This window comes from Methylobacterium sp. Gmos1 (assembly GCF_053764715.1).
In genome coordinates this window covers 498,592-554,586 of the sequence record NZ_JBSNCC010000003.1, presented here as the reverse complement: position 1 = coordinate 554,586, position 55,995 = coordinate 498,592, and the positions used below count along the sequence as shown (strand labels likewise).

At 70.1% G+C, this 55,995-nt stretch carries 53 protein-coding genes and 1 tRNA gene (2 of these 54 cut by a window edge); 8 read left to right on the top strand and 46 right to left on the bottom strand.

Translation table 11 applies throughout. The annotated features are described in order from the left end of the window. The 13 genes from ACS5PV_RS08770 to ACS5PV_RS08710 form a co-directional block, all read right to left on the bottom strand. Positions 1–544 carry the 5' portion of an alpha/beta fold hydrolase gene (locus ACS5PV_RS08770; protein WP_455394943.1) on the bottom strand. The gene continues 233 nt to the left of window position 1, outside the view, so 544 of the gene's 777 nt are visible here — the first part of the coding sequence; it begins with the start codon at positions 542–544; its stop codon lies beyond the left edge, outside the window. Between the two features lie 5 nt (positions 545–549). Next, a complete protein-coding gene (locus ACS5PV_RS08765; RefSeq protein ID WP_455394942.1) occupies positions 550–1,584 on the bottom strand; it encodes a 3-keto-5-aminohexanoate cleavage protein in 1,035 nt (344 codons plus the stop codon). 53 nt (positions 1,585–1,637) lie between these two features. Then, the gene (locus ACS5PV_RS08760) at positions 1,638–2,852 is read right to left on the bottom strand and encodes an ABC transporter substrate-binding protein (protein ID WP_455394941.1); all 1,215 of its coding nucleotides are present in this window, start codon (positions 2,850–2,852) and stop codon (positions 1,638–1,640) included. Between the two features lie 70 nt (positions 2,853–2,922). Next, positions 2,923–3,381 (bottom strand): tautomerase family protein, encoded by a 459-nt coding sequence (locus ACS5PV_RS08755; protein ID WP_455394940.1) that lies wholly within the window; start codon positions 3,379–3,381, stop codon positions 2,923–2,925. Between the two features lie 89 nt (positions 3,382–3,470). After that, positions 3,471–3,899 carry a nuclear transport factor 2 family protein gene (locus ACS5PV_RS08750; protein ID WP_455394939.1) on the bottom strand — a complete coding sequence of 143 codons (429 nt, stop codon included), beginning with the start codon at positions 3,897–3,899 and terminating at the stop codon, positions 3,471–3,473. A 143-nt stretch (positions 3,900–4,042) separates the two neighbouring features. Continuing rightward, positions 4,043–4,645, bottom strand: a complete 603-nt coding sequence (locus ACS5PV_RS08745; protein WP_455394938.1) for a TetR family transcriptional regulator C-terminal domain-containing protein — start codon at positions 4,643–4,645, stop codon at positions 4,043–4,045. Between the two features lie 400 nt (positions 4,646–5,045). Then, on the bottom strand, positions 5,046–5,612 hold the full coding sequence (locus tag ACS5PV_RS08740; RefSeq protein WP_455394937.1) for a cytochrome b: 567 nt from the start codon (positions 5,610–5,612) through the stop codon (positions 5,046–5,048). After that, positions 5,609–6,721 (bottom strand): catalase family peroxidase, encoded by a 1,113-nt coding sequence (locus ACS5PV_RS08735; protein ID WP_455394936.1) that lies wholly within the window; start codon positions 6,719–6,721, stop codon positions 5,609–5,611. The genes ACS5PV_RS08740 and ACS5PV_RS08735 overlap by 4 nt, the downstream gene beginning before the upstream one ends. 8 nt (positions 6,722–6,729) lie before the next feature. Next, entirely contained in the window at positions 6,730–7,497 is a 768-nt protein-coding gene (locus tag ACS5PV_RS08730; RefSeq protein WP_455395013.1) for an anti-sigma factor, read from the bottom strand. Between the two features lie 2 nt (positions 7,498–7,499). Then, positions 7,500–8,030 (bottom strand): RNA polymerase sigma factor, encoded by a 531-nt coding sequence (locus ACS5PV_RS08725; RefSeq protein ID WP_455394935.1) that lies wholly within the window; start codon positions 8,028–8,030, stop codon positions 7,500–7,502. A 222-nt stretch (positions 8,031–8,252) separates the two neighbouring features. Next, positions 8,253–8,783: a VOC family protein gene (locus ACS5PV_RS08720; RefSeq protein ID WP_455394934.1), complete on the bottom strand. Its 531-nt coding sequence runs from the start codon at positions 8,781–8,783 to the stop codon at positions 8,253–8,255. Positions 8,784–8,972: 189 nt separating this feature from the next. Next, complete coding sequence (locus tag ACS5PV_RS08715; RefSeq protein WP_455394933.1) at positions 8,973–9,821, bottom strand: alpha/beta fold hydrolase; 849 nt, start codon at positions 9,819–9,821, stop codon at positions 8,973–8,975. Beyond that, positions 9,818–10,786 (bottom strand): NAD(P)-dependent oxidoreductase, encoded by a 969-nt coding sequence (locus ACS5PV_RS08710; protein ID WP_455394932.1) that lies wholly within the window; start codon positions 10,784–10,786, stop codon positions 9,818–9,820. The genes ACS5PV_RS08715 and ACS5PV_RS08710 overlap by 4 nt, the downstream gene beginning before the upstream one ends. Positions 10,787–11,051: 265 nt before the next feature. Between ACS5PV_RS08710 and ACS5PV_RS08705 the strand changes: the two genes are divergently transcribed. Then, positions 11,052–11,912 carry a LysR family transcriptional regulator gene (locus tag ACS5PV_RS08705; RefSeq protein WP_455394931.1) on the top strand — a complete coding sequence of 287 codons (861 nt, stop codon included), beginning with the start codon at positions 11,052–11,054 and terminating at the stop codon, positions 11,910–11,912. A gap of 79 nt (positions 11,913–11,991) precedes the next feature. On the opposite strand, the gene ACS5PV_RS08700 is transcribed toward ACS5PV_RS08705, so the two are convergent. The 5 genes from ACS5PV_RS08700 to ACS5PV_RS08680 form a co-directional block, all read right to left on the bottom strand. Further along, entirely contained in the window at positions 11,992–12,951 is a 960-nt protein-coding gene (locus ACS5PV_RS08700) for a hypothetical protein (RefSeq protein ID WP_455394930.1), read from the bottom strand. Positions 12,952–13,570: 619 nt separating this feature from the next. Further along, the gene (gene cynS, locus ACS5PV_RS08695) at positions 13,571–14,059 is read right to left on the bottom strand and encodes a cyanase (protein WP_109971081.1); all 489 of its coding nucleotides are present in this window, start codon (positions 14,057–14,059) and stop codon (positions 13,571–13,573) included. Between the two features lie 168 nt (positions 14,060–14,227). Beyond that, the gene (locus ACS5PV_RS08690) at positions 14,228–15,205 is read right to left on the bottom strand and encodes an ABC transporter ATP-binding protein (RefSeq protein WP_455394929.1); all 978 of its coding nucleotides are present in this window, start codon (positions 15,203–15,205) and stop codon (positions 14,228–14,230) included. Positions 15,206–15,213: 8 nt separating this feature from the next. Then, positions 15,214–16,053: a nitrate ABC transporter permease gene (gene ntrB / locus ACS5PV_RS08685; protein ID WP_455394928.1), complete on the bottom strand. Its 840-nt coding sequence runs from the start codon at positions 16,051–16,053 to the stop codon at positions 15,214–15,216. A 4-nt stretch (positions 16,054–16,057) separates the two neighbouring features. Next, the gene (locus tag ACS5PV_RS08680) at positions 16,058–17,425 is read right to left on the bottom strand and encodes a CmpA/NrtA family ABC transporter substrate-binding protein (RefSeq protein ID WP_455394927.1); all 1,368 of its coding nucleotides are present in this window, start codon (positions 17,423–17,425) and stop codon (positions 16,058–16,060) included. Positions 17,426–17,669: 244 nt separating this feature from the next. Between ACS5PV_RS08680 and ACS5PV_RS08675 the strand changes: the two genes are divergently transcribed. Next, complete coding sequence (locus ACS5PV_RS08675) at positions 17,670–19,502, top strand: sigma 54-interacting transcriptional regulator (protein WP_455395012.1); 1,833 nt, start codon at positions 17,670–17,672, stop codon at positions 19,500–19,502. Between the two features lie 176 nt (positions 19,503–19,678). Here ACS5PV_RS08675 and ACS5PV_RS08670 read toward each other — a convergent pair whose 3' ends face one another. From ACS5PV_RS08670 to ACS5PV_RS08545, 26 genes are all read right to left on the bottom strand, one after another. Then, a complete protein-coding gene (locus tag ACS5PV_RS08670; protein WP_455394926.1) occupies positions 19,679–21,007 on the bottom strand; it encodes a PQQ-dependent sugar dehydrogenase in 1,329 nt (442 codons plus the stop codon). Then, entirely contained in the window at positions 21,004–21,396 is a 393-nt protein-coding gene (locus tag ACS5PV_RS08665) for a DUF2231 domain-containing protein (protein ID WP_455395011.1), read from the bottom strand. The genes ACS5PV_RS08670 and ACS5PV_RS08665 overlap by 4 nt, the downstream gene beginning before the upstream one ends. 457 nt (positions 21,397–21,853) lie before the next feature. Beyond that, complete coding sequence (locus ACS5PV_RS08660) at positions 21,854–22,726, bottom strand: ABC transporter permease (RefSeq protein ID WP_455394925.1); 873 nt, start codon at positions 22,724–22,726, stop codon at positions 21,854–21,856. Further along, on the bottom strand, positions 22,723–23,607 hold the full coding sequence (locus tag ACS5PV_RS08655; protein ID WP_455394924.1) for an ABC transporter ATP-binding protein: 885 nt from the start codon (positions 23,605–23,607) through the stop codon (positions 22,723–22,725). The genes ACS5PV_RS08660 and ACS5PV_RS08655 overlap by 4 nt, the downstream gene beginning before the upstream one ends. A gap of 11 nt (positions 23,608–23,618) precedes the next feature. Beyond that, positions 23,619–24,659, bottom strand: coding sequence for an ABC transporter substrate-binding protein (locus ACS5PV_RS08650; protein WP_455394923.1), 1,041 nt, complete (start codon positions 24,657–24,659; stop codon positions 23,619–23,621). 673 nt (positions 24,660–25,332) lie between these two features. Then, positions 25,333–25,995 carry an NUDIX domain-containing protein gene (locus tag ACS5PV_RS08645; protein WP_455394922.1) on the bottom strand — a complete coding sequence of 221 codons (663 nt, stop codon included), beginning with the start codon at positions 25,993–25,995 and terminating at the stop codon, positions 25,333–25,335. A 558-nt stretch (positions 25,996–26,553) separates the two neighbouring features. Then, a complete protein-coding gene (locus tag ACS5PV_RS08640) occupies positions 26,554–28,344 on the bottom strand; it encodes a thiamine pyrophosphate-requiring protein (RefSeq protein ID WP_455394921.1) in 1,791 nt (596 codons plus the stop codon). A 251-nt stretch (positions 28,345–28,595) separates the two neighbouring features. Then, positions 28,596–28,895 carry a cytochrome C oxidase subunit IV family protein gene (locus ACS5PV_RS08635; protein ID WP_455394920.1) on the bottom strand — a complete coding sequence of 100 codons (300 nt, stop codon included), beginning with the start codon at positions 28,893–28,895 and terminating at the stop codon, positions 28,596–28,598. Beyond that, on the bottom strand, positions 28,892–29,629 hold the full coding sequence (locus ACS5PV_RS08630; protein ID WP_455394919.1) for a cytochrome c oxidase subunit 3: 738 nt from the start codon (positions 29,627–29,629) through the stop codon (positions 28,892–28,894). The genes ACS5PV_RS08635 and ACS5PV_RS08630 overlap by 4 nt, the downstream gene beginning before the upstream one ends. Next, the gene (gene ctaD / locus ACS5PV_RS08625) at positions 29,626–31,317 is read right to left on the bottom strand and encodes a cytochrome c oxidase subunit I (protein WP_455394918.1); all 1,692 of its coding nucleotides are present in this window, start codon (positions 31,315–31,317) and stop codon (positions 29,626–29,628) included. Before ctaD ends, ACS5PV_RS08630 begins: the two co-directional genes overlap by 4 nt. Positions 31,318–31,666: 349 nt before the next feature. After that, on the bottom strand, positions 31,667–32,734 hold the full coding sequence (coxB, locus tag ACS5PV_RS08620; RefSeq protein WP_455394917.1) for a cytochrome c oxidase subunit II: 1,068 nt from the start codon (positions 32,732–32,734) through the stop codon (positions 31,667–31,669). Then, positions 32,734–33,213 (bottom strand): hypothetical protein, encoded by a 480-nt coding sequence (locus tag ACS5PV_RS08615; protein ID WP_455394916.1) that lies wholly within the window; start codon positions 33,211–33,213, stop codon positions 32,734–32,736. The genes coxB and ACS5PV_RS08615 overlap by 1 nt, the downstream gene beginning before the upstream one ends. Further along, the gene (locus tag ACS5PV_RS08610; protein ID WP_455394915.1) at positions 33,206–34,165 is read right to left on the bottom strand and encodes a hypothetical protein; all 960 of its coding nucleotides are present in this window, start codon (positions 34,163–34,165) and stop codon (positions 33,206–33,208) included. Before ACS5PV_RS08610 ends, ACS5PV_RS08615 begins: the two co-directional genes overlap by 8 nt. Further along, complete coding sequence (locus ACS5PV_RS08605; protein ID WP_455394914.1) at positions 34,162–34,707, bottom strand: c-type cytochrome; 546 nt, start codon at positions 34,705–34,707, stop codon at positions 34,162–34,164. Before ACS5PV_RS08605 ends, ACS5PV_RS08610 begins: the two co-directional genes overlap by 4 nt. Next, positions 34,704–35,219, bottom strand: coding sequence for a DUF3341 domain-containing protein (locus tag ACS5PV_RS08600; RefSeq protein ID WP_455394913.1), 516 nt, complete (start codon positions 35,217–35,219; stop codon positions 34,704–34,706). The genes ACS5PV_RS08605 and ACS5PV_RS08600 overlap by 4 nt, the downstream gene beginning before the upstream one ends. Before the next feature lie 28 nt (positions 35,220–35,247). Beyond that, positions 35,248–36,597: an NrfD/PsrC family molybdoenzyme membrane anchor subunit gene (gene nrfD, locus ACS5PV_RS08595; protein WP_455394912.1), complete on the bottom strand. Its 1,350-nt coding sequence runs from the start codon at positions 36,595–36,597 to the stop codon at positions 35,248–35,250. After that, the gene (locus tag ACS5PV_RS08590; RefSeq protein ID WP_455394911.1) at positions 36,594–39,416 is read right to left on the bottom strand and encodes a 4Fe-4S dicluster domain-containing protein; all 2,823 of its coding nucleotides are present in this window, start codon (positions 39,414–39,416) and stop codon (positions 36,594–36,596) included. The genes nrfD and ACS5PV_RS08590 overlap by 4 nt, the downstream gene beginning before the upstream one ends. After that, on the bottom strand, positions 39,404–40,063 hold the full coding sequence (locus tag ACS5PV_RS08585) for a cytochrome c3 family protein (RefSeq protein ID WP_455394910.1): 660 nt from the start codon (positions 40,061–40,063) through the stop codon (positions 39,404–39,406). Before ACS5PV_RS08585 ends, ACS5PV_RS08590 begins: the two co-directional genes overlap by 13 nt. Positions 40,064–40,574: 511 nt before the next feature. Then, positions 40,575–42,320, bottom strand: coding sequence for a complex I subunit 5 family protein (locus ACS5PV_RS08580; RefSeq protein ID WP_455394909.1), 1,746 nt, complete (start codon positions 42,318–42,320; stop codon positions 40,575–40,577). Next, positions 42,317–42,691, bottom strand: a complete 375-nt coding sequence (locus ACS5PV_RS08575) for a sodium:proton antiporter (RefSeq protein ID WP_455394908.1) — start codon at positions 42,689–42,691, stop codon at positions 42,317–42,319. The genes ACS5PV_RS08580 and ACS5PV_RS08575 overlap by 4 nt, the downstream gene beginning before the upstream one ends. Continuing rightward, positions 42,688–43,464 (bottom strand): MnhB domain-containing protein, encoded by a 777-nt coding sequence (locus ACS5PV_RS08570; protein WP_455394907.1) that lies wholly within the window; start codon positions 43,462–43,464, stop codon positions 42,688–42,690. Before ACS5PV_RS08570 ends, ACS5PV_RS08575 begins: the two co-directional genes overlap by 4 nt. Further along, a complete protein-coding gene (locus tag ACS5PV_RS08565; RefSeq protein WP_455394906.1) occupies positions 43,461–43,706 on the bottom strand; it encodes a hydrogenase subunit MbhD domain-containing protein in 246 nt (81 codons plus the stop codon). The genes ACS5PV_RS08570 and ACS5PV_RS08565 overlap by 4 nt, the downstream gene beginning before the upstream one ends. After that, positions 43,703–43,987, bottom strand: a complete 285-nt coding sequence (locus ACS5PV_RS08560) for a monovalent cation/H(+) antiporter subunit G (protein ID WP_455394905.1) — start codon at positions 43,985–43,987, stop codon at positions 43,703–43,705. Before ACS5PV_RS08560 ends, ACS5PV_RS08565 begins: the two co-directional genes overlap by 4 nt. Beyond that, a complete protein-coding gene (locus tag ACS5PV_RS08555) occupies positions 43,984–44,238 on the bottom strand; it encodes a monovalent cation/H+ antiporter complex subunit F (RefSeq protein ID WP_455394904.1) in 255 nt (84 codons plus the stop codon). The genes ACS5PV_RS08560 and ACS5PV_RS08555 overlap by 4 nt, the downstream gene beginning before the upstream one ends. Continuing rightward, entirely contained in the window at positions 44,235–44,702 is a 468-nt protein-coding gene (locus tag ACS5PV_RS08550; protein WP_455394903.1) for a hypothetical protein, read from the bottom strand. Before ACS5PV_RS08550 ends, ACS5PV_RS08555 begins: the two co-directional genes overlap by 4 nt. Before the next feature lie 327 nt (positions 44,703–45,029). Beyond that, positions 45,030–45,104 (bottom strand) — tRNA-Gln (locus ACS5PV_RS08545). A gap of 173 nt (positions 45,105–45,277) precedes the next feature. On the opposite strand from ACS5PV_RS08545, the gene ACS5PV_RS08540 reads away from it, so the two are divergent. Both ACS5PV_RS08540 and ACS5PV_RS08535 read left to right on the top strand, forming a co-directional pair. After that, complete coding sequence (locus tag ACS5PV_RS08540) at positions 45,278–46,033, top strand: SDR family oxidoreductase (protein WP_455394902.1); 756 nt, start codon at positions 45,278–45,280, stop codon at positions 46,031–46,033. A 163-nt stretch (positions 46,034–46,196) separates the two neighbouring features. Further along, positions 46,197–47,810 (top strand): peptide chain release factor 3, encoded by a 1,614-nt coding sequence (locus tag ACS5PV_RS08535; protein ID WP_455394901.1) that lies wholly within the window; start codon positions 46,197–46,199, stop codon positions 47,808–47,810. A gap of 43 nt (positions 47,811–47,853) precedes the next feature. Here ACS5PV_RS08535 and ACS5PV_RS08530 read toward each other — a convergent pair whose 3' ends face one another. Continuing rightward, on the bottom strand, positions 47,854–48,306 hold the full coding sequence (locus ACS5PV_RS08530) for a response regulator (protein ID WP_355283102.1): 453 nt from the start codon (positions 48,304–48,306) through the stop codon (positions 47,854–47,856). Between the two features lie 171 nt (positions 48,307–48,477). After that, the gene (locus ACS5PV_RS08525) at positions 48,478–48,948 is read right to left on the bottom strand and encodes a BLUF domain-containing protein (RefSeq protein WP_455394900.1); all 471 of its coding nucleotides are present in this window, start codon (positions 48,946–48,948) and stop codon (positions 48,478–48,480) included. Between the two features lie 235 nt (positions 48,949–49,183). On the opposite strand from ACS5PV_RS08525, the gene ACS5PV_RS08520 reads away from it, so the two are divergent. The 4 genes from ACS5PV_RS08520 to ACS5PV_RS08505 form a co-directional block, all read left to right on the top strand. Beyond that, positions 49,184–50,557 (top strand): flagellar hook protein FlgE, encoded by a 1,374-nt coding sequence (locus ACS5PV_RS08520; protein ID WP_455394899.1) that lies wholly within the window; start codon positions 49,184–49,186, stop codon positions 50,555–50,557. A gap of 454 nt (positions 50,558–51,011) precedes the next feature. Further along, positions 51,012–52,883 (top strand): flagellar hook-associated protein FlgK, encoded by a 1,872-nt coding sequence (gene flgK, locus ACS5PV_RS08515; RefSeq protein ID WP_455394898.1) that lies wholly within the window; start codon positions 51,012–51,014, stop codon positions 52,881–52,883. A 13-nt stretch (positions 52,884–52,896) separates the two neighbouring features. Continuing rightward, positions 52,897–54,711 carry a hypothetical protein gene (locus ACS5PV_RS08510; protein ID WP_455394897.1) on the top strand — a complete coding sequence of 605 codons (1,815 nt, stop codon included), beginning with the start codon at positions 52,897–52,899 and terminating at the stop codon, positions 54,709–54,711. 379 nt (positions 54,712–55,090) lie between these two features. Continuing rightward, on the top strand, positions 55,091–55,995 hold the 5' portion of the coding sequence (locus tag ACS5PV_RS08505) for a methyl-accepting chemotaxis protein (protein WP_455394896.1). Its footprint extends 784 nt past the window's final position; only the first 905 of its 1,689 coding nucleotides appear in the window; the start codon lies at positions 55,091–55,093; its stop codon lies off the right edge, out of view.

Genomic DNA, 55,995 nt, shown 5'->3' with positions numbered 1-55,995 from the left:
TCCAGGCGCGCAGGTAGCCGCGCAGGGCCTCCCGCGTGGCGGTCTCCTGCGAGAGGCGCGCCATGTGGGCCGCGAAGCCCGGCCCGAGGCGGCCGCCCGTCACGGCCGTGGCGCACTGCCCCCGCACCGCGACGTCGTCGACCGCCGAGGCGAAGAAGGATGTGGTTCCCGCATCGAGCGGGACGCCGCGCGCCGGCACCGCGCAGAGGAGGACGAGGCCGTCCACCCGGCCCGCGGCGCCGGACCAGCCCGCGAGCCACTGCGCGGCCTGGCCTCCCATCGAGTTGCCGACGAGGTGGAAGCGCTCCCAGCCGAGGGCGTCGGCGACGGCCAGGAGGTCGCGACCCATCTCGCGCACGGTGAAGTCGCCGTCGATCGCGCGCGACCCGCCGTAGCCGCGGAAGTCCGGGAAGACCCAGGTGAACCGCTCCCGGTCGAGGAACGGCAGCATCGGGGCGTAGGTCTGGTGGTCGGCGAGCCAGGTATGGGCCGCGATGACCTTGACCGGCCCTTCCCCGATCCGCGTGACGGCGAGGCGCGCCATGGCGGCTACTCCGCCGCCTGGAGGGCGCCAGGGCCCGCGCCGGCCAGGGCCCGGTACTCGTCGCCCGGCATGAGCTCGCGCCCGAGGCTCTCGGCGATCTGCCGGACCGTGCGGAACATCGCCGCGTTCGAGTCGATCAGGTCGTCGCGATGCGGCCACTTCCAGACCGTGTCCTCCATGCCCACCCGCACGTGCAGGCCGAGCAGCAGCGCCAGGGTCGTCAGGTGCAGGCTCGCCCGTCCGCCCGCGCACACCATGATCACCGCCTCCGGATCGACGTGGCGGATCAGGCGGACCTGCCGCATCAGGCCGTCGACCATCGACTCGGGCGAGTACATCGGCGTGCAGCCCGGGAGACCCGACAGCAGGAGCCAGGTGAGGGGCCCCTTGACGAGCCCGCTGTCGATCAGCAGGCGGCGGGCGTTGTCGACGTCGCCGTCGGTGTAGACCGCGAGCTGCGGCGTGAGCCCGGCCTCGACGATGAGCCGGGTCTTCTCGATGATGGCGTGCGGCGGCTTGACGAACAGGTTGTCGCCCAGGATCAGCGCGGTCGTGTTGACCGGCACGGCGTCGATCAGGCCGCTCCCGAGCATGCGCTCGAGCCCGTCGCACTCCTCGTCGTTGACCGCGACGAGGCAGGCGTCGAAGGCGACGTTCTGGTGCTGGGAGCGCAGGTGCCGCAGGACGTCGCCGAACAGCTTCGGCTCGAGCACGTTGTAGCCGCGCTCGTCGCGGGCGTGCACGTGCACCACCTGCGCGCCCTCCGCGATGCAGGCCTCGGCCGAGGCGATGATCTCCTCGGGCGTCGTCGGCTGGTGCGGGTTCTCCGCCTTGGTGAAGAAGGCGCCGTTGATCGCCGCCGAGACGATCGCCTTCGGCGGGGCGGCCCAGCGCGGCATCTGCGCGGCGCCCGAGATGCGGCTGCGCTCCGCATCCATGATGGCGGGCATGCCGTAGGGGCGCCAATAGGTGTTGATGCGCTCGCGCTCGACGTTCTTGCGCACCCGCGGCCAGTCGATCGTGTTCTCGGTTCCGGTCATGATGTCGGTCTCCTCAGCTGGTGGTGTTGCCGAAAGTCGTCGAACCGCCGCGGTCACCGGGTGGCGACCAGGGGGCAGCCGCCCCGGCTCAGCGGCCGGAAGGCATCCTCGCCCGGCACGATGCGGACGACGTCATAGAGGTCCCACGCGCTCCGGCTCGCGGCGGGCGTCTTCACCCGGGCAAAGACCATGTCGTGGACCATGCGGCCGTCGGGGCGCACGCGGCCGCCGCGGGCGAACATGTCCTCGACCGGCATCTCCCGCATCTTGTCGGCGACCGCGGCCGCGTCGTCGGTGCCGGCGGCGGCGACCGCGTGCAGGTAGTGGCGCACCGCCGAGTACGTGCCGGCCTGGAACGAGGTCGGCATGGTGCGGCGCCGGTCGAAGAAGCGGCGCGACCAGGCCCGGGTCGCCTCGTCGCGGTCCCAGTAGAAGCCCTCGGTCAAGTAGAGTCCCTGGGCCGCCTTGGGGCCGAGCGCCCGCGCCTCGCTCAGGGTGACCAGCAGGGCGGCTAGGCGCTGGCGCCCGCCGCTGCCGATCTCGAACTCGTTGGCCTGGGTCAGCGCGCTGCTGAAATCCTTGCCGGCATTGGCGAAGGCGATGACCTTGGCGCCCGAGGCCTGGGCCTGGATCAGGTAGCTCGAGAAGTCCTGCGTGCCGAGAGGATGGCGTACCGCCCCGACGACCCGCCCGCCGCCGGCTTCGATCAGCGCGGTCGCGTCGTCCTGGAGGGCGTGGCCGAAGGCGTAGTCGGCGGTGACGAAGAACCAGGTGTCGCCGCCATGGCCCAGCAGCTCGCGGGCCGTGGTGTTGGCCAGCGCGTAGGTGTCGTAGACCCAGTGCATGCCGAGCGGCGAGCAGGCCTTGCCCGTCAGGGCCGAGGTCGCCGCGCCGGTCGCCACCGAGATGCGGCCCTTGTCGCGCGCGATGTCCTGGACGGCGAGGGCCACCGCCGAGGACACCATCTCGAACACCGCGTCGACGCCCTCGACGTCGAACCAGCGCCGCGCGACGCTGGAGCCGACATCCGCCTTGTTCTGGTGGTCGGCCTGGAGCAGCTCGACCGGTCGGCCGAGCACCGAGCCCCCGGCTTCCTCGATCGCCATCCGGGCGGCCTCGACGGCGCCGAGGCCTGCCGGATCCGCGTAGTTGCCGGAGAGATCGGTGAGGACGCCGAGGCGGAGCGGGCGCATCGCCGCGCGGGCCGTGCCGGAGAGCGCCAGGAGCGCGGCGCCCCCGCGCAGGAATGCGGACCGTGTCAAGGACATGTGTGTTCCCTCCCAGGAATGGTGGGCCGGGCGCGCTCTCGAGGGCACGCTCCGGCCCGGCCTCGGCCGCTCAGTCGAGGGGTTCGTCCTCGCGGAAGCGGATCTCGTCGCGGCACGACAGGTAGCCGGACGGGGCGAAGGGCACCCCGGCGATGCCCCAGTTCCCCCGCGGGTATTCCCGCAGAAGGCACCAGATGCGGGCCTTGTTCTCGTCGTCCTGCGGCGCTCCCTCGATCTCGAGGGTGAGCCGCGTCAGGTCGCGCATCACGCCCTGCTTGGCGCGCTCGTCCATCAATCCCTCGATGGTGTGCACGCGGTAGCGGTAGCGCGGCTTGCGCGGCGGCTGGCCGCCGACGAACAGGCGGCCCTCCTCCAGCTCGGTGGCGAACGACCACGCGATCGCCCGCGCGGCCGGCGTGTCGGGGATCTTCTCCCACCACATCAGGGTCTTGGTGGCGCGATGCATCAGCTCGCGCAGCTGAGGCTCGGACAGGGCGCCCCTGCTCAGCGAGAGTTCGATCATCGGCATCGGCCGCTCTCCATGTCCATCATCCGCGTCTCAAAAAATAGACCGGTCGTCTTTTGACCAGGGCGTCGTTCGACCGATCGCCGGGTCCGTCAGCCGCTCGCGCGGGACGGGTGCTGCTCCATGCCCTCCATGACGTCCCGCCCCTTGGCGGTGTCGGCGTAGATCCGGCCGTAGACGATGCGGCCGTTCTCGACCTTGAACAGGAAGCAGTGCTCGTTCTCCATCGAGCGGCCGTTCTTCGCCCGCGCCCTGGCGACCACCGGGACGACGACGTGCGTTCCGGCATCCAGTACCGCATGGGCGTCGTAGTTGAAGCTGTCGTAGTAGTTCTCGTACAGGTCGGCCCAGAACGCCTTGAACTCGTCCGTTCCCCGATACGTGCCGCCGTAGGGCAGCGAGGTCGGAAACTCGAAGACGACCTCCGGATCAAGCAGCGTGAGAAGCTTCTCGCGCTTGTTGTTCTCGAAGCCGGTATAGGCGAGATGGCAGGCCTCGACGATCTCTCGATTTTGGCTCATCGCTGCTTCCTCCAGATTTTTGTTTTATGGTTTTTCCTAGAGCGCTTCACGATCGCGCTGCAATCGCGAAGCGCTCTAAGTCCTTGTTTTGCCGCATACCTTCGACGAACCGGTATCCACTTCGTCGGAAAATGCTCTAGCGTTCAGGTCAGGACGGACCCGAAGATGACGGCTTGCGCATCGTCGAGCGGCTTCGTGCTGCGCTCGGCCTTCATGCGCAGCAGGGCTCCTTCCCAGCTGTTGAGGATGAAGTCGGCCAGCCGGTCCGCATCGAAGTGGCTGCGCACGGCACCGGCCTCCTGCGCTTCCCTGATCGTGGCGGCAAACAGCGCGCTCCAGGTTCCGAAATGCTGTGCGAGGTGCTCGCGCAGGACCTCGCTGTGGTCGGCAGCCTCGAGGCTGAGGTTGCCCATCATGCATCCGCGCTTGCAGCCCAGACCGGCGAAGAAGCCGGTGCGCTCCTCGAAATAGGCGCGCAGCCGGTCGACCGGCGCGCGGTCGCGGTCGCCGAGAAACGAGTGCAGCTTGGCGAGGTGACGCTCGAAGTAGAGGTCGACGACCTCGGCACCGAAGGCCTGCTTGCTGCCGAAATGGTTGTAGAACGACCCCTTCGGGATCTGGGCGCTCTTCGAGATCTCGTCGACGCCGGTCGCCGTGTAGCCGGAGGCATGGAACGCCGCGAGACCGGCATCGAGAAGCTTGCGGCGGCTGTCCGCGCCGCGGCGGTTCGGAGCTCGGTTTGGCACGGCGACTTCCCCCTGTGACCAGTGGTAGCCGAGGCGCCCTGCGACGTCAATAAGACGACCGGTCTAATTTCATGGAGTGTCGAGCGAGGCGGCTCGGCAGCCTTTCCGATGGGGTCGGTCAGGTTGCCGCGATTGATCGGATTGCCATCCGTAACCCACCACCGCACGGCGGCCACCCGCTGGCCGCGACGTGAGAGACCCTGGCGCGTCCCTCTCGCGCGACACCTGCATCCCGGCATGCTCGGCGCCGTCTTGACGCCTCCGGCCCCGGCCCTTGAGATCGGGCCGACACCTGGCCGTCGAGCTCGTGGAGATCGCGACGGCGACGAGCCGGGCCGAGGAAATCGTGTCACACGTCCCGCCTGCGCCGCGGTGAGGGATCGTGATGGCCGCGCCCCTGTCATCCCTCCGGCCGGAGCGTCGGTGCCGGGCGGCGGCGACGCCAGGGTGCCATGCTGGAGAACACCCCATCCTGGCGGATCAGCGCGTGCAGCAGCGCTGCGCCGAGATGCGCGAGGATGAGGCCGAACAGCGCGTAGGCGAGCACGGTGTGGACCGAGCGCAGGCCCGCATAGAGCATCGGGCTCTGGGGCAGGATCGGCGGGAGCACGAGGGGGCCTGCGAGCGCGACGGGGTAGCGCGCCGCCGACAGCATCGCCCAGCCCACGAGCGGCATCGCGAGCATCAGCGCGTAGAGCGCGACGTGCGAGGCGTGGGCCGCCCGCCGCTGCCACGGGGGCAGGTCGGCCGGCAGCGGCGGGGGAGCATGGCGCCGCCGGTTGGCCAGCCGCAGTAGCGCCAACACCAGGATCAGGATCCCCAGCGGCCGGTGCAGGGAGACCAGGACGTGGTAGTCGGCGATGGATGTCACCATCGCCACGCCGATCATCAGCATGGCGAGGATCAGCGCGGCCATGCTCCAGTGGAGCAGGCGCGCGGGCAGGTTGAAGCGGGGCGATGGCGTCACAGGGCGGCTCCGTGGGGCGGCGTACCGGCGACGGCGCTTTGCGCCTTGCCCTCGCCGGCGCGGCGGGTGAAGGACTGCGAGTAGGCCGCCGAGCGGGCGCTCAAGAGCGGGTCGTCGGACGGCGCGATGCCGAGCGGCAGGACGAGGGGATCGAAGTTCACGTCCCGGCAGTTGCCCGCCGCCTCGGGCGCCGACCCGGTGAGCGCCAGGGTGCCGAGGTCGACGCTCTCGCGGTCGGCGGGCCAGGGCTGCGTGGCGTCCGCGGTGGGATCCCCCGGTCGTCCCAGGGTCGCGACGAGATGCCAGCGCAACGCTCCCTGCCGGAGCCCGGCCGCGAGGTCGTCGAAGAGGTAGTTCTTGTCCCGCCGCACGGCTTGGGCCGCGGGCTGCGGCGAGGGCGTGCGCTCCGGCACGAGGGCGAAGCGCACCGGCGTGTCCCGGCCGTCCGCCGCCACGAGGCGAAAGGCGTTGAGGCTCCAGTAGGTGCTGTCGGCAAAGCCCGCGGTGACCGTGCGGGCCCTGATCAGGGCGGCCGCCTTCGCGCTCTCCGGGTGGGCGGCGAAGAAGCCCGTCAGGCGTGCGGGATCGGGCTTGCCGGTGGCCGGATCGGGCTTTGCGGCGAGCAATTGCTCGTAGAACGCCTCGGGGGTGCGCACCGGGAAGACCGGGATGTTGTTCATGCCCGTGCGCCACTCCTCGCCGTCCGGCAGCGTGAAACGCAGGGCGAGGCTGCGCACGGTGGCCTCGGCATCCGCCGCGTAGGGCTGGCCGCCCGCCAGCGCCACCCGGCCCGCGACGGGCGTCACCCGCCCGGCGGTGAACAGTCCGGCCTTCGAGAGTGCCGTGCCCGCGCCGCTCGCGGTGAAGCGGCCCTCGACGCAGATCCCCTTGGCGTGGTTGCGGCGGAAGCCAGGATGCGGGCCGTTCACCTGCTCGAAGCGGTCGACCACCCGCGCCGGCGTCAGCGCCCGGGGTGAGAGCCAGCCGCCCGCATAGGCAAAGCCGCAGGTCGTCCCGGCGAGCACCGCCCCGATGGCCGCGAGGCGCAGGAGAAGGGCGTGCGGCGGCATTCCGGGAGGTGCCCCGGTCAGGTCGTTCAGCAGAGACATCGGATCCCTCAGGTGTTCGTCGCCGTGGTGCTGCGGATCGTGTTGGCGAGGGGATGCAGGACGGCCGCCCCGGCCGCCCCGACCAGGCTGTAGCCGAGCCCGTCCTGCGCCCAGGCGTACCCGATGGCCGATCCGAACCGGTGCTCGCGCATCGGCGCGTCACCCGGCTCGGCCATCGGTCGCATGAGGACGACGAACCGTGTCCCGCGATGGTCGTCGTACATCAGGAGGCCCGCGGGGCCGTGCGGCGTGGCGACCAGGCGCCCGCCCATCAGCCGGCAACCGGCGGAACTCAGGTCCGGCACGCCGACCTTGCGGTCGAGCCGGGCGGAGAACCAGCGGGCGAGCTCGGCGCTGTCGCTCGCGGCGAGTTCGACCGGCCGCGTGCGGTCGGGCGCGTAGACCGCGAAACTGGTGCTCGCCTCCTGCGCCAGGGCATCGATGCCGGCAGGCGCGACCGCGCCGCGGAGCCCCCAGCCGCCGAGACCGCCCACCGCGAGGAGCAAAGCGGCCGCCGCGGCGTGCCGGGCGGAGGCCTGCAGCCGCGGCCGCCGTCGCGCCTCGACGACGTGCGCGAGGTTGAGCCGGGCCGGGATCGGTTCGGCCGCGATGGGCGCGAGGGCGGTCCTCAGATCGCGGCCGAGGGTGCGCAGTCGGTCGACCCGGGCGCGGGCCTCGGGATTGGCGGCGAGGTAGGCCTCGACCTCGGACTGGCGGGCCGTGTCGAGCCGCCCGTCCACGAGCGCGTGGAGGTCGTCCTCACCGATCGGGCGCAGGCTCACTTCACCCTCCTGAGAAGCGGGCGCTTGGCGGGGGTGGAGCCGCTCTCGCCGTCCATGAGCTGGATCATCCGGTCACGCGCGCGGGAGAGGCGCGACATCACGGTTCCGACCGGGATGGCGAGCACCTGCGCGGTCTCGGCGTAGGAGAGCCCTTCCACGGTCACGAGCAGGAGCACGCCGCGCTGTTCCTCGGGCAGGGCGTCGAGGGCCGCCATCAGGTCGCGATGGCGCAGACCGTTGTCCTGGCTCGCCGCGATCGCGAGGCTCGCCTCGGGTGCATCCTCCACAGCCAGGTGCGGGCCGCGCCGGGTCCGCTGGCGCAGCTGGCTGATCGCGAGGTTGTGCAGGATCGCGTAGAGCCAGGTGCGGGCGTCGCCGTCGGGCCGGCGCTGATGCCAGCGGCTCACCGCCCGCTCCAGGCAATCCTGGACGAGATCGTCGGCATCGACAGGGTTGCGGAGGAGGGCCCTGGCGTAGCGGCGCAGTGCCGGGATCAGCGGCCCGACGAGGCGCATCATGTCGCTCATGGCCAGCGCTCCGACATGCGCGGATCTCCGTTTCGTTCGCGGACGCCCTGCGTAAGCGCGGGAAACACCCTCACGCGGAGAGGGACGCCGTTCGCGGCCGCATATTCCATCCCTCAATCGAAATTTTTCGCAGGGGCCCGTGCGGCGCGACGATCCCCAGACCGGATTTGCCCTTGAGCATCGCCGCGGTCGAACCGACGCGAATTCCGTCTCGCGCCCTGATCATCCCTCGTCCTGCCACCGCCGCAGGTCGGTCTGGTCGTGGTAGCCCATGCGGTCGGGGGTGGTGATGAACTCCATCGTCGTGCCCCAGGGCATTCGGCCGTAGCAGACCTTGTTTCCCGGACCCTTCTCGGTCGCGTAGGGAATGGCGCGCGGCGCGGTGAGCGGCGTGCCGCCGGCCTTCTCGAAGCGCGCGACCGACGCCTCGATGTCGTCGGTGTAGAGCGCGAAATGCGTGATGCCGAAGTCGCTGGCCCGGACCGGCTGGGCCTGTTCGGGGCCGTGCATCTCGAACAGCTCGATGTCGGCCCCGGTACCGATCCTGACCATTGCCTGGGCACGAACGACCGTTCCGGGGAAGGCGCCGACCGCCCGCTCGAATTCGGGTCCCTGGCGCGGCGGATCCGGCGGTCCGAAGGACTGGTAGATCACCTGCGCGCCGAAGGCCTCCGCCAGGAACGATTTCGCCGCTTCGATGTCGGGCACCGTGATGCCGATATGATTGACGCCGCGAATGACGGGTGAGGACATGACAATCTCCTTTTCTCGACCGGGTCGATCGTTCGCGACCCCCTGACCCGGATCTTCTCGCAGGGTCGCGAGCGGCTTGGCGCACCTCGCGGCACTCCCGCCGCGCTGGCGCCGTCACACCGGGCGACGTGGGTGACCGGGGTTTCGTGAGAGACGCTCAGGCCCGCACGATCTCGCGGGCGCCGGTCTTCAGCTGGGCTTGATGAACGCGATCAGAGCCGCCGCGACGTCGTGCGGCCGCTCGTCGGCGACATAGTGGCTGCATCGTGCGATCGCGCCGCCGGTCACGTTGCTGGCGAATTCTTGCAGCATCGGCACCATCCGTGCTCCGAACCGCTGGTCTCCGCCTAAGCCAAGCACCGGCATCTCGAGCTTTTGCTTCTTGTACTCGAGGGAAGCCGCATGATCGGCGGCGAGAGTGCGATACCATTCCATGCCGCCGCGCGTGCGGCCGGGAAGCGCCATCGCCTTCGCGTAGATCTCGACGTCCGCCGGATCGAATGTGCCGTGATCGTAGAACCGCTCGGCCATGAAGGTCGAGATATACTCGTATTCGCGGCCATGGATCAGGCGCTCGGGCAGATCCCGGTTCCCATGGAAGCCAAAGTGCCAGAGCCTCGCGACCGTCGCCTCCCATCCGGTCCAGCCGGGGAGCGGCACGTCGAGCACGGCCAGATGCGTGACCGCCCCCCGATGGAGCGCCGCCTGCGGCAGCGCCACCATTCCGCCGATGTCGTGCCCGCACACCGCGTAGCGCTCATGCCCGAGGGCGATCATGACCTCGTGCGCATCGCGCGCCATCGTGGCCTTGTCGTAGCCGTCGAGCGGACAGTCGGAGAAGCCCGCGCCGCGCAGGTCGATCGCCACCACGCTGAAATGCGCGGCCAGCAGCGGCATCACATGGTGCCATTCCCACCAGGTCTCGGGCCAGCCGTGAAGCAGGAGAAGCGCCGGGCCGGCGCCTCCGGTGACGGCGTTGAGCTTGATGCCGTTCGCCGGCACGAGTTGCTGGGTGAAGCCCTGCAAGGTTGCGATCATGATCGCGCTCCGGTCGGATGTTGAGGTCGCAACAGCGCCGGCAGCCGGCGCTCAGGGCCGGTCGACATCGCTGGTGATCTCCGAATCGTTGTCTCAGCCGCCGCGCTACTGCCGCCGCGAACCGTCATGTCGGCCATGATCGACCAGTCCTTCTCCCCGAGGCCCGCCGAAACGGCCTTGCCGAGCCCCTCGCGGACGGCCTCGAGCAGCGGGAGCGTGCGTCCGATGCCGTTGCTGGCCTCCGTCGCCAGGCGCATGTCCTTGAGGGCGAGCCTGGCTCTGAACCCGGGCTCGAAGGATCGTTCGGTGATCTGCGCGCTGTAGCTCTCATAGGCGCGGCCCGAGAACAGGGTGCCCAGGATGAGTGCGAAGAAGTCCGCCCGGTCGAGGCCGACGCTCTCGGTCAGCACGACACCCTCGGCCATCGCCTCAATCGCCATGGCGATCATCATGTTACAGGCGAGCTTTGCGGCGTTCGCCCGAGCGGGGTCCTCCCCCAGCTTCCAGACCTTCTTGCCGAGGGAGGCGAGCAGCGGCTCGATTTTCGCGACGGCATCGGTCTTCCCGGCTGCCAGGATGTTCAGCTGGCCGCTCGCCGCGACGTTCGGTCGACCGAGGACCGGTGCGGACACGTAGCCGAGGCCGGCCTCTTCGTGCCGCCGTTCCAGTTCCCGCGCGAACGCGACCGAGATCGTCGATGTGACGACATGGGTCAGCCTCGGTCGCGCGCTCGCCAGCAGGCCGGCATCGAGGATCACTTCCCGAATGGCCTGGTCGTCCGACAGCATCGTGAAGACGGCGTCGGCCGCGAAGGCATCCGCCGCACGTTCGACCAGCGCGACGCCGGGAACGCTTTTCTGGGCGATCCTGCTCCGGTTCCAGGCCCGCACGTCATGGCCGGCCTTCACCAGGTTGAGAGCCATGGCCGAGCCCATGCTGCCGAGACCGATAAATCCGATCTGCATGGTCCATCTCCTGTTGTTCGGATCGAGCCCTGAGCATTTTCCGACGAAGTGGGCACCGGTTCGTCGCGGAAAATGCGGCAAAATCAAAGATATAGAGAGCTTCGCGATTGCAGCGCGATCGTGAAGTGCTCTAGCGACCATCCTCATGGCCGGAGGCTCCACCGAAGGACGCGTCGTCCGGTGATGGCGGCAATCTAGGTGCTTAGATTTGTACTGAAACCGACATCATTGTAATCTCGACGTTCAATTTTGTGCGGGTGCGGCCATGGAATGGAGCGACGTCAGAATCTTCCTCGCCATCGCGCGATCCGGCACGCTCGGCGGCGCCGCGCGTGCTCTTCAGACGAGCCATCCGACCGTCGGCAGGCGCCTTCGCGCCCTCGAGCAGGCGATCGGCCACACGCTCTTCCAGCGCACGGCGGACGGTCTCGTTCTGACCGACGAGGGCCACGGGATCATCGCGCTGGCCGAGCAGATGGAAGAAGGCGCGCTGGCCATGCAGCGCCGGCTCGCCGGGCAGGAGCAGAATCTCAAAGGCAGCCTGCGCATCTCGTCGGCGGACTGGTTCGGGGCCTACGTCCTCCCGCCGGTCCTGGCGGATTTCTCGAAGGCCTATCCCAATGTCGACGTCGAGATCCTGACCGGCACGCGCCTGTTCAACCTTGCCCAGCGGGAGGCCGACGTCGCGTTCCGCATCGTTCCGTTCGACACGGCCGATGTCGTTCAGCGGCGGCTGTTTAGGCTCGAATACGGCGTCTACGTCGCCGAGGAGGCGGCCGATCCCACATACGGCGACGGGACCGGTTTCCGGCTGATCACGCACGACACGTCCACGGGCCATTTCCCCGACATCGCCTGGCTCATCGAGAGTTTCCCCAACGCGAGGCCGGTCCTGCGGTCGAACAACCGCAACGTCCAGGGGCGCATGTGCCGGCAAGGCGTCGGCATCGCTGTCCTGCCTCGCGTGGTCGGCAACCAGATCCCGGGCATCCGCAACCTGGACATGCCGACCGCGCCACCGGCGCGAGACATCTGGATGGGATATCACCGGGACCTGCGGCGTCTTCAGCGCCTGCGTGCGTTCATCTCGACGGTATCGGACCACCTCGTGAACGCGACCGCATGATGCCGACACGGGACGATGCGGGTTCGCGCGTTCCGCCGGCGCCGCGCAGGATGGCCCGTCCTGTCGTCTGGCCCATCGCTCAGCTGCCGCGCCCAGCTTCCGCACCGAGACCGCGCTGCGCCTTCGAGCGCAGACGCTTGTTCTGGAAGACGAGCGTGACGGTGCCGCTGCCGCGCTCCGACCAGAGATACGTCTCGAAGGTGCCGAGACCGGGGATTGTCGTGGTGGCATCGATGGTGCCGCGGCATCCGAGCAGGCCTTCGACCTCGGCGAGACGCATCTCCGCCTGGAGCAGCTCGAAGGCGACGAGGCTGACTGGGCAATGCGTCCGCTCAGTGGGTGGCCGGTGCGCGGCGACGGGCGCCAGCGTGGAGCGGGACGGCGCAGCCGGCGATGGATCCGCGGCTGGCGGCTGCGTGCGCCAAGTTCGGGCGGGCGGCGCGTCATCCCACGCATCGGGGGAGATTGCCACCACAGCGACCGCGTTCGGCGCTTCCGCGTGCGGGGCGGTGGCGGGTGCCGTGTCGGGTCGCGGTCCTTCCGGTGCGGCGCTGCCGCTGCGCAGGGCGGGGGTGAAGGCCGGCCCCTGCCGCAGACGGGTGGGCCCGGTCGGCGCGCCACTGCGGTTGGATCCGTGCGGAGCCCGCTCCTCACCCGCCTCGACGGGCGCGCGGGCGTGCCCGACGACGATGGCCCGGCGCAGGGCCGTGTTCAGGCCGCGCAGGTCGCGGGCGAGGCGTTCGTTCCACTCGGTCCCGGCCGGCCCGGAGCGGGTCTCGCAGGATGCGAAAGCCGCAAGGGCGTCGCGGATCTCATCCTCGGTCCACTGCCCGGCGGGCTTGCCGAACAGGTCGGCCTCCCCCGGCGGCACGGCTGACGCGGCGGGTGCGCTGAGGCGGCCGAGCCTCTCCTCAGCGAGGGCACGGTGGGCGCCGCAGCCGCCGGCCGCCGCAAGGGCTGCGCGGAACGGCGAGGGGACGGCGGCAAGGGCCGAGGAGCAGGCGGCAGCCACCAGAGCCGATGCGAGAAGATAGCGCATGAGGGTGGTCCCTCGGAGTTAGGTCTCACTGCCTAAGCGAGAGGTTCGCCGTAAACGGACACTTAACACTCGGGCGGGAGCAGCGGGGCTTCGGCCACCATGCCTTACCGCCTGTTGACCATCTCGCTCCAATCGATCGCACCCGGCTTTCCCTCGCAGCGGGCGGCCGCACGCTCCTCAAGGGCGCAAGCCTCGCCGTCCTTGGGATTGCCCCGGGTGCTTGGCGCAATCCCACGACGCGAGTGAATCACAGGTCGAGAGACAGGCCCGATACGGCCCCATCTGACGCCGGCTCCAGGATCCGGAGCAAAGCACGACCGGCACGAGGCGGCCGTCGCCGAACGCTTGTCCTGCAACAGCCGGCCCGGTCGTGGCGCCGTCGTGCCAGCGCAGGCGGGGCCCGTCGGGAAGCGCACCCGGTCGACGGGATTCGAGATGCGCTCGCCACGTTGCACGAGAAGGTTGAGCGAGTTATCGACGGTTAGTGCGGTCGTTCCAACAATATTTATATATCAATCTTTAGAATAATGAATATATATGTATATTTGATATTCATATTAATAAATCATGAGTCCAAATACGATCGGCTGGCCCTCATGGAGGGCCAGCCAGTCATCTCTCAGCCTTCCTTGAAGCCGTATTCGGGCACGCCCTCTTCGTTGCCGTAGTATTTATACGGCAAAAACTTGCCCGACAGGCTCATCTTGACCCGGTCGCCCTTGTTGTTGGGCTCGCGCTCCATCGTCATGTTGAAGTCGATGGCCGACATGATGCCGTCGCCGAAATCTTCCTGGATCAGCTCCTTCCAGGTCGTGCCGTAGACCATCACCAGCTCGTAGAAGCGGTAGATCAGCGGGTCGGTCGGCGGCATCTGCGGGATCGAGCCGCGATAGGGCGCCTCGTTCAGCATCCGCTCCTCGGCCTGCGTCAGCCCGAACAGGGCGGCGGCTTTCGCCGCTTGCGCCTTCGGCAGCTTCATCTGGCCCATGCAGGCGGCGGTGATCAGGATCGGCGAGATGCCGCCGATCTCCTCCTGGATGTACTTCCAGGTCCAGCCCTTCTCGCGCTTGATGTCGAGCAGCTTCTCGGTGAGGTCTTCGCGCTTCATGGGGTCTCTCCGTGAATGTCGTGCCGTCCGGGCGGGGCGGCGCGTGGCTTGAGGCTCGGGACGGGGCAGGGGATGGCGCTCCCCCGCCTCGTCCCGCTCGGCGCGGTCCCGGGCACCGGCCGAAGGCGGCGCGGCGTCGTGCCCGGGGACCGGAACGGGCGGCACGGGTCAGGCCCGGCGGGAGGGCGGCTCGGCGGTGATCGCGGCGGCATCGGCCTCGCTGAGCGACGGGCGGATCACCGGCGGGTGGCGCTGGTCATAAGCAGCCGGCATCGCGTCGCGCAGGGTCCTTGAGCGGGACACGAGGAAGTCGATCAGGTGGTTGCGTAAGCCGTAGTAGCCCGGCGCGTGGTGGAGCTGCGTGCGGTCGCGGTCCTTCGGCAGCGGGTTCTCGACGATCTCGGCGACCTTCGCCTCCGGCCCGTTGGTCATCAGGACGATCCGGTCGGCGAGGTAGATCGCCTCGTCGACGTCGTGGGTGATCATGAACACGGTCTGGCCGGTCTCGACGCAGATCCGCCGCACCTCGTCCTGCAGCGTGCCGCGGGTGAGCGCGTCGAGCGCCGAGAACGGCTCGTCCATCAGCAGGATCTTGGGCTCGATCGACAGCGCCCGGGCGATGCCGACGCGCTGCTTCATGCCGCCCGACAATTCGGACGGCTTCTTGTGCTCGGACCCGGCGAGCCCGACCGTCGCGATCGCCTTCTTCGCCCGCGCCTCGATCTCGGCCTTCGGCGCCCGGCGCCAGCGCGACGAGACCGCGTAGGCGACGTTGCCGAGCACGCTGCGCCAGGGCAGCAGGGCGTGGCCCTGGAAGATCACCGCCCGGTCGAGGCTGGTGCCCTGGAGCGCCTGCCCGTCGACGATCACCGCCCCCTCGGAGGGCGCCTCGAGGCCGGCCAGGATGTTGAGCACCGTGGTCTTGCCGCAGCCCGAATGCCCGATCATGCAGACGAACTCGCCGCGGCGCATCGGCAGCCACAAGTTCTCGAAGATCGTGGTGGTCTTGCCCCCCGGCGCCGGGTAGCGCCGGGCGATGCCCTCGATCGAGATGAATTTTTCGGAATTGGACATGCGGCCGGTCCCGGCACCTCGGTCGGCGGCGGCGGCCTGCATGCGCCGCCGGAAGGGAAGGAGCGTGCTCATCGGAGGCCTCACTCGGGGAAGGTGACGAGGCGTTGCGCGCGGGCGAGCAACTGGTCGAGGACCATGCCGACGAGGCCGATCAACAGGATCGAGGTGATCACGTTGGTGATCGAGAGGTTGTTCCACTCGTTCCAGACGAAGTAGCCGATGCCGGTACCGCCGACGAGCATCTCGGCCGCCACGATGACGAGCCAGGCGATGCCGATCGAGATCCGCATGCCGGTGAGGATGGTGGGTGCCGCCGCCGGCAGGATCACCGTGAAGGCGCGCCGGATCGGCCCGACCTCGAGGGTGCGGGCTACGTTGAGCCATTCCTTGCGGGTGCTCGACACGCCGAACACCGTGTTGATCAGCATCGGCCAGAGCGAGCAGATGAAGATCACGAAGATCGCCGACAGCCCCGAATCCTTGATCGTGTAGAGGGCGAGCGGCATCCAGGCGAGCGGCGAGACCGGTTTCAGGATCTGGATGTAGGGGTCGAGCGCCCGGCTCATCAGCGGCGACATGCCGATGAGGAAGCCGACGGGAATCGCCACCAGCACCGCGAGCCCGTAGCCGAGGAGCACGCGCCCGATCGAGTAGGCGAGCTGGATGCCCAGCCCCTTGTCGTTCGGGCCGCGGTCGTAGAACGGGTCCTTCAGGTGGGTCCAGATCGTCGCGCCGACGTCGAGGGGGCCCGGCATCGCCGACTTGCCGGTGGTGGCGGTGGCGCCCATCAGGGCGGCGTATTCGGGGTCCATCGCCTCGGTCTTGGCCGTCCCGCTCACCGCGACCTGCCAGACGAGCAGGATCGCGGCGAGCAGCGTCAGCGCGAGCACCGCGGCGCGAAAGTTGAGCGAGCGCGTCATGGTCCTAGCCCGCCCGCTTGATCGCGAAGGAATCGAGGTATTCCTTCGGCTTTCCCGGATCGAAGGTCTTGCCCATCACCGAGAAGCTCTTGGTGGTGGTCTCCGGCGGCGTGAAGCCGTCCTGCTTCATCAGACGGGCGGCATCGGTCGCGAGGTAGACCTGACGCGCCACCGCGGCGTAGTCGACGTCGCCCTTGAGCTGGCCCCAGCGCTTCATCTGGGTCAGGATCCACACCGCGAAGGACTGCCAGGGGAAGGCGTCGAAATCGACCCGGTCGGGCACCTTGCGCACCTGGCCCAACCCGTCCGCGAAGGTGCCGGTAAGCACCTGTTCCACCACGGTCAGCGGCTGGTTGAGGTAGTTCGCCGGGGCGATCGCGGCGGCGATCTCCTTGCGGTTGTCCTTGTTCGAGGCGTAGGCCGTCGCCTGGATGATCGCCCGCAGCAAAGCCGCGTAGGTGTTCGGCGTCTCCTTGATGAAGGCTTCTGATGCCGCGAAGGCGCAGCACGGGTGCCGGTCCCAGATCTCCTTCGACAGGATGTGGATGAAGCCGACGCCGTCATAGACCGCGCGCTGGTTCACCGGATCGGGGGCGAGGAAGCCGTCGATGTTGTCGGCGCGCAGGTTCGCCACCATGTCGGGCGGCGGCACGGCGCGGATCTGCACGTCGGTGTCGGGATCGATGCCCGCTTCCGCCAGGTAGTAGCGCAGCAGGTAGTTGTGCATCGAGTAGTCGAACGGGACGGCGAGCTTGAAGCCCTTCCAGTCCTTCGGGTTGCGCCGGTCCTTGTGCTTCATCGCCAGGGTGATCGCCTGGCCGTTGACGTTCTCCACCGCCGGCATCGTGTAGGCCTGCGGGGTGGAGCCGAGCCCGAGCGAGATCGCGATCGGCATCGGCGCCAGCATGTGGGCGGCGTCGTATTCCTTGTTCAGGGTCTTGTCGCGGATCACCGCCCAGCCGGCGGTCTTCACCACCTCGACGTTCAGGCCCTGCTTCTCGTAGAAGCCCAGGGGCTTCCCCATGATGATCGGCGTGGCGCAGGTGATCGGGATGAAGCCGACCTTCAGGTCGGTCTTCTCGGGCTTGGCCCCTTGCGCGAAAGCCTCGGTGACGAGCTTGGTGGGGAAGAACTGGCTCACCGCGGCGAGCGCCGTGGCCGCGCCGACGCTGCGCAGGAAGGCGCGGCGCTCGGCGTCGTGTGGAAACAGCGCGCGCATCACCGCGCCCTCCACCGCCCGCGCCATCGCCGCCTCGCCGGTCGGGGCATCCTCGGCGGCATCGTGGGCGGCCTGGCTCGCATGGGCGCCGCAGGAGCAGCCACCACGGGCAAGGCGGCGTTTGGCATCGAAGGGATTGTCGAACAGGGCCATCGGCGCCTCGCGCGGTTCGGGACGTCGAAGTCGTGGCAAAGGATGTGCCAAGCCGGGCACGCGGAGAAACACTCGCGGAATCAATGGTTTTCGCCGGCCGTGCAAAGCTACGAGATCTCGTGTAAAACGAGATTTCGTAGTATGATGACGAGATCTCGTGATGTTCGAGACCCATCCGCAGGCGGCCGCCGAGCAGGGCCCAGCACGACGCTTCGGACCCGTCTTCGAGGCCGGCGCCGAGGCGATGCTCGTCATCGACCCCGACGCCGATCGGATCGTCGACGCCAACGACGCCGCCGCGCGCCTCCTCGGCCACGCGCGCGACGCGCTCCGCGGCCTCCCGGCGAGCGCGCTGCATCCGGGCCAGCTCCCGGCCCTGATCGTGTTCACGCAGGGCGTCCAGGCCAAGGGCCGCTGGTGGACCCACACGCTCACGCCCCGGCACGGCGCGGGCCGGGCGCTATCCCTGGAGACCGTCGGCGCGGTCCTGCCGGACGGGCTCGTGCTCTTCACCCTGTTCGACCTCGACGAGCGCCGCCAGCGCCAGGTCGACCGCGAGGCCGACCGCCACATGCGCGCCGGCCTGTCGGAATGGCAGCGGATGGAGCGGATCTTTCGCGACATCGAGCGCGAGAACCAGCTGATCCTGCGCGCCGCGGGGGAGGGCATCTACGGCGTCAACGCCGAGGGGGTGACGACCTTCGTCAACCCGGCCGCCGAGCGCATGCTGGGCTGGTCCGCCGCCGACCTCGTCGGGCGGGACATGCACGCGGCCGTGCACCACACCCATCCGGACGGCTGCCACTACCCGCACCGGGACTGCCCGATCTACGCCGCCTTCCGGGACGGGGCGGTGCATCAGGTCGACGACGAGGTGTTCTGGCGCCGCGACGGCACCTCGTTCCCGGTCGAGTATACCTCGACCCCGATCCGCGACCGCGGCGCGCTCGTCGGCGCCGTCATCGTGTTTCGCGACGTCAGCCAGCGCCGCGAGGCCGACGAGCGCCTGCGCCACGCGCTGGCCGAGGTCGTGTCCTTGCGCGAGCGGCTGGAGCTCGAGAACGCCTACCTCAAGGAGGAGATCCGGGCCGGGAGCCATCATCAGGGCATCATCGGGCAGAGCCCGGCCATCGAGGCGATCCGGCGCCAGATCGATCTCGTCGCCGGCACCGACGCCACGGTGCTGGTCACCGGCGAATCCGGCACCGGCAAGGAGCTGATCGCCCGCGCGATCCACGAGGCGAGCCGCCGCCGCGGGCGCCCGCTCATCCGGGTGAACTGCGCCGCGGTGCCGCGCGAATTGTTCGAGAGCGAGTTCTTCGGCCATGCCAAGGGCGCTTTCACGGGGGCGTTGCGCGACCGCGTCGGGCGCTTCGAGCTGGCCGACGGCGGCACGCTGTTCCTCGACGAGGTCGGCGAGATCCCCCTCGACCTCCAGGGCAAGCTCCTGCGGGTGCTCCAGGAGCGCTCGTTCGAGCGCGTCGGCGAGGAACGCACCCGCGCGGTCGACGTGCGCCTCGTCGCGGCCACGAACCGCGACCTGAAGGAGGAGGTGCGCCAGGGCCGCTTCCGCGGCGACCTGTACTTCCGCCTCAACGTCTTCCCGATCGGCGCGACCCCCTTGCGCGAGCGGCCGGAGGACATCCCGCTCATCGCCCGGCACATGCTGACCGGGGCGGCGCACCGCCTCGGCGTGCCCGAGCCCCGCCTGACGGAAGGCGATGTCCGCCGCCTCACCCGCTACGGCTGGCCCGGCAACGTGCGCGAACTGGAGAACGCGATCGAGCGCGGCGTCATCCTGGCCCAGCGCGGGCGCCTCCGCCTCGACCTGTCCGAAGGGGAGGCGGAGGAGTCCGCCCCGAGCGGGGCCGTCCCGGCCGATCACGCCGTCGCCGCCTCCGGCCATCCTCCGCGCAGCGAGGCGGCGCGGCGCGCCCGCGACCGGGCCGAGATCGTCGAGGCGCTGGCCCTGTGCGACGGCAAGGTTTTCGGACCGGGCGGGGCCGCCGAACTGCTCGGCATTCGCCCGACGACGCTTGCATCCCGCATCAAATCCCACGGTATCAAGAAGTCATGATCGCCGGCCGGTCCGGGGCCGCCGGGTCATAGCACCAAGGCCGTGCCGGCATTCCGGATCGCGGCGCAGGCGCGTTCACGCGCGTCAACCTCGGGCGGATGTCCGGCGCCGGTCTCAGGGGAACTCGCGGAAGGGGGCGTGCCTCGCCCATCCATCTCTTCACGCTCCGACCGCGGTCACGGCCCGGCCGGCGTCACCCGCCAGACCGTGTTGCCGAGGTCGTCCGCCACGAGGAGCGCGCCGCGGGGATCGACCGCGACGCCGACCGGGCGGCCGCGGGCCCGGTTCTCGGGATCGAGGAAGCCCGTCACCACGTCCCGGGCCTTCCCGCTCGGCCGCCCGTCGGCGAACGGCATGTAGACGACCTTGTAGCCGTTGAGCTCCTGGCGGTCCCAGCTGCCGTGCTCGCCCACGAAGGCGCCGCCGCGGAAGTCCGGGCCGAGGCGGTCGGTGCGCGAGAAGGCGAGGCCGAGCGGCGCGACGTGGGAGCTCAGGCCGTAATCCGGCTTGACCGCGCTCGCCACCAGGTCCGGCCGCGGCGGCTGCACCCGCGGGTCGACGTGCTGGCCCCAGTAGCTGTAGGGCCAGCCGTAGAAGGCACCCTCGCGCACGGAAGTCAGGTAGTCGGGCACGAGGTTCGGCCCGATCTCGTCGCGCTCGTTGACGATCGCCCAGAGCCGGCCGGTCTGCGGCTCGACGTCGAGGCCGGTCGGGTTGCGCATCCCGCCGGCGAAGGTGCGGTGCGCGCCCGTGGCCCGGTCGATCTCCCAGACCTCGGCCCGGCCGCGTTCGGCCTCGAGCCCGTGCTCGGTTATGTTGCTGTTCGAGCCGACGCCGACATAGAGCTTCGTCCCGTCGGGGCTGGCCGTGAGCGCCTTCGTCCAGTGGTGGTCGATCGGCCCGCCCGGCAGGTCGGTGACCTTGGTGCCGGGCTCCGTGATCCGCGTGTCGCCCTCGCGGTAGGGAAAGCGCAGCAGCGCGTCGGTCGCCGCGACGTAGAGGTCCTGGCCGATCAGCGCCACGCCGAACGGCGAGTTGATGTGCTCCAGCAGCACGCTGCGCACCTCCGGGGTGCCGTCGCCGTCGGCGTCGCGCAAGAGCGTGATGCGGTTGCCGCCCTTGGCGCCGGCGCCGGCGAAGGCCTTGACCCAGCCCATGACCAGGTCCTTCGGCCGGCGCACCGGCTCGACGTTCGGGCTGTTGGCCTCCACCGCCAGCACGTCGCCGTTCGGCAGGACATACACTTGGCGCGGATGCGCAAGGTCGGTGGCGAAGGCCTTGACCCGGAAGCCCTCGGGCACGCTCGGCGTGGCGTCCGCGGACCAGCCGACGGCCCGCGCGATCCGCATCGGCGGCAGCAGGTATTGCTGCGGCTCGGGCAGGACCGGATCGGGGCCGACCTGGCTCTGCGCGTCGAAGGGCTCGTCTTGAGAGCCGATGAATTGGCAGCCGGCGAGCAGCAGCAGGGCGCCGCCGAGGAAGACGGTGGAAAGGCGCGGGCTCATGGGGCCACTCCGACGCGGTGGCGGTAGACCATCGCCCAGCCGAGCCAGCCGGTGACGCACAGGCTCAGCACCACGACGCCCGACAGGATCAGCCCGGTCGGCACCACCGAGGTCCAGGCGTCGCGGCTGTGCACGAAGGCGTTGACCAACGACAGGCCGAGCACCAGGACGTTGCCGAGCATGTGCGCCCAGGCCGGCTTCTGCGCCCGCACGCGGCGGTGGCCCAGGAAGTCGGTGAGGCCGGCCAGCGCCGCCAGCACCCCGAAGACCAGCCCGGCCGCGAGCAGCCAGGCGGAGAAGTTCGCCCATTGCATGTCGGCGGTTCGCCAGTAGGCGAGGTCGGTGGCGAAGGCCCCGACGAAGCAGACGATCGGGAACGGCACCAGCATCGGGTGCAGCGGGTGCCCGGCGATCCGCGCCGTCGAGGGCGGGTTGCCGGGCTCGGCGATCCGGCCGGAGGCGGCACGATGGGTCACGGCGTCGTCGGTCATGGATCCTCCGGTTGGATGGCCGGCTCGCGTGACAACGCCGGATCGGCTGGGCGTTCCGGCGCGACGGGGTTGCACGCCGGGACGTTTCGGTGTCGTCACCGTAACGGCGCTCAGCCGGCGGCGGGCGACGGGCCGCCCTCGGCGGGGATTGCGGCCGGGCGGGCCATCAGGGCCTCCCCGACGTCGCGGGTGACGAGCAGCGCGGTGAAGCCACCTGTCCTGCCACGGCCGCACCAACGCGGCCGCCATCGCCACGCGGGTCGGCGAGTCGAACGGCTCGTCGAGCGGCAGCGACGGCGCGTTTTGTGCTCATCGACCATCCTGTCCGGGGCGTCCCTCGCCAGCGGCGCCGGCCCTATCGAACCTGCCCCCAGCGCCGGACCGTCACCCGCTCCAGGCTCGCGAACACCACCGTCTCGACCACGAGGCCGATGGCGATCACGAGGAGCAGGCCGGCGAAGACCCGGTCGGTGTAGAGCTCGTTGCGGTTCTGGAAGATGTACCAGCCGAGGCCGCCCCGGCCCGACGAGGCGCCGAAGACCAGTTCCGCCGCGATGAGCGTGCGCCAGGCGAAGGCCCAGCCGATCTTGAGCCCCGACAGGATCGCCGGCAGCGCCGCCGGGACCAGGATCCGGCCGACATAGGCGAGGCCCTCGAGCCCGTAATTGCGCCCGGTCATGCGCAGCGAATCCGGTACCGCCTGGAAGCCCGCATAGGTGTTGAGCGCCAGAGGCCACAAGACCGCATGGACGAGCACGAAGATCAGGCTGCCCTGGCCGAGCCCGAACCACAGGAGTGCCAGCGGCAGGAGCGCGATCGCCGGCAGCGGGTTGAACATCGCGGTCAGCGTCGAGAGCAGGTCGCGGCCGAATTGGGTCGAGACCGCGAGCGAGGTCAGCCCGAAGGCGAGGACGACGCCGAGGATATAGCCCTGCGCCAGCACGCTGAGCGAGATCCGCGTCCGCTCCAGGATCTCGCCGGTGGCGAGCCCGTCGAACAGGGCCGACAGGGTGGCGCCGAAGCTCGGCAGAAGCAGGTCGTTGTCCTGCCAGCGCGCCAGCCCCTCCCAGAGCAGGGCGAGCGCCAGAAGGATCAGGCCGCGGCGCAGCCAGCCCTGCTGCCACAGGCGCGTCGGCAGCGGCAGGCGGCGCTCGACCGGGGCCTCGACGAAGGGCGGCAGGACCCGGTCGTATTCCGGGCGGATCGGCGGCGAGAGGGCGTGGGTCATCGCGCAGTCGCCTCGGGAACGGGCTCGAACAGCCGGTCGTGCAGGCGCTGCACCGCGGCCTGGAAACTCCGGCTGCCGAGGCTCGACAGGTCGAAGTCGTGGCAATTGTACTCGCCGCGCACCCGGCCGGGATGGGGCGAGAGCAGGGCGACCCGGTTGCCGATCACCAGGGCCTCCTCGATCGAGTGGGTGACGAAGAGGAGCGTCATCCGGGCCTCGTCCCACAGCGTCAGCAACTCCTCCTGCATCTTGCGCCGGGTGAGCGCGTCCAGCGCCGCGAAGGGCTCGTCCATCAGGAGCACCTTCGGCTGCATGGCGAGCGCCCGGGCGATGGCGACGCGCTGCTTCATGCCGCCGGAGAGCTGGTGCGGGTAGCTCGCGGCGAAGGCCGTGAGCCCGACCTTGTCGATCGTGGCGCGGGCCCGCTCCAGCGCCTCGGCGCGCCCGAGCCCGCGGGCGGTGCGCAGGGGAAAGGCGACGTTCTCGACCACGGTCTTCCAGGGCGGCAGCTGGTCGAATTCCTGGAAGACCACGATCCGGTCCGGGCCTGGCTTGCGCACCGGTACGCCACCGAGCGTGATCTCGCCCTCGACCGGGGCGATGAAGCCGGCCACGGCCTTGAGCAGGGTGGACTTGCCGCAGCCCGACGGCCCGAGGAGCACGAAACGGTCGGCCTCGTAGACGTCGAGGTCGATGCGGTGGGCCGCCCGCACCACGCGGCCAGGCGTGCGGTACTCGAGCGACACGCCGGCGATGCGCAGGAGCGGATCGGGCCAGGGGCGCGGCGTCTCGCCCGGTCTCTCGCGCAGGGCTACGGACGGTTGCGGTGCCGCCACGGGCGCGTCGCGCCCGATCACGGGCGGCTCCATCACCAGCGTCATGGGATCCCCCCTCAACTGCCCGCGGCGATGCGCGGATTGACGAAGAAGTAGTCGTTCAGGGCCTTCGGCTCGTTCTTGATCGCGCCGACCCGGTGCATGAACTGGCCCAGGCCCAGCGTGTTCTGCGGCTCGATCCTGAAGCTGACCTCGGGGCTCTTGATCACCTTGAGCAGCAGGGCGCGGTCGATGCGGCTGCCATTGGCCTTGAGGTAGATGTCGGCCGCCCGCTCCGGATCCGCGGTGATGAAGCGGGCCGCCTCGTCGAGGGCGTCGACGAAGGCCTGGTAGGTCTTCGGGCTATCCTTGTAGAACTTCTCCGTCGCGTAGAGCACGGTCGAGGAGGCTGGCCCGCCCTGGACGTCGTAGGAGCTCAGGATCACCCGGGCGTTCGGGTTCTCGGCCAGTTCCTGCTCCTGGAACGGCGGGTTGCCGAAATGCGCCGTGATCTCGGTGCCGCCCTTGATGATCGCGGCCGCCGCCTCGGGGTGGGGCACCGCCACGCTGTTGCGGTCGAGGCGGGCGAAGTCCTTGTCGCCCCACAGCTTGGCCGAGGCCATCTGCAGGATGCGGGCCTGGACCGAGACGCCGACCGCCGGCAGGGCGATGCGGTCCTTGTCGGTCAGGTCGGCGATCGTCCGCACCTCGGGGCGGTTGCTGACGAGGTAGTACGGGAAGTTGCCGAGCGAGGCGACGCCGCGGACGTTCTGGCGCCCGCGGGTGCGGTCCCAGAGCGTGAAGAGCGGGCCGACACCGGCGCTGCCGATGTCGACGCTGCCCGACAGGAGGGCGTCGTTCACCGCCGAGCCGCCGGAGAGCTGCAGGTACTCGACCTTGATGTCGAGGCCGGCCTCCTTGCCGTGCTTCTCGATCAGGCGCTGGTCCTCGGCGACGTTGAGGAGCAGGTAGACGACGCCGAACTGCTTGGCGATGCGCAGCTGGCCCTCGGCTGCCGCGGCCGGGAGCGCCGCCAGCAGGGTCGAGCCCCCGAGCAGCAAGCCGCCGAGCAGGGCAGCGGCCTGACGGCGCAGAAGCCGCGAGCGTTGCTTGATCATCGCCATAGTCTCGTGGTTGTCGATGCCTGGATGCGATCGATGAGGTCGCGGATATATTCCCTTCTCTGCCAACATCGTCAACCAGAACGTTGTTTTAATTAGATTGTTCGACGGAGATGCGATTGCCTTTTCAGGCTGTGTTCCAGGAATATTATTCTTATTCGCCGCGCCACGGGATGGTCGCTGGCAGGCGCTCGACCTCCCTGGCAACGAGGGCGGCGATCTCGGCAGCGGGCGGGCCTCGTCGATATGGGGACGCTCGGGATAGGCGCTCAGCCTGCTCGCGATCGGCAAATGCGGCCTTGCATGCGGGACGTGGGCGCCGTCCCCCGCCCGCCGGCATCAGCCAGCATCCCCTTCACACAGCAAACTTCGGCGTCCCAGAAAAAACTCCGCCACGTCTTCGGGGTGCGCCTCTAAAGGCCATGCATGTGATACTTTCCTGGGAATAATTATCTTAATATTGATTATTAATGCTTATATATTAAATAATATTAGCTAATCTTGCGATAAAACAGCCATGAAAAATGTGATGATCGGATTTATTCTTGCAATAAGATCCAGGATGGTTCGTGATCGAAACTCCATCGGTCGGATCCCATCTCCGATGGTGCACGAAGCCGGGCCGCTCGCACGGGCGGCCCGGCTTCGATATTCCGAGAACGACTTCGGCTTACCCCATTTCGTCCGAGGAACGGCTATCTCGGCCCGTCAAAGGCGAGTCGACAGCTCCCGCCGCAAATAAATCCGGCCGACGCAGCTGCAGGGCTTGGGCAAGAACCAAGGTCTTCATGTCCCGCAGCTTGCCTTGGCTCATGAGCCTGGCCAAGTCGCGAAAGCTCATCTCCTCGACCTCCATCCGCTCACCTTCATGCACGAGGCCTCCTCCGGCTCCCGTGCGCGCCGCCGACGTGTACGGCGCGAGATAGAGCCAGATCCGCTCGGACGACACGCTCGGCATCGCGTAGGCATGCACGACGGGTTCGAGCTCATGCAGCCGCACGCCCGCTTCCTCGAACGCCTCCTCGATCGCGGTCACGTCGGCCGCCTTGCCGTCGAGCCCGCCCGCGGGAACTTCTGCTAGCGAATCCTGGTCGCCCCAGTACAAAGGCCCGACGCGCTCCTGCCGGACGAGGAGCACACAGCGGCGCTCGGCATCGTACGGCAGCACTCCGGCGGCCTCGCCATGATGCTCGAGAGCGCGCTCGACGGTTCGACCATCCGGCAAGCGGATGGTGGCGATCCCGAAGGTGTTCCAGCCCTCATGGATCACGCGAAGCTGGAAGCCCATCGTCTCGGTCATGCCACGCCTGCCAGCAGGATCGCCGTCGGTCATGCGTCGTCCTTCACCTTTCGCGGGCGGCCCGTCTTCCGGGGCCGCCGGTGCGCCGAGAACAGCGCCGGGTCGCGCGTCGCGGCCCGGCACGCGATGCCGACGACCTTCGGGACCTCGGCTCAGGCCTTGTAGGCGTTCCAGGTGCTCAAGGCGACGCCCAGGAGATCGTGTCCCAGAGGCTCGGCGGCCTCCTGGTTCGAGATCCGGGCGGCAGATTGCCAGGTCCTGAAGATCAACGGCCGCGAAGGGCTGAACCGCCCCGGGTTTTCCGGAGGCTCCAACTTCTGAGAGGATGGAGACATGACCGAAGTGAACAGCCCTGTTTTCGCCTGAGATGCGCGAGCGTGCCGTGCGGATGGTGCGCGACCAAGAAAGTGAGCACGGCTCGCAATCGTCGGCGATCCGGTAGATTGCGGCCAAGATCGGCTGCTCGGGCGAGACGAAGACCTCGAACTGCTCGCGGAATTGCCGGTTGTCGTATGCGGTAGAGCCGCCGGAAGCGGTTGAGGCCCGCGCCCGCACCGCCCGGATCGTCCCGCATCGTCGTCGAGCCGGGTCTCAGCTCTTGCTGCCGGGCAGGACCGAGCTCAGCACCTGCCGGGCGGTGTCGACCAGGAGGTGACGCTCCTCCGGGTCGCCCTTGCCGAGCATCGACATGTAGTTCTTCACCTGCTCGAAGGTGAAGAACGGCGGCAGCGGCGGCACCTCCGGGTCGGTCTTCACCTCCAGCACAACCGGCATCGGGCTCGCCAGGGCCTCGTCCCAGGCCGTGCCCATCCTGGCGGGGTCGTCGACGTAGAGGCCGCGCAGGCCGATCAGCTCGGCAAACTTGTGGTAGGGCACGTTCGGGATCGTCTGGCTCGCCTCGAATTTCGGGTTGCCCTCCATCACCCGCTGCTCCCAGGTCACCTGGTTCAGGTCCTCGTTGTTGAAGACGCAGCAGATCCAGGTCTTGTTGGACCAGCGGTGCATGTACTTCGCCACCGTGATCAGCTCGGCCATGTTGTTCATCTGCATGGCGCCGTCCCCCACCAGCGCGATCACCGGCCGGTCCGGATGCGCCACCTTGGCGGCGATGGCGTAGGGCACCGCCGCGCCCATCGAGGCAAGCCCGCCCGAGAGCGAGCACATCTGGCCGCGGCGCATCTTCAGGTCGCGGGCGTACCAGTTGGCGCAGGACCCGGAATCCGAGGTGACGATCACCCGGTCTGGCATCCGCGGCGAGAGTTCCCAGGTCACCCGCTGCGGGTTGACCGGGTCGGCCTTGGCCATCGCGCGGTCCTCCGCCTCCTTCCACCACGAGGCGACGCTCTGCTCGATGTCTTTCTGCCAGGCGCCACCCTCCGGCTTCTGCTCCAGCAGCGGCAGCAGCGCCCGCAGGGTCTCGGCGGAGTCACCCTGGAGCGGCACCTCCATCGGATAGCGCAGGGACAGCATCGCAGGGGAGAGGTCGATCTGCACGCCGCGGGCCTGTCCCTCCTGCGGCAGGAACTCGGCCCAGGGGAAGCCGGAGCCGATCATCAGCAGCGTGTCGCACTCCGCCATCATGTCGGAGGAGGGCTTGGAGCCGAGAAGCCCGATCGTACCGGTGACGAAGGGGAGGTCGTCCGGCACGGCCGCCTTGCCGAGCAGCGCCTTGGCGACACCGGCCTGGAGGCGGTTTGCTACCGCGATCACCTCGTCGGTGGCGTGGAGCGCGCCGGCACCCACCAGGATCGCGACCTTCTTCCCGGCGTTTAGCACGTCGGCAGCGCGCTGCAGGTCGGCCTCGAAGGGTACGACCTTCGGGGCGGTCCAGCCGACGCCCGAGAAGGTGTTGCCGTGCTTGCGGACCGGGGCCTCGTAGGGGACGTCCTGGAGGTCGTTCGGCAGGATGATCGCCGCGACCTTGCGCTCGGCCTTGGCGATGCGCATCGCCCGGTCGACGATGTGGCGCACCGAGGCCGGGGAGGCGGCCTGCTGCACGTAGGCGGCGACGTCCTTGTAGACGCTCGCGAGGTCGAGCCCCTGCTGGTAGTGCGCGCCGTTGACGTTGCGCGCCTGCTGGCCGGCGATGGCGAGCAGCGGCACGTGGTCGGAATAGGCGTCGTACATGCCGGTGAGAAGGTGCGTCGCCCCGGGGCCGGAGGTGGCGAGGCAGACGCCGACCTCGCCGGTGAACTTGGCGTAGGCGGTCGCCATGAAGGCCGCCATCTCCTCGTGGCGGACCTGGATGAACTCGAACGGCAGGTCGCTGCGCTGGAGCGCGCCGAGCAGGCCGTTGATGCCGTCGCCCGGGTAGCCGAAGATCGTCTTCACCCCCCACTCGGCGAGACGCTTCCAGACGAAATCCGCGACGGCGTCGGCCATGGCTGCTCCTCGCAAGCCGTGCGGCATCGCGGTCCCGATCCGGGGGGCCTGCTCGAGGATGCGGCGACCGGCTCGTCCGCGTGCCCCTGGGGCACTGCCTCTGTCGCGGGGCTAACCGGTATACTCTGGGGATGTTCCTATCCGAGTTGTTTCCGGCGTATGTCGGGCGTTTCCGGCCGGCAAGGTCAATGGCGTAGAGAGTCGGTGCCCTTCCACCGAGTCGACCCGGCGACGTCGCAACCCCGTGTCGCTCACCGGTTCACCATCCGGCTCAGCACGTCGGCGAGCGTCAGGGTGAACAGGATCGCGGCCCAGAACAGGCCGCAGGCGGCGACGAGGCGGACGAGGCCGCTGGCGTGCTTCAACCGCATGAAGACCACGGCGACGAGCGCCGTCTTGACCCCGGCGATCCCGAACCCCACGGCGGTGTCGACGCGCCCGAACGGCCAGTAGGCGGCCCAGGCGCTGAGCGCCAGGAGCCCCATCAGGGCGGCCCAGACCCACAGGTTGCGGCGCCACAGGGCGCCGGGGGTTTCGTGATCAGCACTCATCCGGACCGTCCCGGCAGGTAGAGCATCGGGTAGAGGAAGACCCAGACCAGGTCGACGAGGTGCCAGTACAGCGCCGTGACCTCGACCTGCGGGTTCTCCTTCAGGAAATCCGGATCGCGCCGGCCCTTCGCGATCAGCCGCGTCACCAGCCCGATGCCGATGCTGAGATGGATCGCGTGCACCACCGTGACGAGCCAGTAGAAGCCGAAGAAGATCTGCGCCGGTGCTTGGGCGAGGGCGAATCGCGCGCCCGGCACCAGGTGCTTCTCGATGTCCTCGCGGTACTCGAAACCCTTCACCACCAGGAAGGCGAGGCCGAGGGCGGCGGTGGCGGCGAGGCACCGGAGCGTCAGGCGGCGAAACAATCCCTTCTCTGCGGCTTGCGAGGCCACCGCCATGGTGAGGCTGCTGGTGAGCAGGATCGCGGTGTTGAGCGTGCCGTAGACGATATTGGTTTCGCGGCCGGCGGCCGCGAAGGCCTCCTGGTTCGCGAGCCGGGCCGCCGTGTAGGTCAGGAACAGGGCGCCGAAGAACAGCACCTCGCTCGCCAGGAAGATCCAGATCCCGAAGGTGGCGCCGTCGCGCTGGCGCGCGAAGGCGGTCGCGTGATCGGTCTCGAGGTCGCTCCAAGGCTCGCGCAAGCGAGCCTCGATGTCGGGATGTCCCTCGCGCAAGCGAGCCTCGATGTCGGGGTGCCCTTCCCGGGGGCGGGCCTCGACGTCCGCGCCGCTCATGTCAGCGACCCTTGCGAGGGAAGCCGCGGCTGGTCGTGGATCGGGGCGACGCCTTCCGGATGGTAGTTGTAGGGGCCGCCCTGCACCCGCGGCGAGCCGAAGAAGTTCTGCCGCGGCGGCGGCGAGGAGGTGCGCCACTCGAGGCCGGTCGCGTCCCAGGGGTTGTTCGTCGCGCGCTTCCCGAACAGCAGCGACCAGGTCAGGTAGCCGAGCGGCATCAGGTAGGCCACCGCCAGCACCGCGGCGCCGGCCGAGGAGAGCACGTTCCAGATCTGGAATTCCGGCGGGTAGACGTGGTAGCGCCGCGGCATCCCGAGGTAGCCGGCGATGAATTGCGGGAAGAAGGTCAGGTTGAAGCCGAAGAACATCAGGATCGCGGCGAATCGCGCCCAGGTCTCGGGATAGGTTCGGCCGGTGATCTTCGGCCACCAGAAATGCAGGCCGCCGAAATAGGCCGAGACCGAGGCGCCGACCATGATGTAGTGGAAGTGGGCGACGACGAAGTAGGTGTCCTGGACGTGGACGTCGATCGGGATCGAGGCGAGGAACAGGCCGGTGAGGCCGCCGAGCGTGAACAGCCCGACGAAGCCGAGCGCGTAGAGCATCGGCGATTCGAACCCGACCTGGCCGCGATAGAGCGTGCCGGTCCAGTTGAACACCTTGATCGCCGAGGGCACCGCCACGACGAAGGACAGGAACGAGAACACCAGGGCGGCGTAGGGCGACATGCCCGAGGTGAACATGTGGTGGCCCCAGGTGAAGAAGCCGATCACCGCGATCGCCACCAGGGCGTAGACCATGAAGGTATAGCCGAAGACCTTGCGACGCGCAAAGCACGTGATCAGCTCCGAGACGACCCCCATCGCCGGCAGGACCATGATGTAGACCGCCGGGTGCGAGTAGAACCAGAACAGGTGCTGGAACAGCACCGGGTCGCCGCCGCGGGCCGGATCGAAGATCGGCAGGCCGAAGGTGCGCTCGGCGACGACGAGGAGCAGGGTCACGGCGAGCACGGGTGTCGCCAGCACGAACATCAGGCTCGTCGTGTACATCGCCCAGACGAAGAGCGGCAGGCGGAACCAGGTCATGCCCGGCGCCCGCAGGAGGTGGATGGTCGCGATGAAGTTCACACCCGTTGCGATCGACGAGAAGCCGGTGGTGAACACCCCGAGCACGGTGAGCGAGACCCAGGTGTTGGAGAAGACGGTGGAGTAGGGGACGTAGAAGGTCCAGCCGGTATCGACCCCGCCGAGCAGCAAAGCCGCGACGGCGAGCGTTCCCCCGCCGACGTTGAGGTACCAGCTGATCAGGTTCAGCTTCGGATAGGCGACGTCCCGGGCCCCGATCATCAGCGGCACCAGGAAGTTGCCGAGCGTGTTGGGGATGCTCGGGATCAGGAAGAACCACACCATCACCACGCCGTGCAGCGTGAACAGCTTGTTGTAGGTGTCGGCCCGCAGCACGTCGGCCTCGGGCGTCGCGAGTTCGAGCCGCACCAGCGTGGCCGCCGCGCCGCCGATGAAGAAGAACAGCGTGAGGGTGACCGCGTAGAGGATCGCGATCCGCTTGTGGTCGGTGGTGAGGAGCCAGGAGCGGACGCTGTGCCCGTCGGCGAGGTAGCTGACCGGCAGGCGCAGGTCGAGCTCGTCCGAGTCGGCGAGGCCGGTGGGGCTGACGGTGGTGCTCATGGGGAGCCTCCGAAGCTGTCTTCCTCCCCCGCAGAGGGCAGGGCTGTCCGGGGAAAGAAGTGGCGCAGGATTTCCCCTCTCCCCGCGGGCGGGGAGAGGCTTTCGCCCCCCTCGTCGGGGGCGAAAGAAGCGGAGGCGTAGCCGGAGCGAGGGTGAGGGGGTCTCGACGCGTGAGACTCCCCCGGAAACACCCCCTCACCCTCGCGGCGAACCTGCGGTTCGCTGCTCCCTGAGCCCCTTCGGAGCTCAGGCCTCTCCCCGCCCGCGGGGAGAGGGGAAGGTCCGCGCCTTTTCTTTTTCCCTGCCAGCCCTGCCGCAGAGGGGGGAGGGTTGGGGGCGCCGAGCCTCGTCACGGCCGCACCGCCGGTCCCGCCGGGGCGGGCTGATCGAGGACCGGCGCCCCCGGCACCATCGCGGGGCTGCGCTCGCGCACCCCGCCCGGCACGTTGGAGCGGACCTCCGGCGTGCCGAGCACCCGCACCACCGCCGGCTCGGAGCCGAGCGCGCGGATATAGGCGGTGATCGCCTGGATCTCGCCGTCGTCGAGGAGGCCGGCATAGCTCGGCATGACCGGGGCGTAGCCCGCCACCACGTCGCGCTTCGGCTGGAGGATCGAGTCGCGGATGTAAGCGGCGTCGGCGGTGGCGAAGCGGCCGCCTTCGAGCGGCACCGGGCGCTCCCAGATCCCGGCGAGGCTCGGCGCGTGCACGGCCGAGCCCGGGGCGTGGCAGCCGGCGCAGCCGCGCTCGGAAAACACCCGCTCGCCCTGGTGGGCGAGGTCGTCGCCCTCGGGCTGGGCCGACAGCCAGGCCGCGTAGGCCTCGGGCTCCATCACGATCACCCGGCCGAGCATCCGGGCGTGGTCGGTGCCGCAATACTCGGTGCAGAGCAGGTGGAAGGTGCCGGTCTTGGTGGCCTGGAACCAGGCCTCGGTCTGCTGGTCTGGCAGCACGTCGCGCTTCAACCGGAAGGCCGGGACGAAGAACGAGTGGATCACGTCCTGCGAGGTCATGATGAGCTTGACCGGTTTGTTCACCGGCACGTGCAGCTCGTTGATCTCGCGGGCGCCGTTCGAGGCCTGCGTCTTCCACATCCACTGCTTGGCGACGACGTGGATCTCGATGGCGTCCGGCGGCACCGAGTAGGCGCCGATCTCCGCCGAGGCGGCCCACCAGAAGACGAACACGAACAGGAAGATCGTCGCGGCGGTCCAGCCGATCTCGAACTCGCGCGAGACGATCTCGGGGAGAGGGTGGCGGTTCGCCTTGGAGCCGCGCCGGAAGCGGATCGAGAAGACCAGCAGCAGCCCGACCACCAGGCCGAGGATCAGGACCGAGGCGATGGTGAGCCCGATGAAGATCCGGTCGGTCAGCACGGCCTGGAGGGAGGCCGATTCGGGCATCAGGCGGCCGAACATCAGCGCGCCTCCCTGGGTAAAGCCGTCACGGTGTCGGGTGGCGGCAGCGGGCTCGCGGCGCCACCGCGGCTGCCGAGGGGCGGCACGCGTTCGGGCTGGAGCGGGGCGGCGTAGGCCTGCGCCCCGCGCTCCTCGAGAAGCCGCATCGCCTCCGCCACCGGCATGCGGGCGATGCCGTGGGCCCGGTCGACCCAGGCATACGTCTCGAGGCGCCGGCGCTGGTCGGCGAGGAGGCGGGCGAGGTCGCCTTCCGGATCGCGCTGCAAGGCGGGGCCGGCGAAGGTGCGGGCGGGCTCGGTATTCGGGCTGGTGATCGCCCGGTCGCGGTAGAACCGCATGCCCGCGAGCGTCACGGCGACGAAGACGACGATGAACAGTCCGGTGAGCAGCACCGGCTTCAGGCGGATGTCGGGCGCCTCCGGCGGTCCCTCGGCGTGACCGACCGCATCGTCACGCACCGGAGCAGCGGTGTCAGGCATGCCGCAGCCTCCGTCCGATCCGTCCGGCGAAGCGAAGGGCGAGGAGCGCAACGACGAGGAGGCCGGCGAACCACAGGCCGGCGGCGACGCAAGCCCCGCCGGCTGCCGGCCCCCAGGCCGGCAGGACCAGCCAGCAGGCGCGCAAGGCGAACCCGACGAGGACGAGGAGGCCGACGAGGCGCAACGCCCCCGGGCTGCGGCGCACCGCCCCGAGGAGCAGGAGGAGGAATGGGACGATGCCGCCGGCGGCGACCGCCGTCCCGATCAGTGCCGGGTAGGGCTCCCTTGCGCGCCGCAGGTAATAGGCGGCCTTCGGTGGCAGGTCGCCGTACCAGGCGACCACGTAAGACATCAGCCCGATGTAGAGGACGCCGAGCAGCGTCGCGAGGAGCAGGTTGGCGAGGTCGGACGCGGTCGTCTCGTCGAGACCCTTCGGGCTCACGACCGCCGCGAGCGCGAGCGCGGCGATGAGCTGGTGCAGGGCGAAGCCGGCGCCGAAGGCCGACGACGTGAAGCGCGGCTCCAGCGACAGGATCCAGTCCACCGGCACGAGGCTGATGGTCAGGCCGTAGAAGGCGAGGCCGAGGCCGGCGACGAGCCGGGAGCTGCGCCCTGTGAGCACCAGCCCGGCCAGCACCGACCAGCCCAGCAGCGCGACCGCGCCCCGCACCGTGAACAGGGCCGGGTTGAGGTAGAGGGACGCGACGTCGGCCTTCACCGCACCCGGATCGGCGGCCCAGGGGTAGAGCGCCGGCAGCCCCGCCACCACGCCGAGGAAGCCGAGGGCGACGAGCGGCAGGAGCGCGGCGACGGGGCGTAAGCATGGCCCCAGCGCCTCGCCCCAGCGCCCGCCGGTGATGCGGTGGACGAGCAGCAGCACCAGGCTGCCGGCGGGGGCGGTGCCGAAGGCGATCCAGGCGAGGAGCCAGCCGCGGGCGAGGGCCTCGGTCACGGGCGCGCCTCCGGAATCTTCTCCGCCAGCCCCGGCACCTCGGCGACGCGGGCGCCCTGGGAGAGCTGGAGCGCGCGGATATAGGCGGCGATCGCCCAGCGGTCCCGTGGCTCCACGCGGTTGGCGTAGCGATACATGACCCCGTAGCCGTTCGTGATGACGTCGACGAAGTAGCGGGCGGGCGCCGCCCGCAGGCGGTCGTCGTGGTAGGACGGGGGCCTGGGGAAGCCGCGGGCGACGATCATGCCGTCGCCATGGCCGGTGAGCCCGTGGCAGGGGGTGCAGATCGCCTCGTAGCGCTCGCGCCCGCGCCGGAGCAGGGCGGCGTCGACGGGGGGCGGATCGGCCAGAGCCGCCTCGTCGGCGAGCGCCCCCTGCTGCACGGTCCCGTCCGGGGGGACACGGGCCTCGGCCCCGTCGGCCCAGAGCTCGGCGCGGCGATAGACGTCGTAGCGCTTCTGCTGCGTCATCGAGAGGTCGTCGCAGGCGCCGAGCAGCAGCAGCGGCGGAAGCAGGAGGGGGAGCAGGCTCCGGCCGGTCACGGATGCGTCTCCGCCACCAGCCCGGCCCCGGCCTCCTCGAGGAGCCGGCGCAGGGATTCCGGGTCGCCCTTGGGTGCCACGAGGAGCAGGAAGCGATCCTGGCTCACCCGCTCGAATTGCGGCATCACGAACAGCGGATGATGCAGCCGCGGCAGCCCGCAGGTGACGAGAAGCGCCACGAAGCCCGCGATGGCCGCGGCCAGCACCCCGACCTCGAACGGCACCAGCACGAAGACCTGCCAGCTGTGCAGCGGCCGGCCGCCGGAATTCAGCGGATAGTCGTGGACGGCGCTCCACCATTGCAGGGCGTAGAGCGCGGCAGCGCCGCCGAAGCCGGCGAGCGCCATGGCGGGCCGGATGAAGCGCGGGGCGGGATCGAAGGCCTCCGCGAGCTCCTCGAGCGGGAACGGCGTGAAGGCGTCGATGGCGCGGTGGCCTTCCGTGCGGGCGCGGCGCCAGGCGGCGACGAGGGCGTCGGGGGTGTCGAACTCGGCGAGGAGGGGCGTGGTCACGGGCGCGCCTCCCGGTATCCGCCACCCATCACGCCGCCCCCTCGTCCCGCGCCAGCTGCCGGACCTCGTGCATCGAGACGATCGGCAGCAGGCGCGCCAGCACCAGGAACAGGAAGGCGAACAGCCCGAGCGGTCCGACGAGGATCGCGAGGTCGTAGAGGCTGGTGTGGTAGGTCCGCCAGAGGGTGATCGCGTGGCCGTGCGAGAGCGTGTTCCAGACGATCAGGATCCGCTCGAGCCACATGCCGACATTGATCAGCACCGAGATCCCGGCGAGCCACCACAGGTTCCGCCGCACCCGGCGCCACCACAGCGCCTGCGGCGCGAGGCAGTTGCAGAACAGCAGCCCGCCGTAGAGCGGCGCGTAGTCGCCGGTGAAGAAGTAGCCGATGACGGTGCGGTCGGCGTGCTCGCCGCCGTACCAGGCGGTGAACCACTCGGTGGCGTAGGAGAACGCCATGACGATCGAGGCGAACAGCATCACCTTCGCCATCGCGTCGAAATGCGCCGGCGTGATCATCGCCTGGAGGTTCAATCCCCAGCGGATCAGGATCGCCAGCACGACGACCATGGCGAAGCCGGAAAACATCGCGCCGACCACGAAGTAGGGCGGGAAGATGCTCTCCTGCCAGCCGGGCATCAGGCTCGCGGCGAAGTCGAGCCCGACGATCGAGTGGACCGAGCAGACCAGCGGCACGGCGAGCGCCGCCATGGCGAGGTGGTAGGTCTCGTAGGCGCGCCAGTGCCGGGCGGAGTTGCGCCAGCCGAGCGCCAGGGCCCCGTAGATCACCCGGCCGGCCCGCGTTTGCGCCCGGTCGCGCATGGTCGCGAGGTCCGGCAGCAGGCCGGTGAACCAGAACAGGGCGGAGAACAAGAGGTAGCTCAGGATCGCCCAGAAGTCCCAGACCAGGGCCGAGCGCCATTGCGGCCAGAGAGCCATGGTGTTCGGGTAGGGCGCGAGCCAGTAGGCGTAGAGCGGCCGGCCGAGATGGATGATCGGAAACAGCCCGGCGATGGCGGCGGCGAACAGGGTCATCGCCTCGGCGAAGCGGTTGATCGAGGCGCGCCAGCGCTGGCGCGTCAGCAGCAGCATCGAGGAGATCAGCGTGCCGGCGTTGCCGATGCCGATCCACCAGACGTAGTTGGCGATCGAGAAGCCCCAGACCACGGTGGTGTTCACGCCCGAGAGCCCGATCCCGACCGTCAGCACCGCCCCGATGGCGCCGAGCGTCAGCACGACGAAGGGCAGGGTGCACAGCAGCGCGATCGCCCAGGCGCGGCCAAAACCCTCGCGCTGGATCGGGTCGGCGACGGCGGCCGAGATCGTCCCGTAGCCGAGGCGCTCGGCGTCGATCAGCGGATGGGGCTGCCCGCTCACGTCCGGTCCTCCCGGACGGGGTTGCGCAGCTCGGCGAGGTAGGTGGTGCGCGGCCGGGTGTTCAGCTCCGCCATCAGGGCGTAGTGGCGCGGATCCGCGCGCTGCGCCGCCACGGGGCTGTTCGTCGCGTTCAGGTCGCCGAAGCGGATGGCGCGGGTCGGGCAGGCGGATTGGCAGGCGGTCGAGACCTCGCCCATCGGGCGCCCGTCGCGCTCGGCCGCCTGGCGCTCGTTGGCGATGCGCTGGACGCAGTAGGTGCACTTCTCCATCACGCCGCGGGTCCGGACCGTGACGTTGGGGTTGCGCTGCGCCCGCACCGGCTCGGCGCCGAGATTGGCGTATTCCTGCCCGTCGGCGTAGCCGAAGAAGTTGAAGCGGCGGACCTTGTAGGGGCAGTTCGCCTCGCAGAAGCGGGTGCCGACGCAGCGGTTGTAGACCTGGAGGTTCAGCCCCTCGCCGTCATGGACCGAGGCCGCCACCGGGCAGACCGGCTCGCAGGGCGCGTGCTCGCAATGCATGCACGGCACCGGCTGGAACCCGGCCTCGATCCGCTCCGGCTTCCCTGCGTCGTAGAGGTCGACGCGCAGCCAGTGCATCATCCGCCCGCGGGAGATCTCCTCGGGACCTACCACCGGCACGTTGTTCTCGGACTGGCAGGCGATCACGCAGGCGTTGCAGCCGATGCACGCCATGGTGTCGATCACCATGCCCCAGGCATGGCCGTCGGCATCCCCGGTCCAGGGGGCGAGCAGCGTGGGCTGCTCCGATCCGTTGCCCTTCGGCCCGGATGCGGCTAGCGCCGCGAGGTCGATGCGCGGGAAGAGCTTTTCGGTCTCGCCCTCGATCTGGGTATAATTCTGCGTGCGCAGGATCGCGTGGCGTTCGTCGAGGGCTGTGAGGCTCACCTCGCGGATGAGCCGCCCCGCGCCCTCCCGCATGAGCCGGTAGCCATCGACCCCGATTCCGGTGCCGATCGGCCCGGCCCGGGTCCGGCCATGGCCGAGGCTCAACCCCGCGACCCCGTCGGCAACCCCCGACACGACCGCCACCGGCGCGACCACCGACACGCCGCGGACGGTGACGCTCACGCCCTGCCCGTCCTCGACGCCGCGTCGTGCGGCCTCGCCGTGCGAGAGGAGGAGCGCGTTGCCCCAGACCTGCTTCGTCACCGGGTGCGGACATTCCTGCAGCCAGGCATTATTGGCGAAGCGCCCGTCCCACAGGGCCGGGTCGGGGGTGAGGAGAAGGGCGAGGTCGCACGGCGGGGGCGCCGGCGGCAGGACCGGCAGGGCAGGCTCGGGTGGCGCGACGGGCGCCGCGGCGCTGGCCGGGATCGTCCCGTCGTGCAGGCAGCGGCGCCACCACCCGTCGAAGTCCCGGTCGTCCGGGCGCCGGTGCGGCTCCCAGATGCCGTGCCAGGTCTCCCGTACGATGTCGTAGCCGCGTCGCGCCTCGGCGCCGGTGAGGAGGTTCAGGATCTCGTGCGCCGAGCGGCCGCCGTAGAGCGGGCGCAGCAGGGGCTGGACGAGGCTCGCGGTCCCGTCGGTCGCCCGCAGGTCGGACCAGGATTCGAGGTCGTGGGCGAGCGGCAGGTGCCAGTGCGTCGCGCCCGCTGTCTCGTCGGCATGCGTGCCGACCTGGACGCTGAACGGCAGCCGCCGCAGCAGCTCCGGGAAACCGAGAGCGGCCGGCGCGGTCTGGACCGGGTTCGTGCCGAGGACCGCCAAGCAGGAGACCTTGCCCGCCGCGATGTCCTCGCACAGCCCCGCGAGGTCGCCCGGCGGATGGTCCGGCAGCGCGTCCGGCGGCGCGATCCAGTCGATGGGTGCCGCCAGCCGGGCGTTGAGCCAGTGGGCGAGGGCGTGGAAGGCGGGGTCCAGCGCCTCGCCGACGAGCACCACGGCGCGGCCGGGATGCCTGCGCAGATCGGCCAGGATGTCTTCCGCGAAACGGCGCTCGTCATCCCCCAGGCCGGGTTCGGGCAGGCCGGCGCCGAACCCGTTGGAGACATGGGCGAGGAGGGCAGCGACCGCCGGCGGTGCCAGGGCGCGGCGCTCGTCGGCCTTGATGCCGGTGAGCGTCGGCAGGCCCTCCGCCACGTACAGGCGGCCGAACCGGGCCGGGTCGCGCCGGCGCTCGATCAGGGCGGAGGAGAGGCGGATCTGGTCCGGCCCCGGCCCGAGGGGATCGGCCTCCAGGCAGACCACGATCTCGGCCCGCTCAAACCGGGGCAGGGCCCGCAACGGCCGCCCGAAGGCGAGGGCGGCGCCGGACCGCGCATTCGTCTCGTCCAGCGGCTCATGGACGTGCCAGGCCGCCTCCGGCATCGCCTCCCGCAAGGCCGCGATCTGGCGCAGCAGCGTCGGCGAGGTGACCCGGCCGGTCAGCAGCCGGAAGCCCGCCCCGCCTCGCGCCCGCGCCTCGGAGAGCGGCCGGGCATAGGCCTTGCCGAACGCCTCCCACGAGGCGATGCCGGCGACGCGCTCGCTCGGCGCGCGGGAGCGGTCGGGGTCGTAGAGATCGAGGATTGCGGCTTCGAGGAAGACGTCGGTGGCGCCGAGGCTGCCGGGATGGAGCGGGTTGCCCTCGATCTTGATCGGCCGGCCGTCGACCGCGACGGCGTGGACGCCCCGGGCGAAGCCGGACAGGGGAAGCGCCGTGGCGTAGCGCGCCGGGACCCCGGGCAGGAGCTGCTCGGGCTGGCGCACGTAGGGCAGGATCTCCTCGTCCGGCCGGGAGCACCCCCCGGCCGCGAGCGCGATGCCGGCGCCCAGGAGCCGCAGGGCCTCGCGGCGGTGGAGGCCGGTCAGCGGTGGCATATCGAGCACTCGCTGAGCCGCGCCGGCGACTTGACGTGGTAGGCGGCGGCGAGGCGCGCGCCCTGCTCCGTCTGGTCGTCGGGCGGCGTCCAGGTCATGTCGAACACCGCTTCGCGCGGACGCAAGTTCGGCTCAGGGTTCCGGTGGCAATCGAGGCACCATCCCATGGTGAGGGGTGCCACCTGGCGGACCAGCTTCATGGTCTGGACCGCGCCGTGGCAGGTCGAGCAGCCGACGCCCTTGGCGACGTGGACCGAGTGATTGAAGTAGACGTAGTCCGGCAGGGCGTGGACCCGGCGCCAGGCCAGCGGCCGGCCCTCGGCGAGACTGGTGCGGACGGGAGCCAGCATCGGCGCGTTGGTCCAGATCTGCGAGTGGCAGCTCATGCAGGTCTCCGTCGGCGGGATGCCCGCGAAGGCGGCCTTCTCGACCGAGGTGTGGCAATAGCGGCAGTCGATCCCGAGCCCGCCGACATGGTGCTCGTGGCTGAACGGCACCGGCTGCTCGCGGGTCACATCCTGGGCGGTGGCGTAGGGCGAGCGCCACAGGGTGGTGGCCATCCCGACCGCGAGGACCGGAACGACGGCGATGCCTGCGAGGACCACCCGCGCCAGAGTGTCGGCGCCCGGACGAAAGATCTGCGCCATTCCGCTTGCAGTCTCGCTCCCCGATCCCCCGGGCGGTGTTCGCACCGCATCCGTAGCAGTATACTCAGTATGGGTATTTTGGTTCCGTTGCCCGGAGCGCGGGGCCGCCGCCGTGGCCGTCGAGCCACGTGCCTGTCGGAGGCGCGTGGTTGTCCGGGCGCACCGGCCGCCTGATAAGCGCAGCCGGAGATGCGCCTGCCGCCTTCGACGGTGTCCGGCCGCCGGAGCTCGCCAAGGAGAGCCTGTTTGACTTGCCTCGACGGAATTGACACCCGCTTTGTCATCCCGGGTTCTCGACTTCGTCGAGCCCCGGGATGACGTGGAGAGTTGTTAGTGCAGGTGCCGACCAAACAATGCAACCGTGCGGTCAGGCTCTAAGCCCGAGGATTTTGATCGCGATTGCGCGGCCCTATTGTAGAACGCAAGAGATATTTGCCGCCTGCGGCTCGACGGACAGGTTCGTCGCAATTCGAAGAGGCGGTGAAGGCACGAGGGGCGATTCGTGAGGTACTCAAGGCAGCGCGCAGGCCACCGCGAACAGCGCCAGCCCCACCGCCATCCAGGTCACGTAATCGCCCACCAGCCCGCTATGCAGGGCCTGCAGCCCGCGGAAGCCCGCCCGTTCCACCCCGGTGAGCCGCCGCATCGCGCGTGACACCGCGCGGCGACGCGTGAGGGCGAGAGCCAGGAAGCCGAGTGTCAGGTCGATCGGCGCAAGGTTGCCGAGTTCGGCCGGCGGCAGCACCAGGGGAGGCGCTGCCGGATCGGCGAGGCGTGCCGCCGCGACGCCGAGGAACGGCGCCACGGCGTCGTAGGGCATGAGCGCCAGGGCGACGAGGGCGAGCGCCGGCAGGGCCATCAGCCAGAGCGGGCGGTCGGGCTTTTCGCGCTCGCGCTCGGTCGGAGCGAGGAGCTCCGGCCCGGGCACGCCGCTGGCGCGCAGGAAGATCCGGGCGGCGGCGCGCAGCACCGCGCCGCCGGTGAGCGCGGTGGCGAGCGTCGTGCCGGCGGTGACGATCGGGCCGACCCCGTGCTCCATCAGCCCGGTCGCGCCGTGCATCAGCCCGAGCGGCAGCCCGCCGAGGAGGAGGCCGCCGAGCCCCATCGTCAGGGCCGGCGGCCACAGGCCCCGGCCCTGACCGTAGAGCACGATCTCGTCGGCCGATTGCCGCAGGGCCAGCAGCGTGCCCGCCACCATGAACAGCGCGCCCTTCACCAGCCCGTGCCCGACCATGTAGAGAAGCAGGCCCGCCCGCGCGGTGCCGGTATCGGCCGCGAGCGCCGTCAGCATGATGCCGAGATGCGCGATGGTCGAGAAGGCTAGCAGCCGCTTAAGGTGGCGCTGCGCGAAGGCCGTCAGGCCGGCGACGAGGGCTGTGGCCAAACCGAGCCACAGCATCAGCCCGTGCACCAGCCCCATGACGGTCGGATCGCCGGCAAAGACCTGCGCCACCAGCTTGGCAAGGCCGAACAGGCCGAGGCTCACCATCGCGCCGGAGAAGATCACCGAGACCGGGCTCGGCGCGACGGCGTGGGCGTCGGCGAGCCAGAGGTGGAACGGCAGGATCGCCGCCTTGGTGAGAAGGGCGCCGGCCACCAGGACGAACCCGCCGGTGACGACCGGATCGCCGCCGATCCCCGCGACGACCCGGCCCATGGCGGCGAAGTCGAGGGTGCCGGTGCGGGCGTAGAGCAGCCCGGTTCCCGCGAGCATCAGGAAGCTCGCGAGCGCATTGGTGACCGTGAAGTTGAAGGCGCCCTCGAGCGCGCTGCGGCCGAGCGGGTAGGCGGTGAGCGCGAAGGCCGCGACGCTCATCAGCTCGAACCAGACGAACAGGTTGAACAGGTCGCGCGTGAGGCAGAAGCCGACCATCGCGGCGAGGAAGAGCAGCATCAGCACCTGGAAATGCGCGTGCTCGTCGTCGAAGTAGCCCCAGGCGAAGACGAAGGTGGCGGCAAACAGCAGGCCGCAGAAGGCCGCGAGCGCCGCGCTCGCCGGATCGGCCTCAAAGCCGATGCCGAGCACCACGCCCGGGCGATGCGCGGCGTCGGGCGTCCAGCCGCCGAACCAGTGCTGCACCGGTCCATCGAGGCTGTGGCGCGCGAGCCAGGCGCAGAGAGCGGAGACGGCGAGCGCGGTCAGGATCGCCACGACCTTCGGCAGGCGCGGCGGCAGCCAGTGCGCGAGGCCGAGCATCAGTGTCGCGACGCCGAGAGGCAGCAGCACCGCGACGGGGAGGGCGGCGCCGGGGTTCACCGGGTGGACCGCTCGGGCGTGGATTCGGGCGGGCGCAGGGGGCGCAGGGCCTGCGGATCGAGGGTGTGGCGGCGCTTCTGCACCTGGACGGCGATGGCGAGCAGCAGGGCCGACACGGCGGCGCCGACCACGATGTCGGTGAGCACCAGCGCCTGCACGATCGGATCGACCGCCGACGTCCCGGGGGGATGATCGTAGAAGATCGGCGGCCCGGCGCCGTTCACGAAGCCGAGGCCGAGGAGCAGCACGTAGGTCGCCGACTGGCACACGGTGAGGCACCCAACGAGATGCACGGCGTGCCGCGAGGTGGCCAGCCCATAGAGCCCGATCCCGAACAGCCAGGCGGCGACGAACCAGGGCAGAACGCTCATCGGCCTTCCTCGTCGGGTACGGAATCGTGGTCGGGCGCGCGGGTCTCCTCCATGAATTCGAGGAGCAGGAGCCCGAAGCTGCCGGTCACCGACAGGGCGACCGCGGCGTTGACCACGATCATCAGCCCGCCGGAATAGAGGTCCTTGAGGGTGCCGAGGGGCAGGATGTTGTCGAGCGCCGGTCGGCCCATGACGAGCGGCACGGCCGCGGCCAGGACGTAGAGCAGCGCGCCGCCGCCCTCGAGCAGGGCGAGCACCGGCCCGCGCACCAACGCCCGCCACACCGCGTAGCCCTCGCCGAGATAGAGGAGCAGCAGGCTCGAGGCGATGATCACCCCGCCCTGGAAGCCGCCGCCCGGCGTCGTCATGCCGTGGAGGACGACGTAGAGGCCGAGCAGCAGGGTGAGCGTCGCGGTGATCCTGCAGGCGAGAACCGTCGCGTCGGCGCGCGGGATCACCGGGCGCCCGGGCACGTGGCCCGCCTTCTCGGTCCCGCTCTCGCCGCGGGCGCCGCGCAGGAGCACGGTCGCGCCGGTCACGGCACAGAGCAGCATGCATTCCTCGCCCAGCGTGTCGATGCCGCGCACGTCGAAATTGACCGCCGCCACCATGTTGGTGACGTGGCGCAGCTCCGGCAGCAGGGCGTTCACCGCCTGCCCGTAGGGCGAGGTGGGGGTGCCGAAACCCGGCAGGGCGAGGGCGACGTAGATCACGGCCGGGGCCAGCGCCAGGAGCGCGAGGGCAAGCACCACGAGGCGAAGCCGCACGCTCATCGCCCGGCCCGGTCCGTGGCGATGGCGGCGAGGGCGACCAGGAACAGGAACGGCGTCACCGCCGTGCCGACGGCAATCTCCGACAGGGCGACGTCGGGCGCTTCCAGGGCCAGGAACAGCAGCCCGAGGACGAGGCCGTTGCCGGCAAGCGCGTAGACCTGTCGTCTCGGGTCGCGGGTGATGACCACGAGCAGGCCTGAGACGGCGGCGAGGATCAGGAGGCCGGCGACGAGACCGCTCATCGCCGCTCCCCGTCGCGGATGTGCAGCGCGTGGCCGGTGACGTGCGAGAGGAGCGCGCCGACGAGCAGGGTCGCCAGCCAGATCGCGGTGCATTTCAGCGCCCGCGGCGAGAGCCCGTCGGTCAGCCAGGCGGCCAGCACCAGGGCCGCGCCCCCGGCGACGTTGACGAACGTCACGGCATGCAGGCGCTCCAGGGGGGTCGTGAGCCGCCAGAGCGCCAGGGCGGAGATCCAGGCGGCGAGCACCGCGAGGGCGAGGCAGAGCCCGACGAGGACGCTCACAGCCAGCGCTCCTGGAACATCGCGAAGAGCAGGGTGCCGGGCAGCGTCAGCACGGCGAGGACGAGCCCGAGGTCGATCGCTGCCGGCTGGTCGAGGGCGAAGCTCATCACGACGAGGAGCAGGACCGCGAGCGAGGTGGCGAGCTGCACCGCAACGAGGCGGAAGGCGAGGGCGCCGCGGGCCGCTGCCGCGACCGCGAGGGCGAGGGGCGGCAGCAGGGCGAGCGCGGCGGCGAGCCAGAGCCCCGTCATGCCAGCCACCGCGGATCGGCGGGCGGGGGCGCCTCGCCGAGTGCGTGGATCAGCGCCTCGTCGCGGCCGGGATCGGCCCGCAGCACGAAGCTGTCGGGCGCGAGCGAGGCCAGGAGCACGGCCCCGGCCCGCCGGGCCCGCTCGGCCGGCTCGTCCTCCGGCCCGCGCCGAAAAAGCCGGCGGTGGGCGTGGCCCGGATGGGTGCCGACGAGAATGGACCGCGCCAGCGCGGCGCCGGTGCGCAGGGTCGCAGGCCCCAGACCCGCGAGCGCCCGGCCCCAGGGGGCGAGGTGGGCGCGCGAGACGCGAAACTGCCGCTTCGCGTGGGTGCGGATCCGCCAGGCCCAGGCCGTCATCAGGCTCGCCACGACGATCCCGGTCGCGATTTCGTGGGTGCCGGCTTCGCCGGCGAGCAGGAGATAGAGGGCGAGCGTGCCGAGCCAGGCGAGGGTGCTGCGGAGCATCGTCGGACGAATCCGGTGTTGGTTGGGGGTCTAACGCCCTCGACGCTTTCGCGTTCGTTGGCTCGTGCCGAACGAAGGCCGGCTGTCGCGAGCGGTGTGAGCTGGTCGAGGGGCCGCACCTGCGAGGAGAGGAGGTTGCCCCACCCCACGGCGCGCCAAGCTCATGAAGGAGCAGCACCTGTCGAGCGTGGTCGCGGATGGTATGGGTGAGGAAGGCAGCGTCGGTCCGCGCGGCTTCCCGGTGAAGCAGCGGAATGGTGCAACCGGCTCACTCCGCAGCGCGTCTGCGCGAGATCGTGAGCGTTCTGAATGGGTTAGGTGAAAAGGTGGCTGGGGCGCCAGGATTCGAACCTGGGAATGGCGGTACCAAAAACCGCTGCCTTACCGCTTGGCGACGCCCCAACGCGCGGCTGGCGCTTCCATAGCCGGGTGGGGCGGTGCTGGCAACCGGTGCGTTGCGCCTTGGCGCGGCGCGTGTGTGCGGTTGGAGGGGCTTTCGGGCTCGTGTATGCCCTTGGCCTGTGACCGGCGCGACGCGCCGCGAACCATCAACGAAGAACGGGAGGAGAGGGCCGATGAGCACGCAGAAGGTCGCGCTGGTGACCGGGGCCGGTTCGGGGGTGGGTCGCGCGGTGGCGCTGGCGCTGGCGCAGGCCGGGTACGACGTGGTCCTGTCGGGGCGCCGGCCCGAGCCGCTGCAGGCGGTCGCCGCCGAGATCGAGGCCAGGGGCCGCCGCGCCCTGGCGCAGCCGACCGATATCGGCGACGAGGCTTCGGTGGCCGCGCTGTTCTCCCGCCTCGAGGAGACCTTCGGCCGCCTCGACGTCTTGTTCAACAATGCCGGCATCGGTGCGCCGCCGGTCGAACTCGACGAGCTGCCCGTCGCGACCTGGAAGGCGGTGGTCGACACCAACCTCACCGGCGCCTTCCTGTGCACCCAGGGCGCGTTCCGGCTGATGAAGAAGCAGCAGCCGCGCGGCGGGCGCATCATCAACAACGGCTCGATCTCGGCCCACGTGCCGCGGCCGTTCTCGGCGCCCTACACCGCCACCAAGCACGCGATCACCGGGCTGACCCGCTCGACCTCGCTCGACGGGCGCGCCCACGACATCGCCTGCGGCCAGGTCGATATCGGCAACGCCGCCACCGACATGACCGCGCGGATGCAGAAGGGCGTGCCCCAGCCCGACGGCTCGACGCGGCCCGAGCCGACCATGGACGCCAAGCACGTCGCCGATGCGGTGGTCTACATGGCGAGCCTGCCCCTCGACGCCAACGTGCAGTTCATGACCGTCATGGCGACCAAGATGCCGTTCATCGGCCGCGGCTGAGGACCCTCCCTCTGGCCCTCCGGCGCCGGCTTGGGGTAGAGAAGCGGCGCGGGCGCTGACGTGGTGCCCGCGCCTCCCCATATCGGGGATCATCCTCTCTCGCCGACGACCGGGCCCCAGACGGACCCGAGACAGAGGCCCGGGTCCGGGCTAGACACCTCCCATGCTGATGCAGACAGACGCCCCGCGCGCCCCCGCCGATCCGGTCGCCCGGCGCCGCACCTTCGCGATCATCTCGCACCCGGATGCCGGCAAGACCACGCTGACCGAGAAGCTGCTCTTGTTCGGCGGCGCGATCCAGCTCGCCGGCGAGGTCAAGGCCAAGCGCAACCGCGTCTCGACCCGCTCGGACTGGATGGGGATCGAGAAGGAGCGCGGCATCTCGGTCGTCACCTCGGTGATGACCTTCGAGTACGGCGACTGCGTCTTCAACCTGCTCGACACGCCGGGCCACGAGGACTTCTCGGAGGATACCTACCGGACGCTGACCGCGGTCGATTCCGCCGTGATGGTGATCGATGCGGCCAAGGGCATCGAGGCGCGCACCCGCAAGCTGTTCGAGGTCTGCCGCCTGCGCGACATCCCGATCGTCACCTTCGTCAACAAGCTCGACCGGGAATCCCGCGATCCTTTCGACCTCCTCGACGAGATCGAGAAGACGCTCGCCCTCGACGTCGCCCCCGTCACCTGGCCGATCGGGCGCGGGCGGAGCTTCGCCGGCACCTACGACCTCCTGCGCCGCCGGGTCCGCCGGCTGGATGCTGCCGACGATGCCGGCACGGTACCGGTGTCGGGCCTCGACGACCCGCTCTTCGACACGCTCCTGCCGGAGGTGGGCGACGCCGCGACCTGGCGCGAGGAGGCCGAGCTCGCCGAGGGCGGCTGCAAGCCGTTCGATCTCGAGGCCTTCCGCGAGGGCCACCTGACCCCGGTCTTCTTCGGCTCGGCGCTACGCAATTTCGGCGTGCGCGACCTGATCGACGGGCTCGCCGAGGTGGCGCCGCCGCCGCGCGGCCAGGACGCCGACATCCGCGCCGTCTCGCCGACCGAGCCGAAGATGACCGGCTTCGTGTTCAAGATCCAGGCGAACATGGACCCGAACCACCGGGACCGCATCGCCTTCATGCGGGTCTGCTCAGGGCGGCTCAGCCGCGGCATGAAGGCGCGGCTCGTTCGCACCGGCAAGCCGATCTCGCTCTCCTCGCCGCAATTCTTCTTCGCCCAGGACCGCGCCATTGCCGACGAGGCCTATGCGGGCGACGTCGTCGGCATCCCCAACCACGGCACGTTGCGCATCGGCGACACGCTGACCGAGGGCGAGGAACTGGTGTTCCGCGGCGTGCCGAGCTTCGCCCCCGAGATCCTGCGCCGGATCAAGCTCACCGACGCGATGAAGGCCAAGAAGCTGCGCGAGGCGCTCCAGCAGATGGCGGAGGAGGGGGTGGTGCAGCTGTTCCTGCCGCAGGACGGCTCGGGCGCCATCGTCGGCGTCGTCGGCGCCCTCCAGCTCGACGTGCTCAAGGAGCGGCTCCAGGCCGAGTACGGCCTGCCGATCGACTACGAGCCGACCCGCTTCACCATCTGCCGCTGGATCGAGGCGGAGGATCAGGCCGAGCTCGACAAGTTCATCGGCTCGCACGGCTCGTCGATGGCGAGCGACCTCGACGGGGCGCCGGTCTACATGGCGACCACCGGCTTCTCGCTGCGCTACGAGGAGGAGCGGGCGCCCGCGATCCGCTTCACCGACGTCAAGGACTACCAGAAGCGGCGGGCGTGAGCCCGCCCGGGCCCGCCCCGGTGACGGGGCGGCGCCAGGTTCTTCAGAGCTTGCCGAGCAGCGGGAAGTCGACGTTGAGGCTCGAGATCGGGCCCACCGGGGTCTCGCGCTTGCGCGGCCGGCCGTTGAGCACCTGCTTCAGCTTCGTCTTCAGCAGCGACAGGTCGAACGGCTTGAGGATGAAGGCGTCGGCCCCGGCGAGGTGGGCGACGTTGATGTCCTCGAAGCTGAACGAGGTCTCGGTCAGGATGAACGGCATGTTCATCAGCTGGTCGTCGGCCCGGATCTCGCGCAGGAGCTGGATCCCGTCCATCGGCTCCATCTCGAGGTCGGAGATCACCAGGCCGTAGCGCTTGACGCGCAGCTGCTCGAGGGCCTGCGTCCCGTCGACCACGCCGTCGACTTCCGGGAAGCCGAGGCGGCTCATCAGTTCGGTCACCAGGCGGACGAGTTTGACCTGGTCGTCGACGATCAGGATCGGAGGTGCTTCGCTCATCGGAACCAGCCAGCGGAGTGAGGTTTCATGACGGATCACCGGGGGCTCCCGGCGGCCCCTTGACAGGCGCTTCGCGAAGATCGGTGGCCGGCTTCGCGATACGGCCTGCGACGAAACAAGAACCTGAGCGGACGGCACGAGGGGCTGCCTTCAGGCCCGGTGCGGGGCCGCTCAGACGAACAGGTGGTCGATGCCCTGCTTGGCCATGGTGTCGGCCTGGAGGGCCTGGGCGAGGGCGTGGATCGTGCTCGCCTTCGGGGTGCCGCGCTGGAGCATCGGCGCCAGGTTGGCCTTCTGGAACAGGGCGTCGTTGGCCGGCGTGCGCAGCACGTAGGCGAACGAGGTCACGAACTCGCGCTTGGCGATCTCGCGCCACTCGACGATGTGCACGTCGCGGTGGCGGATGTCGCCGCCGATCCGCTGGAACGTCTCCTGCACCGACATCCGCTCCCCTTCGAGGATCTGGATGAAGTAGCCCTGATCGACGATCAGCAGGCTGGTGATGACCGAGAACTCGTTCTTCTTCTGCGCGTGCCGGGCGATGTCGGTGACCTGGCGCGCGCGCTCCCGCGGCTCGGCCGAGAGCTGGGCGCGCGAGAAGTAGATCAGGTGAATGAGGCTGCTTCGCTTGCTCGTGCGCATGTCCCTGGTCCCGCCGCGGTCCAGAAGGGCAGCTAAGGGCAAGAGCTTCAACAGCGCGTAAACACGACCCCTCGCATCCCGCGGCAGATTTTGCCGGAAGGCCCGGACGCACCCGGCGGGTTTTGCCGCGCGGGATCCATAGCAACCAGCAAAATCAAGGGCTTATGCCCTGGCACGGGGCTTGCGGACCTGTCCCCCGAGTGATCCCGGCAGGATTTTTGGAGACCTGGGGAAGATGGACGTTTTCAGCGCGCTGCAGACTTCGGTCTCGGGCCTCAAGGCCCAGGCCTTCAGCCTCGAGAACATCTCGGGCAACATCGCGAACTCGCAGACCGTCGGCTACAAGCGGATCGACACCGACTTCGTCGACATGCTGACCGAGCAGCCGGCCAAGCAGCAGGCCGCCGGCGGCGTCGCGGCCTTCTCGCAGCTGACCAACAGCCTGCAGGGCGGCGTGGCCGCCACCGGCGTCCCCACCAACATGGCGCTCAGCGGCGACGGCTTCTTCACGGTGCAGACCGCCGGGAGCAACGGCGGCGGCACGCCGACGTTCTCGGGTACCAACCTCTATACCCGCCGCGGCGACTTCTCGGTCGACCGGGACGGCTACCTCGTCAACGGCGCCGGCGCCTACCTCACCGGCCAGAGCCTCGACCCGGCGACCGGGCAGTCGACCGGCACCGGGCCGATCAAGGTCTCCGACGCGACCCTGGCGGCCAAGCCGACGACGAGCATCGCCTACGCGGCGAACCTGCCGAGCAATCCGACCACCAGTTCGGGCGCGTCCCTGCTCGCGACGCTGCCGGGCGGCGATCCCCGGGTGCTCTCGGGCACCTCCGCGACGCCCCCGACCGTCGCCGCCTCCGACTCGGCCGCCTTCGTCAATGGGAGCGTCGCGGGCGGCGAGCTCACGGCCTATTCCGGCACCGGCACCCCGGTGAGCGTGCAGATGCGCTGGGCCAAGGTCGCCAATGCCGATGCGGGGGCCGGCACCAGCGACACCTGGAACCTGTACTACGCCAACCAGACCGCCACGGGCACCACGCCCGGAACCTGGCAGAACGTCGGCACCGCCTTCACCTTCAACGGCAGCGGCCAGCTCACCGCGCCCACCGGCACCAGCCTCAGCATCCCCAACCTGACGGTGAACGGGGCCAGTCTCGGCGCGGTGGCGCTGGACTTCGGCACCGGCGGCCTGACCCAGTACGGCTCCTCGACCGGCCAGGTCACCACCAACACGCTCCAGCAGAACGGCTACGCCGCCGGCACCCTGAACTCGCTTGCGGTGACGAGCGACGGCAAGCTCACCGGCACCTATTCCAACGGCAACAGCGTGGCGCTGGCCCAGGTCGGCGTCGCGCGGTTCAACGCGCCCAACGCCCTCAAGGCGGTCTCGGGCGGCAACTACGCCCAGACGGCGGAATCCGGCGAGCCGCTGAGCGGGCTGTCGGGCACCACGATCGTCGGCGGCAACGTCGAGCAGTCGAACACCGACACGGCCGGCGAGTTCTCCAAGCTCATCGTCACCCAGCAGGCCTACTCGGCCAACACCCGGGTGATGTCGACCGCCCAGCAGATGATGTCCGATCTGATCAACGTCATCCGCTAGAGCATTTCCCGACGAAGTGGACGCCGGTTCGTCGCAGGAAATGCGGCAAGATCAATAATCTAGAGAAATTTGCGATTGCAACGCAATCGCGAAGTTCTCTAGAGCAGGGTTCGGTCGGGCGTTTCTTCCGTTTATCGGTCCGATTTATTTTTATGTAACGGATCGTTAGCCACTTTGGTGAATACTGCAAAAGGCAGGTTTCGCGAAGTGAGATCGTCGGGCTCGCGGCAAAAGGCTGCGGCGCGACAGCAATCCGGGCGGAGGCGCATCGGCGTGCCGATGCGGGTCCGCCCCGCGGCGGGCGTTCGTGCTCCGCCGCCCCGGACCCGTTCGGCCGCAAAAGGCGGCCCGGCCGGTTCCGGCCCGCCCGCGAGATGCCGGCCCGCGCGAGCCAGCCCCAAAAGGGGTGCGGCGGCGCGACCCGGCTCTCACCTTCCCACCCGGATGCCGACCGATGTCCCTCAGCGCCCTCAACACCTCGACCGCCGGACTGCAGGTGACGCAGGCGGCGATCGGCCTCGTGTCGCAGAACGTCGCCAATTCCGGCACCGCCGGCTACGTCAAGCGCGTCCTCACCCCGGTCTCGACGCTGGGCAATTCCGGCGTCGCGACGGGCACGATCAGCCGGACGCTCGACGCCGTCTCGCTCAAGCAGTTGCGGCTCGAGACCGCGGGCGCGTCCTATACCGGGCTGTCGGCCAAGGTGCAGGGCCAGCTCGACGCGCTCTACGGCACCCCGGGCAGCAGCTCCGCCCTCGACGGCGTGATGAACGGCTTCACCCAGTCGCTCCAGGCGCTGATCAGCGATCCCACCTCCGCCGCCTCGCGGGCGACCGCGGTGAGCGGCGCGCGGACGCTCGCCACCACGATCTCCGGCATCTCCCAGGGCGTGCAGGACCTGCGCACCGGCCTCGAATCGCAGCTCGGCGGCGACGTCGCCGCGGCGAGCGCGCTGCTGTCGCAGGTGGCGAGCCTCAACGGCAGGATCGCCGGCGCCTCGACGAGCGAGCCCGGCACCGCCGACCTCCTCGACCAGCGCGACCAGGCGATCAACTCGCTGTCGCAGTACCTCGACGTGCAGGTGAGCGACCAGCGCGACGGCTCGGTCACCCTGCTCACCGCCTCGGGCGCGACGCTCGTCGACCACACCGCCGCGGCGAGCCTCGCCTTCGACGGCCGCGGCACGTTGAGTGCCCAGGCGCAGTACTCCGACGATCCCGGCGCCCGCGGCGTCGGCACCGTCACGGCGACGACGCCGGCCGGCGCCAAGATCGACCTCGTCGCCACCGGGGCGATCCGCTCCGGCTCGATCGCCGCCGCGGTCTCGTTGCGCGACGATACCCTGGTCCAGGCCCAGCGCCAGCTCGACGACCTCGCCTCCGGCCTGTCGCGGGCGCTCAGCGACCGCCCGGCGACCGGGACCGCCGCGTCCGACAACGGGCTTACCGGCTTCGACATCGACCTCACCGGGCTCCAGGCCGGCAACGCGGTGACGCTCGGCGTGCGCAACGCCGCAGGTGTGGGCCGCAGCCTGATCCTGATGCCGACGAACGGCGCGGCGCCCGATCCGATCGACCCGGCGCTCACCGACGACCCGACCGCCCTCGTCGTGCCGGTCGACATCTCGGGCGGATCCTCGACCTTCGCGGACAAGATCGGCGCGGTGCTCGGCACCGGCTTCTCCGTCTCGGCGACCCCCGGGGGGGCGGCCGGCTCGGTGCGGTTCCTGTCCGATCCCGCGAGCCTCGCGCTCACCGGCGCCAGCGCTTCCGTCACCGTGCCGACGAGCGCGTCCGACACCAGAACCGGCAGCGCGCCATTCGCGCTGTTCGTCGACGCCGGGGCCGGCAACGGCGTGTTCACCGGCTCGTTCGAGGGCGGCTCGCACCTGACGGGCTTTGCCCAGCGCCTCGCCGTCAACCCGGCGGTCAGCGCGGATTCCTCCACCCTGGTCGATTACGCCGGCGTGACCTCCTCCGGCGACACCGCCCGGCCGCAGGCCCTCGTCGACGCGCTGACGAGCCGCACCCGGACCTTCTCGGCGGCGAGCGGCATCGGCGGCGTCAGCGCGCCGCGCGTCGCCACGGTGGTGGGCTTTGCCCAGTCGGTCATCGACGCCCGCGGCGCGGCGAGCGCCGAGGCGCAGCAGCTCGACGAGGGGCAGCAGATCGCCCTGTCCTCGGCCCAGAGCCGCTTCGGCAAGGAATCCGGCGTCAGCGTGGACGAGGAGATGTCCCGGTTGATCCAGCTCCAGACCGCCTACAGCGCCAATGCGCGGGTGCTGACCGCGGCCCGCGACATGCTCGACACCCTGCTCCGGATCTAGAGAGACGACCGCGATGACGATCGCCCCCTTCGCGGCCGGCACTGCCGCCGCAGACCTCAACACCCAGCGCCTCGTCGCCATGAAGACGACGCTCGGCACGCTCTCGAACCAGATCGGCAGCGGCCGGAACGCCGAGACCTATGGCGGGCTCGGCACCGGGCGCACCCAGAGCCTATCGGCCCACGCCCAGATCAGCGCGCTCGACGGCTACATCGCGGCGTCCGGCACCGGCGCGACCCGGGTCGCCCTGGCCTCGGCGAGCGTGCAGCAGATCGCGACGCTCGGCTCCGCGGCCTGGAACAGCCTCGTCAGCGCCCGCACCGGCACCGGTACCACTGCCCGCTCGACCCTGCAGCAGGACGCGGCCGGCAACCTCGGCGGCGCCCTCGACGCCCTCAACCAGGGCACCGGCGGCCAGTACATCCTGGGCGGCCGGGTCACCGATCGGCCCCCGGTGGAGAGCGCCGCCCGCATCCTCGACGGAGACCCGGCGTCGGGCCTCGACGGCGTGCGCACGGTGATCGCCGAGCGCCAAGCCGCCGATCTCGGCGCCGGCACCCCGAAGACCGGGCGGCTCGACCTCACGGGCACAGGCGCGAGCGTCAGCCTGTCGGAGAGCGCATCCCCCGGCGTGCGGACGAATTTCGGCTTCACCATCGCCAAGGCCGTCAGCTCGAACCCGGACGGCCTCGCGGTGGCGTTCCAGGCCGGGGCGCCGGCCACCGCCGCCCTGTCCTTCGCCAGCCAGCCGAAGGACGGCGACATCGTGCGGGTGAGCGTCCAGAACGCGGACGGCAGCCAGAGCTTTGTCGATCTCACCGCCCGGGCGGCAGGCCAGGGCGGGGAGGGGACCTTCACGATCGGCGCCGACGCGGCGGCGAGCGCGCAGAACCTCACGGCGGCGCTCGGAGCCAGGACCGTCACCGGGGTGCAGAGCGCGAGCCCGCCCGGCGCGAGCGCGGCGCTCTCCGGCGGCACCCCCGCTGCGACGACCGTGACGGTCGGCTCGGGGCTTCAGGCCGGCGACAGCGTGCAGATCACCGTGGGCTTGCGCGACGGCACGGCCAAGACGATCAGCCTGAAGGCCGTCGCGGACGGCAGCGCTTCCGCGGCCGGTACGGCCGCCGGCACCTTCGCGATCGGCGCGAGCCCGGACGATACCGCCGCCAACCTCAAGGCGGCGCTTGCCACCGCCCTCGACGCGAGCGCCGGGACCGACCTCGCGGCGAGTTCCGCCGCGCGGGCGGCGAGCGACTTCTTCTCCGGCTCGTCCTCGCCGGGCCTGAGCCCGCGTCGCGTGGCGACGGATGCGGCCGGCACCGCCACCGGCTACCTCGCCGATCCGAGCGGCCGCACCCTGATCTGGTACAAGGGTGACGACACCTCCGCCGACCCGCGCCAGACCGCGACCGTTCCGGTCTCCGGCGACCGCTCGGTGGCGATCGGCGTCCAGGCCAACGAATCGGCGTTCCGCGGCACGCTCAGCGGGCTGGCGGTGCTAGCCACCACGCCGTTCGACGAGACCGACACCGACAACAGCCGCTTCGAGGCCTATTCGACCCGGGTGCAGACCCTGCTCAAGCCCGCCGACGGCCAGCCCTCGGTCGAGGGCATCGCCTCCGAGCTGAGCCTCGCCTCGGCCCAGATCGACACCCAGACGAGCCAGAACAAGGCCACCAAGGCGGTGCTCCAGAAGACCGTGGACGGCGTCGAATCCGTCTCGACCGAGGAGGCGGCGTCCAAGCTCCTGACGTTGCAGACGCAGCTGCAGGCGAGCTACCAGGCGACGTCGATGCTGTCGAAGCTGACGCTGACGAGCTATCTGTAGGGCGTCGTGCCGAAACGATGATCTCCGTCGTCGTTCCGGTTTCGCTCTCTGGCCCCGTCATGACGCGGAGGGCGACAGCCGTCACGGCTGACCGATCAGCCTCCGGCACGACCTTCCCGCAGATCGAGCCGCTGTGTCGCCAAGCTTGAAAGCCTGCTCCAGCGAACCGGCCAGATCGAATGTCTGCTTCGTCATCCTGGGTTCTCGGCTGCGTCGCGCCCCGAGATGACGTAGAGATACCGCAATCTCCAGGCGGGACCGAATCGGACGATAAGGGCTCGGGTTAAGAATGCGGAAATCATTCCGGCGCAAGCTTCAGTCGGTAGATTCCGGATGGCTGAGCGATCGGAGTCGCCTGGTCTTGATGCGTTGGTAGATCATGCGCCTGTCCATCAAATCGTGCCTCATCGGCTTGTTCTGCGTGACCGCCGCGATCTCCGGTGCGCAGGGCGTCATCGCGATATCGCAGCTGAGCTCGATCCAGACGCAGATCGACGAGGTGGCGACGAACGCGATTCCGTCCGTCGACGTTCTCCACCGTCTCAACACGCTCACGCGCGAGTATCGCGTCAAGTTTTATCGGCTGGTCGTTGCCTCCGACGACAAGACGAGCATCGCGCAGAACAAGAAGGTGCTCGAAAATACCGTTGGAGACATCCTGCTGGTACGAAAGGCGTACGAGCCGTTGATCGCCTCGGCGGAGGAGCGGTCGCTCTACAAGGCGTATACGGAACGCTGGGACACGTACCTGCGCGAGCTTGAGCCGGTCGTCGCGGTCGCCGAACACGGGCACAGGGACGAGGCGCTCGCGAAGCTGGCGAGCGGTGCGCGCGCCGTCGAGCTCGGCAAGGAGATCGGCGAGCTGTTGCAGAAGACCGTGGTGCTCAACAAGCGAGAGGCCGACATGGCCGCACAGAACAGCCTCGCCAGCATCGCTCACGCCGTGCGCACGGCCTATCTGGCGGTGAGCGTGTCCGTCGTGACATCGATCTGCGCGATGCTGTTCTGCCTGCTTGGGATCTCGCGCCCCCTCGTCCAGATGGCTGCGGCCATGCGCCGGCTGGCAGGGGGCGACGTCGCCGTGGCGGTCCCGAGCGTGGGGCGGCGGAACGAGATCGGCGCGATGGCCGCCGCGGTTCAGGTGTTCAAGGACGGGCTGATCCGCGCCCGCGCCCTGGAGGAGGAGACGGTGCTCGCCCGCGCCTCCGCCGAGGAGCAGCGCCGGGCCGGCATGCGCCAGATGGCCGACGCCTTCGAGCACGCCGTCGGCGGCATCGTCGGCCA

Coding starts and splice junctions, on each gene's coding strand:
- ACS5PV_RS08535 (WP_455394901.1), top strand. CDS start 46,197: ATGCTGATGCAGACAGACGCCCCGCGCGCCCCCGCCGATCCGGTCGCC.
- coxB (WP_455394917.1), bottom strand. CDS start 32,734: ATGTTCGGCCGCCTGATGCCCGAATCGGCCTCCCTCCAGGCCGTGCTG.
- ACS5PV_RS08660 (WP_455394925.1), bottom strand. CDS start 22,726: ATGACCCACGCCCTCTCGCCGCCGATCCGCCCGGAATACGACCGGGTC.
- ACS5PV_RS08640 (WP_455394921.1), bottom strand. CDS start 28,344: ATGGCCGACGCCGTCGCGGATTTCGTCTGGAAGCGTCTCGCCGAGTGG.
- ACS5PV_RS08510 (WP_455394897.1), top strand. CDS start 52,897: ATGACGATCGCCCCCTTCGCGGCCGGCACTGCCGCCGCAGACCTCAAC.
- ACS5PV_RS08705 (WP_455394931.1), top strand. CDS start 11,052: ATGGAATGGAGCGACGTCAGAATCTTCCTCGCCATCGCGCGATCCGGC.
- cynS (WP_109971081.1), bottom strand. CDS start 14,059: ATGAAGCGCGAAGACCTCACCGAGAAGCTGCTCGACATCAAGCGCGAG.
- ACS5PV_RS08765 (WP_455394942.1), bottom strand. CDS start 1,584: ATGACCGGAACCGAGAACACGATCGACTGGCCGCGGGTGCGCAAGAAC.
- ACS5PV_RS08570 (WP_455394907.1), bottom strand. CDS start 43,464: ATGAGCGTGCGGCTTCGCCTCGTGGTGCTTGCCCTCGCGCTCCTGGCG.
- ACS5PV_RS08585 (WP_455394910.1), bottom strand. CDS start 40,063: ATGGCGCAGATCTTTCGTCCGGGCGCCGACACTCTGGCGCGGGTGGTC.
- ACS5PV_RS08755 (WP_455394940.1), bottom strand. CDS start 3,381: ATGCCGATGATCGAACTCTCGCTGAGCAGGGGCGCCCTGTCCGAGCCT.
- ACS5PV_RS08735 (WP_455394936.1), bottom strand. CDS start 6,721: ATGTCTCTGCTGAACGACCTGACCGGGGCACCTCCCGGAATGCCGCCG.
- ACS5PV_RS08555 (WP_455394904.1), bottom strand. CDS start 44,238: ATGACGGGGCTCTGGCTCGCCGCCGCGCTCGCCCTGCTGCCGCCCCTC.
- ACS5PV_RS08650 (WP_455394923.1), bottom strand. CDS start 24,659: ATGATCAAGCAACGCTCGCGGCTTCTGCGCCGTCAGGCCGCTGCCCTG.
- ACS5PV_RS08715 (WP_455394933.1), bottom strand. CDS start 9,821: ATGATCGCAACCTTGCAGGGCTTCACCCAGCAACTCGTGCCGGCGAAC.
- ACS5PV_RS08540 (WP_455394902.1), top strand. CDS start 45,278: ATGAGCACGCAGAAGGTCGCGCTGGTGACCGGGGCCGGTTCGGGGGTG.
- ctaD (WP_455394918.1), bottom strand. CDS start 31,317: ATGAGCACCACCGTCAGCCCCACCGGCCTCGCCGACTCGGACGAGCTC.
- ntrB (WP_455394928.1), bottom strand. CDS start 16,053: ATGACGCGCTCGCTCAACTTTCGCGCCGCGGTGCTCGCGCTGACGCTG.
- ACS5PV_RS08750 (WP_455394939.1), bottom strand. CDS start 3,899: ATGAGCCAAAATCGAGAGATCGTCGAGGCCTGCCATCTCGCCTATACC.
- ACS5PV_RS08665 (WP_455395011.1), bottom strand. CDS start 21,396: ATGCTGGTGCCGTTCCCGATCGTCTGCTTCGTCGGGGCCTTCGCCACC.
- ACS5PV_RS08700 (WP_455394930.1), bottom strand. CDS start 12,951: ATGCGCTATCTTCTCGCATCGGCTCTGGTGGCTGCCGCCTGCTCCTCG.
- ACS5PV_RS08590 (WP_455394911.1), bottom strand. CDS start 39,416: ATGCCACCGCTGACCGGCCTCCACCGCCGCGAGGCCCTGCGGCTCCTG.
- ACS5PV_RS08520 (WP_455394899.1), top strand. CDS start 49,184: ATGGACGTTTTCAGCGCGCTGCAGACTTCGGTCTCGGGCCTCAAGGCC.
- ACS5PV_RS08615 (WP_455394916.1), bottom strand. CDS start 33,213: ATGCCTGACACCGCTGCTCCGGTGCGTGACGATGCGGTCGGTCACGCC.
- ACS5PV_RS08760 (WP_455394941.1), bottom strand. CDS start 2,852: ATGTCCTTGACACGGTCCGCATTCCTGCGCGGGGGCGCCGCGCTCCTG.
- ACS5PV_RS08635 (WP_455394920.1), bottom strand. CDS start 28,895: ATGAGTGCTGATCACGAAACCCCCGGCGCCCTGTGGCGCCGCAACCTG.
- ACS5PV_RS08655 (WP_455394924.1), bottom strand. CDS start 23,607: ATGACGCTGGTGATGGAGCCGCCCGTGATCGGGCGCGACGCGCCCGTG.
- ACS5PV_RS08670 (WP_455394926.1), bottom strand. CDS start 21,007: ATGAGCCCGCGCCTTTCCACCGTCTTCCTCGGCGGCGCCCTGCTGCTG.
- ACS5PV_RS08575 (WP_455394908.1), bottom strand. CDS start 42,691: ATGAGCGTTCTGCCCTGGTTCGTCGCCGCCTGGCTGTTCGGGATCGGG.
- ACS5PV_RS08710 (WP_455394932.1), bottom strand. CDS start 10,786: ATGCAGATCGGATTTATCGGTCTCGGCAGCATGGGCTCGGCCATGGCT.
- ACS5PV_RS08565 (WP_455394906.1), bottom strand. CDS start 43,706: ATGAGCGGTCTCGTCGCCGGCCTCCTGATCCTCGCCGCCGTCTCAGGC.
- ACS5PV_RS08550 (WP_455394903.1), bottom strand. CDS start 44,702: ATGCTCCGCAGCACCCTCGCCTGGCTCGGCACGCTCGCCCTCTATCTC.
- ACS5PV_RS08530 (WP_355283102.1), bottom strand. CDS start 48,306: ATGAGCGAAGCACCTCCGATCCTGATCGTCGACGACCAGGTCAAACTC.
- ACS5PV_RS08725 (WP_455394935.1), bottom strand. CDS start 8,030: ATGAGCGACATGATGCGCCTCGTCGGGCCGCTGATCCCGGCACTGCGC.
- ACS5PV_RS08680 (WP_455394927.1), bottom strand. CDS start 17,425: ATGGCCCTGTTCGACAATCCCTTCGATGCCAAACGCCGCCTTGCCCGT.
- ACS5PV_RS08630 (WP_455394919.1), bottom strand. CDS start 29,629: ATGAGCGGCGCGGACGTCGAGGCCCGCCCCCGGGAAGGGCACCCCGAC.
- flgK (WP_455394898.1), top strand. CDS start 51,012: ATGTCCCTCAGCGCCCTCAACACCTCGACCGCCGGACTGCAGGTGACG.
- ACS5PV_RS08675 (WP_455395012.1), top strand. CDS start 17,670: ATGCTCGTCATCGACCCCGACGCCGATCGGATCGTCGACGCCAACGAC.
- ACS5PV_RS08720 (WP_455394934.1), bottom strand. CDS start 8,783: ATGTCCTCACCCGTCATTCGCGGCGTCAATCATATCGGCATCACGGTG.
- ACS5PV_RS08645 (WP_455394922.1), bottom strand. CDS start 25,995: ATGACCGACGGCGATCCTGCTGGCAGGCGTGGCATGACCGAGACGATG.
- ACS5PV_RS08690 (WP_455394929.1), bottom strand. CDS start 15,205: ATGAGCACGCTCCTTCCCTTCCGGCGGCGCATGCAGGCCGCCGCCGCC.
- ACS5PV_RS08525 (WP_455394900.1), bottom strand. CDS start 48,948: ATGCGCACGAGCAAGCGAAGCAGCCTCATTCACCTGATCTACTTCTCG.